The organism is Heyndrickxia sp. NPDC080065 (assembly GCF_050281185.1).
Classification (GTDB): Bacteria; Bacillota; Bacilli; order Bacillales; family Bacillaceae_C; genus Heyndrickxia.
In genome coordinates, this window is record NZ_JBNNWS010000029.1 from 1 (window position 1) to 45,979 (window position 45,979).

Here is a 45,979-nt window from a genome sequence, read left to right on the forward strand (position 1 = left end):
AGCCCCGGTTTCCCGGAGTTATCCCAGTCTTACAGGCAGGTTACCCACGTGTTACTCACCCGTCCGCCGCTAATCTTCAGGGAGCAAGCTCCCATTAGATTCGCTCGACTTGCATGTATTAGGCACGCCGCCAGCGTTCGTCCTGAGCCAGGATCAAACTCTCCAAAAAGATGTTTGACTTGCTCATAAATTGTCTTTTTAAAAAGACTAATAGAATTAACGTTGACGTTTCTGTTTTGTTTAGTTTTCAAAGAACTATCTTAACGACAAGATATATCATAACATGTCATTTTTAATTCGTCAATCATTATTTTAAAATATTTTTTTCATAAGCAACATTCATTCAATCTACCAAACTCATTTAAGTTTTTCAAAATGAAATGTATGTTTTTTATTGACCTCTCATAGAGAGAGTTATTATGTTACTATTTTATTTCATATAAGTCAATAGATATTTTACTAAAACTTTTTATCTGATAGAAACAAAAAAGGAAAGCCATCTGCTCATCCAAAAACAATGACTTTCCTTTTTCTATTTCTTTAGATACACAATTATATAGTTACTGTTTCTTCCTTCATTATATCACGATTACTTTTATGCTTATACACAAAAAACACGGTAGTAAGAATCGCAAATCCAATAATGTAAGCAATTAGAATCCCGATATTATGCCACATGAATGAGAAGTCTCCACTTGATATTACTGCTTTTAGTGCTTGAACAGTGTAAGTCATAGGGAGTGCAGCATTGATCGGTTGTAATGCTTTTGGAATCAATTCAAGCGGGAATGTTCCTGCACTGGTTGTTAGTTGCATAATTAAAATGACTATGGCAATAAAACGACCAGGATCACCTAGTATGGTTACAAAGAATTGAATCAAGGACATAAATGTAAGACTGATTATAATTGATGTTACGATGAACAACGGAACACTTTTCACTTCAATCCCTAATCCACCTATTAGTATAGCATCTGCTAGTAGAGCTTGAATTACACCTACTAAAGCAATTACACCAAATTTACTCATAAACCATGTAAAACCATTTCTTGGTCGAATAGAAGGCTCTTTCAATTGGTATACAATAGAAATTAACAGTGCCCCCACAAATAATCCTAATGATAAAAAGTATGGAGCGAATCCGGTACCATAGTTTGGTACTTTATTGATTTCTTTTTTATCTACTTTCACAGGTTCACCCATCATATCATATGTGTCACTATTAGCATGAACAGAGCTTGCTTGATCCGCTGCTTCTCCAAGCTTATCTTTCAATTCCTTTGTTCCATCTTCAACTTTGACTGTACCATCTGCTAATGATTTTGCACCATCCGCAAGTTGGTGAGTTCCATCACTGATTTTCACCGAACCATCGGATAATTCTTTCATACCGCTATTTAATTGATTTGCACCAGAGACTAATTTATTCGCTCCTGCATTCGCTTCATTTATTTTATTATTAAAGAACGCTAAGCTTTCAACATATTGTGTTTGTCCCTGATTCAACTTAAGAGCTCCTGCATTAAGCTCTTTAGAGCCAGTTGCCAGTTGATGAACTCCACTTTGTAATATAGCTTGATTGTCGTTAATCGTTTGAAGTCCACTAAATAGTTTATTAAAAGTAGGATCTACTGCTGCCTTAATTTGTTTTTCTAATTGGCCGGTTGAACCGGTTAATTGTTCATTTACTGCTGATTTATATTGTGTAAAGCCACTATTAAGGCCGGAACCAATCCCTTGCTGCAATTGTTTTTGCAAATCATCTTTAGTAGGCGAGTTTTCTTTTACTTTTTGTTGAATCGCTTTGATGATTTCTGGATTAACATTGGCATCTTTCATCGCTTCAAAAATTTGCGTCAATTGTGCTGTTTGCTGATTTGTCATTTGGTCAGCCAATCCAGCTGATAATTGGACGCTTAACTGTGATTGCAATTGGTCTAGCCCTGCAGTCATTTGACCTGTACTATTTTGAATCTGACTACCTATAGCTTTAGCCATTTGCGGTGGTAATTCATTTTGAAATTGTTTTATTCCATCTTTCACCTGTTTTGTTCCAGAAACTAGTTCAGGGAGTTTTTTATCCATTTCCTGAAGTCCTTGATTCGCTTGAGAAATTCCATCTGCTAATTGTTGAGATCCCTTTTGTACATCCTTTGATGCATCTAAAAGCTTACCGCTACCATCTGATAATTGATTGACACCATTCGCTAGGTCTCCTGAACCTTTTGCTAAATCACCCATACCTGATTGTGCTTTGTTAACACCTTCATTAAACTCTATTGATTTGGATGCTAATACTTCTAGGTTATCCTTTAGAGTTTTAGAACCATCTTTAAGCTTAATGGCTCCTTCATTTAATTCACCTGCACCGTTACTTGCTTGGCCTAGACCATCTGCCATTTCTTTTACCTTATCAAACATAGTCTCAGCATATGTAGCTGTTACTTCTTTAGAAACTGCACTTTTAATTTCCTTCATTGCTGTTTCCCCTATTTGGGAGGAAAGAAAGTTGTACCCTTCATTTGGAACATATTTCAGTTGAAGCTTTTTAGGTTTGTTATCTAATAATGTTGTTGCATTTTCCGAAAAATTTTCCGGTATTTCAATTAACATATAATATTTTTCGTTTTTTAAATCTTTATATCCATCTTTTTTCGAAACGAAATGAAATTGAAATTCATCATTTTCCTTTAACTTATCAACGAGTTTATTCCCTAAATCTAAATCTTCACCTTCATAATGTGCACCTTGATCTTGATTTACAACTGCTACTGGTAAATCTTTCAAATGATCATATGGATCCCAAAATGCCCATAGAAACATCCCCGCGTATAAAATCGGGACACAAATAACAGCAATGATCGGAATGAGAACTTTCTTATTACTGAAGATCTGTTTCCATTCAGCCAAAAACAGTGAATTCTTCATTTAATCAACCCCCTACAATTTGACCACATTATTCAATCGGTCATTTTAATTCAAAAAAATATATATAACCTTATATTCATTTTGTTAAAAACAATAGCCCGCTATCACTTAGATAATCCTTTTAACAAGTATAACTCAAACATTTGAAAAATTTCATCCTTACCCAAAGGCTTGTGGCTTTGTTCCCAATCAAAAATAAGAGAAACATACAATTTCAGCATAATAAAGGCTGTTATTTCTGGATTACAAGGTTTAATCTCATCTTTATCAATTGCTTTTTGAATAATTCCTTTAATATATGAAATAATTTCAAATTCCAGCCTTTGCATAACTTCTAATACTTCACGTGTTCCTATTTCCCTTTCTTCTTGAAAAAGTTTGATCGTTAATTGATGTTCCTTTCTAAATTCCAATAATTTATAAAGAACATGGTTTGCATTTTCATAAAAAGGTAGATTTTCATCAATAGTCGCTTCTGCAGCATTTTTCATTTCTTTAATAAGGGACATAATGATTTCATCAAATAGTTCTTCTTTATTTTTGAAAAAAGTATAGATTGTTCCTTTTCCCACATTCGCTAACTTAGCAACTTGATCCATAGTTGTTGCTTTGTAACCGAAGAAAGAAAAAGATTTAGTTGCTGCGTGAATTATTAGCTGCTTCCTGTCAATCGCCATTCCATTCACCTCGATCCCGCCTTGGTTGACTGTTTGGTTAATTCGGTCATTTAGTACAATTTGAATATTAACACACTATATTCTTTATTGCAATGGTGGATTGTAAATTTTTTAAAAATATTAACGTAATCATAAAAATCATAAAATAACCTTCCTGCACCACTATTTTTTTGTGTGAGGAAGGTTAAAAATTATTTGCATTAATCTTATTAGTTACTTCACCCTTAACTTAATATTTCCCTCAATCCAAGAAGGATAGTAATTAAGTTCTATTTTTAAAGGATTTGTATAGTTTTTTGAAGGAAGACCCAATCCAAACTTTTTCTTGTTTTCATCTAAATCCTCTATAAATGATCTCTCACTATAAAATTTGTTTCCTTTCGCATCATTGATTAAACCAAAAATGTCATAGTTAAATTTCTTCTTAGTATTTAAAGTGAAAATTAGGTTTGATCCAGATAATTCTAGGATTGAAAGTATATTACCCTTTGGTTGTTTTAAAATTTGCTGTTTCTCTGTATCCACAAGAACATACGATTCATCCTTATCAATAGCTTGAATCTTATTCATTACAAGGTACAATTCTTTTGGTTTACTAAAATAGTTGCTTTGAAGATAAATAATACTCTCTGAATCACTAATATCCCTACCACTCACTCCATTAATTATTTTAGACCATACTTCTCCATTTTGGTCTACAAGTCTTAGATCTTGGAAATCAAGAATTTTCTTTGTATTGTTCGGATTCAATTCTAGATGTACCGCTACACGTAATGGATAGATTGTCACCTTTTTCACCTTAATTTTTTGACCTCCCATCTCGACTGTCTTATTTAATTCATATATTTGGGACGTTTTTTCTTGCCTATTAATTGAAAACTTCATGGAAAAACTCTCTGAACGCTCCGAAGTCTTTACTTTCATATTTAATTTAAAATCTTGTTGTTTTATCGGCTTTTTAAAGAAATATTCAATGGAGTCGGTATAAGACTTTATATCGTTTTCTGCAGGGGATCCGAAAGATGAGTATCCTTCAGGTAATTTTTTGCCATCAATCGTTCGAAGATCAACATTTTCCACCTGTAGTCTCTTTTGTTTTTCCTTCGTATTAATGGTATAAAAAATGACGATTCCTTGTTCATCTGCAATCACAGAATTTATCGTAAGCTTCATTCCATTTTTCTCTTGTGAAACCCCTATTTCTTGAGCGTAGTTATTTTCAACAGCAGCAAGTAAACCCTTATTATCCCGAATAAGTTCCACAATTTTTTCCATTCCAGGAATGGAGGAGATGTAGGTTGCAAATGTTGGTGACACTCGAATACATGTTAAAAGACCAAGAAAAAGAACAGCTACTGCGATACTCGGCCATATCCAAACCTTCCTTTTACGTTTCATGATCCTTCCTGCTGACTTTCCTTCTTCAAATCCAAGATGTATCGCTCGATCAATTTTATCCATAGGTATATCGATATGCTCGTATTTCTCTTGCCAATCTGCTATTTTTTTCTCTTCCTTTTCAAACACTGCGTTTCCCTCCTTTTTCCTCAAGCATGCTGCGTAACAATCGTAAGGCATTACGTAACCGTGTCTTTATCGTACCTTCGGGGCATTTCCACATCACCGCAATGTCTTTAATTTTTAATCCATGAAAATATTTTAAATATAATAGTTCGCATAGATCGTCATCAAGCTTAGACATCGCTTCTTCTAGCTCGATATATGTGTAATCATCACTCTTTCCCTGTCGTAAAAGCAAATCATCATTATAAAGTGTTCTTCTACTTTTCTTTAAATGATTTTGACAATAATTAATCATAATTCGAATGAGCCAGGTCTTTACATAAGCAGGTTTTCTCAATTCATGTATGTTGCGATAGGCACGAAATGTCACTTCTTGAATTGCCTCAATTGCCTCTTCCTCATTTTTCAAATAGGCAAGCGCCGTTTTATATAAAGCTAATTTATGAGTATGAATAACCGATAGAAATGCCTCATCATCTCCATTAATAGCCCTCAATACTTGATTCGTATCCTCCAATGCCAAACCTCCCCTCTTGATGGTTCCTATATTAGACAATGTATAACGGAAAAAGTTTTAAAAAATGTGTTTTAATTAACCCATTATTATCAATTTAAAATTTCAATAATAAAAGCCTGCATTGTTGCAAGCTCTATTTCAACGCTAAATTAGATTAATTTAGTTTGCTTATCCAGTAATTTATTACTTCCTTTGCTCGAGTGAAATAGCCTTGTTTACCATTTGACCTAAAATTTTCACCACAATCGCTATTTGTAATCTGAAAGATACTATACTTCACTTCTTTATCGTTCAATTTCGAAAACAAAAACAAAATCCACTGTGGACTTAGGTATCCACAGTGGATTTTGTTTCTGTAATCTATCTAACATTTTACCTATCATCAATAAGCTTAAGCTACCGATTTACTATTCTTAAGACTAAGCATGACAAGGAAAGATAGACAATATAAGATTGCTAAATAGGTCATTGCCATTGTCATATCATAGTTTTGCAGAATATATCCAACTAAGATTGGTGATAGACCTCCAACCGCTCTACCAAAGTTAAAAATTGTATTGGTTGCGGTACTTCGAATTTGAACCGGATAAAAGCTGCTAATTAAGGCTCCATACCCGGCAAACATCCCATTTGAAAAGAAGCCTACAATCGCTCCCCCTAACAGCACTCCTACACTGCCTTGTGCAAAGGAATATAAAAATACAGCTGATGCAGATGCAAGAAGAAAGATTCCAAAAGAAACTTTTGCACCAAAACGATCCATGAACTGTCCAAAGGTCAGCATTCCAACAATCATTCCGACCGCTGTACTGATTGTCCAAAGTGCTGAGCTTGAAACGGATAAGCCTTGTGATTTTTGCAGCATAGATGGTAGCCAAATCATCAGACCATTATACCCAGCTATTTGTACTGTCGCCATAACAGCTAAAGAAATAGTTGTCATAGCTATTCTAGGAGTTCTAAATAGTTGTAAAAGCTTACCCTTTTCCTTTTTAGCTAAAGCCTTTTTCTCTTTATTCGCAGTAACCCACTCTGGAGATTCATCTAAGTTTTTTCTTACAATATAGGCAAAGATAACTGGAATTACACCGATGAAAAACAAACCTCTCCACCCTAAGGTAGGTAAAATTATGGCACTTAGCAATGCTGCGAGAATCACACCAAATTGAGCACCAATACTTACATAGGAAGAAGCTCTTCCTTGTTTATTCTTTGGCCATGCCTCTGCAACAAGTGCCATACCAATTCCATATTCTCCACCGGCACCAAGCCCTGCTATAAATCTGAACACATAAACTTGCTCAATATTCGTTGCAAATCCTGTTAAAGCTGTACCTATTGCGAACAAAAAGATTGTATAAGTAAAAATCCGTACCCGACCAAATTTATCTGCCAAAATGCCGAAAATGATTCCTCCAACAAGCATCCCGATATTAGTAATTGAAGAAATAAGACCACCAGTTGCTAAGTCAATGTGAAACTCCGAGATGATCATCGACATGGCAAATGAGATAAACATGATATCCATGCCCTCTAACGTTAAACCTGCTACAGATGCTACAACAGTTTTATTACGATAATTCATTTTTCCACCCTCCGTTATTTTCCTTGTAGTAAAAGCTCCTCAAGCTTTGAAGGAATGGATATAAAGCTATTCCATTCTCTTTTCAAGTCTCACAGGACTTTGTTTAAAAGAGTTAATGTCTCTTACAAAAGAAAAGCGCAAGCGCCTTGCTCATCGACGTACGGATTTCGTAGTCTTCGACTGAAATAAAGGAGACACGACGAGGGACGAGTCGATGTTGACTTATCGTAGGGAGAAGACGGAGAAATCCGCTAGCCGATAGGCGCTGGAGCTAGACACAACAGACACTTTTCATGCCTAATATTCTTAGTAAATTTTATACTTTCTTATGTTTTAAAAAAACAAATGCCCTTCTGTCACAGAGGACAGAAGGGCATGAATATACAAAGATAGAAAAATACAAACTACCTAGCCACCCTTTTCGGCCTCTCTGGACCGTATTAAAGGAAATATTATTTTGATATTATATTAGCATGTTAGAAAACCTGTTTCAATCCCTTATTGCTTTTATACAAAAACAATTTCGTGTTCTAACCGCACGAATTTTCGTCGAATCCGCACGAATTATGATCCGAACTGCGTGAATTTCGAACTGAACTGCACGAAAACCCAGTCGAATCGCACGAATAGTTTCTTTCACCATTTAAAAATGCAAGATTTCATTTATAGATAACTGAAATGAGCAACATTTTTTCTAATCTACTTCCCATCTAATATTAAATGACTAGAAAGCAAATCTTTCCTGCGATATACACTCAATATTACACCTATTAAAATCGCATTAAGTAGAATAGGCATCATTCCATAACTAATAAACGGAAGAGGCATAGTAGTTATTGGGAAGAACCCAAGCATCATTCCTATATTGCTGATCAACTGGACTGCATAAAGGGCAAGCGCTCCAATTAGAAGTAATTTACCATATGGATCTTTCACCCTAGAAATGACTACTACAATTCTCGCAATAAATAGGGAAAGTATAATTAAAAGAGCAATGGCAAAAAGCCAACCATAATAATAAGTAAAATTAACCATAACAAAATTAGTATGGGAATCTGGAATCATTTCTTTATTCGAGAAGTTTCCAAACCAACCAGCTTTCGATATTAGCTCTTTAGCGCGTAATACCATGTAACCCGCCGAATTTGCATATTTTTCAGGGTTAAAAAATGCCAACATCCTATCTTTCTGATGAATCTTTAGCACTTGCCAAAACATTAACCCAGAAATAACGCATGTACCCACCGCTAGTGCCGATATTGTAAGAATCCTTTTTCTACTTAATTTGCTCCACCACATCATAACAAATACCATAACAATGTATATGTAGACTGTTGAAATACTAGGTACAGAGAAAAATAAATACGCAGAAGGTAGAAACAACACCGCAATATGCCAAACCTTCAACCTTCTATTATCGAAAAAGGAAGCCCAAGCAAGAAAAAAGAAAGGGATAGCCATTAAGTTTTCGATCGTTATTGGTCCAATCCTTATAAGAGTAGGAATCCCGTTTGAAAAATATCTTATCATTAAGAGAATAAGCGTTCCTATTGTGTAAAACAGCCAGCCTTGCTTTTTCCATTTCCTATAATCCATCATCATTATTCCTAATGCTGCCGCACCACCGAAAAGGACAAAAATGACCTTCATTATTAATAGTCTTTTAACATCCATTTCACTAAGAGAAATTAGTGGTAAAAACCCTAAACATAAAGTTGTTGTTAGCAGGATTACCATCAACCAATCTACCTTTGGACGGTGAAGCTTGTTTAGTTGTTGACCAAGTATGAGTGGATTTCCCATCTGCTCGATCGCCTTTTCTTCGGCCTCATCCTCAGCTAAACCTTTCCCCATCAACGCTTTCTTTACTTCATTTAAATGATAGCTTAGTTCGTCGGTTACATATTTCTTTGCTTCCTTCGAATGAATTTGTTCAGTGACTTCATTTAAAAAGGAGCTTCTTCTGTTCTTCATTTTTACCTCACCCCTCAAACAACTCATTTAATATAAATCGGTTTTTGGTTAATCTTTTTTCTTCCTTTTGCAATATCCTTCTTCCTTTATTATTTAATTGATAATATTTCGCTTCATGTTCGTCCCATCTTGATTGTAAGCAGCCCGTTTGTTCTAAACGGTGTAATACGGTATATACAAAACCTTCGTTGTCTTCGAATGTTTGAATGCCCCTTCCTCTTATAGACTGAACTAATTCATAACCTGTTTTTTCAGAGACGAGAAGCTGTAATACTGCGAAAAAAATATCTTCTTCACTTTCGTATTGTTTGTAAATTTTTTCTCGAACCTTTTTCCGATGCTGCCCCGTAAACTCCAATTGATTAAATACCGTTTTCTCCATCGATTTTCGAAGATTTTTTAATCGATCGTCCATTTTTATTCCTCCAATCTTTCCTTTAAAAGTTTTTTAGCTCTTCTAAGTCTTGTTTTAATCGTGTTTTCCTTTACTCCGATTAATTCAGTAATTTCTTTTATAGACAATTCTTCGAAATAAAAAAGATAGATCACTTCCCGATTTTTTAAAGGCAAGCTCATAACTGCAGAAACCAATCTTTGATCCTCGTCTTTTTGAATGACAGCCTGCTCAACCGTTTCCTTTGGAGTCCAATTTTCAACTGATTTATCCTCTGTAGGGACGACATTTTTGCTATACCAACTTCTTAGATGATCCTTACAATGATTGATAGCAATTCGCCACAACCATGTTCTAAACTTTGATTTTCGATTATATGTATGTAAGTTTTTATAACACTTAACAAATATATCCTGGGTTAAATCCTCGGCTATTGTTTTATTGTTTACATAAGAATAAACAAGCTGTAATATTTCTTTTCCATACCTCTTCATAATTTCGTCGATTATTTCGTCAATATCTTCAAGTTCGAGCATTTCAACCGTCAAATCCTCCACATTGTTCCCCCCTACCTATATCTTAGACGATGCCCCCATAGAAGAAGTTTTTAAATTAACAAAAAATACGTACTTAAATTTATTCAATGTCCAAGGCTCTTTCCTCGCTAAATAATAGAAGCTGCTTTTTTAATGTACAATATAGTAAAATAGGGATTATTCATTGGTGAAGGGGTGCAATTCGATGCAGAAGCTGAAGTTTGAATCGTCATGGGATAAGACGTTGTCTGATAAAGACCGTAAGCGAATAAATCAAGTATTTCTTGGATCAAATTTATCAAAAGAAGATAGTATTCAATTAACACCTCTATGGCAAGCGCGGAATTATAAGGGGGAATTATTGGTGACAGTACTTGTGCATAATTTTGGTACACAAGTCCTTTCATTTCGTGACAAAAACCTATGCTACGTAGAAAATAACGAGGTAGTAGCAAAGCATAAATTTCCACTCTCAAATCTAATCATAGAGCCAAAAACCAGCATGCCATGGACATTTATTTTTCCTGTTGAGAGTTTATGTAACGAACCTGGAGACAAAGGGTCGGTTCTGTTATCCCAGTAACTGGGACAACAGAACCGACCCCGCGTCCCGCTTTCACCTTTTTATTCGGTTTTGATTCGCTTTTGATGTTCTTACCTCTACGGTTAGTGACCCATTATTTGTATATGCTTTTAATAGTAATGGGACACCCGTTGTATTTTGAAATCGAAAATCCACTCCACCATAAGATACGGTTGCATCTCTTCCTTTTGGCACATACCCGACATTCACGGAATGATGATGCTTCTCTACATACGAGACCGCTAGTTTATCTACCGCATTAAATAAAGTAGATGACGTCTGACAAATGCCACCTCCAATTCCCTCAACCAATTTTCCATTTACAGCTTCCATTGCTTTCTGATATCCATGTGCTTCGTCACTCGGTCCAACAGTCGTATTGAAAGAGAATGTGTCATTTACTCCGACGATAACATTATTAATAGCCTGTGCAGAAAGCTCAATATTTTTGTTTCTCCCTGCTACGCCTTTATTAAAATATGTCGTAAACGTAGCGACCACCACTTCCCCTAAGTGAGGAACCTCATCCTCCTTATATCCGCTTTCAGTTACATATAGGGGTAACTCTACAGTCCCCCCATCTTCTAAAGCACTCATCACTTTTTCCAATAACTCTGATTCTTCTAAGATCACTCTAGGTTTTCCTTTTATTATCTGACCATCTTTCCCAATTTTATCTGGAATCATCCTCTGATCGTATCCAGCCTTGTTTTCCGTTCCCCTAGCAAGGCTCTTTACCCAGTTTTCAATTTCTTTATTTAATTTTTCATGATTAGATCCAGATTGCATTTCTTTAGTTGAAAATGTTTTTAACACCTCTTGTGTATTTGGATCAACCACTTTAACTACTTTCGGTTTCTCTTTTTCATTCAGCTTTTTCTCTTCTTTTTTCTTAGACTTTTCAAGTTGCTTCTGTAATTCTCCTATTTTTGTCTCTAACTCTTTTTCCTTTGTTGTTTTTTCTGAACACCCGGCTAAAACCATTAAACTAGCAAGCATGATCAATGTGATTCTCTTTTTAAACTTCCCTTTTTTTCCCCCGTTATTTTTTAACATTCCCTTGACCCCTGCCCTTATATTTTTATTCATACTTTTCATTTTATTTAGGGAGGCATTTCCATATTCCAATAAACGGTGCCCTTTTTAAAATAATTTGGTTAATTACAGAGATCGTAAGTGGGAACAAGCAATTGACTTTATTGTGAGTTAAAAAGTAATAAATGAGGTTTTAACGTACTAAAGAGGTTGTTGTACTGAAGTGTTAATCGCTATACTTAAAAGACCATCCGATACAATCAAAACAATTATCTATACAAAAAAACTCGCCGAGGACTTCTAAAGTCCGTTCAGGCGAGTTTTATTTTATGTTCATTAGTATTAAAAGCTAAATTTGTTTAATTCTCTACCAATTTAGTCTTCATTTTTTCACTTGATGGCTGTGCATCCTTATCTTCCGCTTGTTTTGCACGTTTGATAAAGAAAGCAAGAATCAGTGCTACTGCAGCAATAAAGACCGTCACTAAGAATGCAAAATTAATTCCTTCTAGTGTTGCTTTCATCATAATTTCCTGCTTCATTGCAGCCATTTCAGCTTTTGTAGGCTGCCCTGTTAAATGTTTCATTGCTTCAGCAGCTAATTCTTTTGCATGTGATTCCGAACGATTAGACATGATAGTAACCAACAATGCCGTACCAATCGCGCCAGATACTTGCTGCAATGTACTATTCATGGCAGTTCCATGAGGATAATAACGTGCTGGCAGTTGATTTAAGCCATTTGTCGAAACCGGCATCATTACCATTGACATCCCCAACATCCTCAAGGAGTATAAAATAATTAAATGGGTATAGGTAGTATCAACAGTTAATTTGCTGAAAAAATAAGTCGTTACTATTGTAATCGTTAACCCGATGATCGCTAATATTCTTCCACCAATTTTATCAAATAATTTTCCTGTAATAGGTGACATAATAGCCATCAAAATCGCACCTGGCAGCAACAATAAACCTGCATCCAGTGGAGAAATCCCACGAATGTTTTGAACGTAGATAGGCAGAAGCATCATTGCAGAAAACATAGCCATCGTAACAACGATGGAAATGACAGACGATAATGCATACATTGGATATTTATAGATTTTGAAATTAAGCATTGGTCTTTCTTGGTGTAACTGACGTAAAATAAACCAAGCTAATGAAACGACACCAGCAATTAATGTTACATATACTTGTGGGCTGTCCCATCCTTTACTTCCAGCAGAACTAAATCCGTAAAGTAAACCACCAAAGCCTATACTTGATAATAGAACTGAGAACATATCAATTCGGATATCCACTTTTTCCTTCTTGTCTTTCAACAAGAATAAGCCAAGTAAGAAAACGACAATAGCTATTGGTGTAATAACATGGAATAACATTCTCCAGTCATAAGTTTCAACTAGCCAACCTGATAAAGTCGGACCAATCGCTGGTGCTCCCATCATAATTAATCCGAAAAATCCCATTGCAGCTCCTCTTTTTTCCACTGGGAAGCTCACCAGCATAACATTCATTAACAGAGGCATCATGATTGCTGAACCTGCAGCTTGAATCATCCGTCCAGCTAATAATAAAGGAAATACATGGGCAAAGCCTGCAAGAATAGTCCCAAGCGTAAAGAAAGCCATAGCCGATAAGAATAAACGGCGAACAGAATATTTTTGAATCAAAAATGCAGTAGTTGGAATCAAGATCCCGTTTACTAGCATAAATCCAGTAGATAGCCACTGTACAGTCGATGGTCCCACATCTAAATCTTTCATGATCGACGGCAGTGCGATATTTAGTAAAGTATTATTTAAAAGTGCAATAAACGCCCCAATCATCAGGACAGCAATAATCCCGTATGGTGGACGTTTAGTTGTTTTCATGGAATGGTCCATTATTTTTCCCCCTAAACTTCTGGTCTATTTTTTTGTACTCAAATTTCAGATAAACATTATCATATACCATCAGTTCAATTTTTGCAATCAAAAATTTTTAGGCATTTACTGGGTTTGTATTAAAAATGAAAATGGGATACTATATTTTTATACAAGCGGTATAATCCGAGATAAAGGTGATTGTATGAATGACCGTAAGCAGAATGTCGTTAAGAAGGCACACCAATTATTTATTGATAAAGGTTTTCAGGCCACATCAATTCAGGAAATTATAGATTATAGCGGAATTTCGAAAGGAACGTTTTATAATTATTTTTCATCTAAAAGCGAGTTATTAATAGCTATTTTCAAAACCGTTCATGAGAAGCTGGAAAAGGATCGGAATGACTTGCTGATCGGCCAAGACCCGGCAGATATTGAGATTTTCATTAAACAAATTGAATTGCAAATGAAGACGAATAAGAATAATAAGTTAATAGTTCTTATCGAAGAAGTAATGGTGTTGAATGATGTTGAACTAAAAGAATTCATTAAACAAGCTCAACTGAGATGGGTTCACTGGCTTTACCAACGGTTCCTTGACATTTTTGGCGAAAGTAAGAAGGCTTATTTGTTAGATTGTGCAGTTATGTTTATGGGAATTCTACAACATAACCTTAAATATAATGAGATCGCACATAAATCAAATTGCAGTATCCATCGAGTGATCCGTTATAGCGTGGATCGCTTGGTGAAAATCGTTGAAGAGGTTTCAGAAGCAGGTGACCAATTAATTGAACCTAAAGCTTTAGAAAGAAGGTTACCGAATTGCCAAAAAACCGCCCAAGTTTTTCAGCAAAAACTTAACCAAATTGTATCAGAAATGAAAAAGGGTCTGGACCATGACCAATCAAAATATATTGAGTTGCTCGATTTCATACAAGAAGAATTGTTAGACTCAAAGAATCCACGCAAATTTCTTATTGAAAGCGCCCTTTTTTCCTTAAAATCAGACCAAGCATTAATAGAAAAAAAACACCTCCAAAAACTAGATCAACTGATCACAGAATATTTGAACACGGAAACTTAACGTTGGGACAATGGACCTGACACCGTGTCCCAAGAAAAAAGGAAGCCATGTGATTTATCACAGCTTCCTTTTTAAGTAATGACATAACCTATAAAATTCACTTCTTTTAGATTAATAAAAGTTTATGGCAGTTAGTACATATTTTCCGTTCGATTGAATAAAAGAAAATGAAACTTTAGCAGATATAAAGAAGCCTTTTGGTTTATATTCATAAGAAAAATGTGCGGCATAATCTTTACTATAGTTCTGTTCCATTACTAATTTGGAACTTGTTACTTTTTTTAATGCTGTTGAATAATCAACTATTTTTTTCTTCGAGTTGTATTTCTTATCGTTTTTTATGCTAATTTTATACGAATTTTTTGCGTTTTTCCGACTTCCTACAAATATTGTCGATTTACCGTCCATAATATGTTTATCTACATAAGTATCAAATGTTTTCGTTTTCCCTGTTTTAAGAGTGTCTGCATACATTTTAATAAGTTTAACCGCTTCTGGTTTCAACTCATTAATAACATTTTTCTTATTAAATTTTTTCGGAAAAGACATTATGCCTTTTTTCGATACAGTTGCAGCTGCTTTTTTTACGCTGACAGATTTAGATGCTTGCTGCATGTTATTTGTTGCGGCTGAAGCTTCTACTCCGACTCCTATTGAACCAAATACAAGGCCACATGCTATGATTCCAGAAATTAACGTCCCTTTTTTGAGTTTCTTTCTTCGTTGCATCATAATAATGACTTCACTCCTATTTTTTCTAATCTAACATATTCCGATTAATAATGAGCAATATTGGACTTTAAGACTTTCAAAAAAATGTAATCCTGCACAATTTTTCAACCTACTATCAATCCAGTTTCTTAATAAATAAAATACAAATCCTCTAACACATATTTGCCATTTTTTAATTGGTCAAATTTAAATTGAACTGTGACTGTACCAAAGGCATCAAAGTTATCTGGTCGAAATTGGTACGTAAATGTAGCAAATCCTGTCCCTTTATATGTATTGTCAACTTTTATCTTGGAAGTTTTCGCTTTTTTAAGTTCCTTAGAATAAGCGGAAAGAGTCTTTTTCGAATTGACTTTTCGCATGCCCTTTACTTTTTTACTGTAATTGTCCCTTACATATTTGCGGCCCAGTAAATAGTTAGTATTTGTATGCTCCGCTACATGTTTGTTAACATACGAATTAAAAGATTTAGTTGCTCCTGTATTAAGGGAGTCACCATAGATTTTTACAAGTTTAGCTGCTTCTGGTTTTAATTCATTTGTCACTTTTTTCATACTAAATTTCTTAGGAAAGGTTAGTACTCCTTTTTTCGAAACTGTAGCAGATGCTTGTGTAGCTTTGACAGATTTAGATGTTTGCAGCGTTTTATTTGTTGCAGCTTTAGCATCTACTCCGATTCCCATTGAACCAAATACAAGTCCACATGCTATAACCGATGACATGATTATACCTTTTTGTAGTTTCTTTCTTTGCTGTTTCATCAAAATTCCCCCATTTATATCTTCTTTGTAAAATAAATATTGTTTTTCAATATATATCCACATTTACTAATTTTATCATGACAACCTGGTATCCTGTTCAATTATTTGAAAAATAGGAAAAATTTCCTAATAAATCCGAATAGTTAAAATGGGCTAGTTCGCTTTCATTTAAAAAGGGATTGAAGGCAGAAGAGAAGAATTTATAAGTACTCTTCATTATCCAAAGTGCGTAAGAAACTGTTAAAGCAGCTAAGCTTTTTAAGCCAAAAAAATAAAGCCAGCTAAAACTGACTTTTAATAGATGAAAGTGATTTCGAATTTTGCCTATAAACTTCATATAGTTCTTGTACGGTTCACCTTAGTTTTTTAAGATGCAAAAACAGAAATTGGGAGCTTTCACTAATGCTTTTTTCAAAATCCCATTCTTTTTTTATTATTTAGTAAAATATGAATTACTATAGCAATTCTTTCAAAGTGAACACATTTTTTCACAAAATCATTAATTATTTCTGGGACCAGTCTCCCTGTCCAAGCTTCTCACTAATTCATTGATCATTTCTTTTTTATTCTTTAGTTCCTTCTCTTTTTCATTGATGAGATGAATCTCTTTATCTAGTCTTTGTAAAACACTGTCTATTAGTTTTTCAGAGCCGCATCCGTTATTATATTTTATTTCAAACAATGCCTGAATTTCTTTCAAAGACAATCCTATGGATTTCATTTCCCTAATGGCGTAGAAATCATTCAAATCCTTTGAAGAATAATGCCTTTTTCCATTTATCCAAACTGGTTTAAGTAGATTAAGCTCCTCATAATGACGAATCGTATCCTTCGTTGTCTCCACTTTTTTTATAAATTCCCCTATTCTCACCTTTTAACAGCTCCCTGAAAATAAATAATATAACCTCTTGACGTGGGGTTAACCCCACAATCTAATCTAGCCATATAACATAAAAATAAAAGGATGTGTTTAAAATGATTAGCAGTACCCTTATTATTTTATTTTCTTTTGTCAGTCTTGCCGGAGTTGTCGCTTTAATAATTGGGAATTCAAAACCATCAAAAACTCCTCTTGATAAAGTACCTATGAATCGATTTAGCAAAGTATCATTATCTTTTTTCACATTAAGTTACATTTTATTCTTAACATTGGGCATTACGAAATTTTTTCTCGACATTTCTGTAATTTGGTTATCCATCGTAAGCTTGCTAATTATTGCTTCAAGAATAATGAATGGCCTTGCTCTATACGGTAAGAACAATTGGCCTCATTATATAGTTACATGCACTATTTTGTTGTCTATTATAGTATTACATTTTTGGAAATTATAAATGTGGGACGCGGGGTCTGGTCCACTGTCCCGTAGCCTTCCTCACCAAAAAAAGCTACTCTAAAATGAGTAGCTTCAATATAATGGATGGACAAGAGAGCCGTCACCTATTTACGTTTATTCTTTTTAGACATTCTACCTAATAAAAATGCTCCTGCTGCCACACCGATCATTGTGTTTGTTTTTTTGTTAAATACTTGTTTAACAACTAGATTTAAGTTTTGTGGTCTTTCTGCAAGACGTCTCATAAAGTAACCATACCAATCTTTTCCGAAAGGTACGTACGTACAGAAGTTGTAGCCTTCGCTTGCTAATTTAAGCTGAAGGTCTTTTCTGAAACCGTAAAGCATTTGGAACTCGAATTTATCATTCGGAATGTTGTTTGCTTTAACAAATTTTTTCACATGGTCGATGATATTATGATCATGTGTTGCGATTGATGTGAATTTTCCGTTTAATAAATGCCATTCTATAAGCTTAATAAAGTTTTCATCGATATCTTTCTTATCTTGGTATGCATATTCCTCAGGCTCTTTATATGCACCCTTTACGATACGAAGGCGATAATTTTTATATTTTTGAATGTCTTCTTCTGCTCGATAGAAATATGCCTGAATAACAGTTCCAACATTATCGTAATTTCTTGATAAATCATCTAGAATATCAAAAGAAGGTTGTAGATGGCTGTTATCTTCCATATCAATATTAACAAAAATATCATATTGACTCGCTCTATCTACAATTTCTTCTAAGTTATCTAAACAAAAATCATAATCAATATCCAGCCCCAATTGTGTTGGCTTTAAAGAAATATGAGCATCTACTTTATTTTCATGAATCGCTTCAATTACTTCAATAATTTTTTCTTTTGCTTCCGTCGCCTCTTCTTTTTCATAGACGAACTCTCCTAAATTATCAACAGTACAAGATATTCCGTGGGAGTTAAGCTCTTTAATGCTCCTGATTGTTTCTTCTATATTGGTTCCCGCTACGACATTTTGCGCCCCCAATTTTAAACCGTACTTTTTTGCTGCACTATTAAGAAATTGGTTTTGGGATAGGCCCATAAAAAGATCTTTCAACATAGCGATTACTCCTTACTGTTATGAATTTTAAGGCTCTGTTTTCATCATTATTACTGTAAACATAGCCTCCGGAATATGCGGATGGCAATTTTATACAAATGTAAAAACCTACTGAAAACGTACCACGTAGGCTTTTATCACATCAATTAAACATAGCCTTTTTTTATCATTATATCACACCTTTTTGAATACGCTATCATTCTTAAAAAATTGCTAGAATTTGTCGAAAAAATATAGATGACTAGGATACTTGAAACCGCGGTTTATCAACATTTTCTCTTAATATAGCATTTTTAAAAAAATAAGGACCGTCCTCTTTACAGAAACGATCCCAAACATCTTAATTTATATGTTTTTTCCAGTCTAGACAAATTCATAGGGACAATGGACCTGTCCCCCTGTCCCATCCCTCAAGAAGTTGCTTCTGCCTCTCCCTTAACAGAATTACTTTCCCCAAGCTGTGGATGTGCTTTGCGAATAATCGATGGTCTTGCAAGAATAAGGACAATGCCAATAAGTAATGAACCTGAAAAGAGCAGGATCCATTGAGCAGAAAAAACATCATATAGAAAGCCGTATATGACCATTCCTAGTGGCATAAGGGCTGTCGCCATGGTTTCGAGGATAGAAAAAACACGGCCTTTGTAATCATCATCAACTTGCTTTTGCATCATTACCTGAATAGGTGTATTAACAATAATAACCATGGCTCCAAAACCGAGCATAATGAGTACATAATAAACAAAAACTAAGTAATAGGGCATAGTAATTATCAACGGTAATCCAATCGCCGCAATAAATGTTCCCATCGCAAGAATACCTCGTTTTGATACAAGAAGTGGATACTTCACTTCTTTTCGAACACTAAAATAAATGGACAATAAAAGCATTCCAATTGCAAATGCCCCTTGTGTAAAACCGAAATGCTGCGATGGCATTTTCATCTTTTCGATTAGAATGTATGAATAGCCAACCTCGTACGCTCCAAATAAGAAATTGATCAATAATGCAATCCAAATAATAATCATAACTACTTGTTGCTTCTTTAAATAACCGATTCCAGCTTTCATACTTTGCCACATAGGTTCTTTCTGTTCCCCTTCGTTCTTCTCTTTTCTATTAGCAAAAAGCTTAAAATCCATTGTTGACTCAAGAAAAACTGCAAAGATCGAAGCAATCATATATATAATTAGAAAAACCGGCATGGAAACGGCACCATATAAAAGTCCCCCTACCGCCGGACTGCCAATAGCAGCAAATGAAATCGACATCTGATTTAATGACATCGCCTTTTGAATCCTTGCTTTATCAATAAGTCCGGTTATAGAGGAGGTGAAAGTTACTCCAGAAAATGTGGACATAAGTGACAAAACACATGTCGTGGTATAAATTGCTATAAGGGACAAACCTGAAGTTAAACTTATTGTAAGTAACCCACCAATCGCTATAGTTGCACCAATTTGTGAAGTAATCGCAATCATCTTTCTCGAATAGTTATCTGCTAAATATCCTACAAAAGGTGCAGCAAGTGTACGTGGTAAAATATTGCAAATTAGGTTTGTAGCAAAGCTTGTCGCAGATCCTGTTAATTGTAAAATATAAAAGCTAATAGCAAATGAATATACTTGTGCGCCAAATGTGGCAATCAGTTTACTAACGGTGAATGTCCACAGATGATAAGTTGCCTTTTTAAGCTTTAATCCTTCTTCCATATAAATCTCCCACCCCAAATGTTTAATTTAATTAAACAAATCATATCACGTTCCCTCTTCCAAAACAAGAAAAAGTTTAATATAATTAAACTACCCATCATTCAAGGAGTGTGCCTAAAAAAAATGCTAGGTGAACGTATACGCAACATTAGAAAACAGAAAAAAATGACACTTGAAGCTTTAGCAGGGGATGAACTGACAAAAGGAATGCTCAGCCTAATTGAAAATAATAAGGCGAATCCTTCCATGGAAAGCTTAACGTATATAGCTAGACAGCTTGAAGTCGAGGTTACCGATTTACTGGAAGAAATCAGTTCACAGGAACTAAGAAAAATTCTAGACAAAGCTGAGAAGCTATTCAATATGGATCTTGAAAAAGTAAATGATAAATATCAACAACTCATCCAGCTAATTGAACCATATACTCCAAAACTGTCACATGGATATGAGTCTGCCCGCTTATTAGATATATACAGTCGGAGCCTTTTTCGTGAAAATAAAAAAGGGTGGCAAGAAATATCCGACCGTGCAGCACAAATGTACGAGCAGATGAATCTTACATCGAATCGGGCAAGCATTGGAATATTCAGGGCAACCGTGAAGTTTGCAAAGCATGACTATATACAAAGCTTAGAGATTTTTTTGAAAGAACGTACTGAACTCGAAACAAGGCATGCCTATATTGACCCAATGACACGTGTGGATCTTGATTATAATGAAGCGATTTTACAATTTGCTGTTGGAAATGTAGAGGATGCACATCGTGTAATGGAAAGTGCGATGAATTATTCAAAAGAGCATCGAATCTTTTATCGAATTGATGATTTATATAGACTGGCTGCTGCACATGCGTTTATGTCACATGATATTGAAAAGAAAAATTATTATACGAAGAAATTGAAGCAATATGGTGAATTCGCTGAAGATAAATATTCTATTCTATTTCATGATCTTTTCCATGTGATGTCTCTTATTTCTGAAGAGAAGGCATACAACGAAGCTCTAGAACTCATCGACCAACAGCTCTTAAATTTAGAAATGACGGAAAGCTACAAATCCTATTTCTTTCTCGAAAAAGGGAAAGCACTTTATGGGCTTGGCTGCTTTAAAGATGCACTTATTTGGTTGGAAAAGATCAAAATCCCAACATATCTTCATCATCCATTTGATTTGTCATCATTTTACCTCGTAGAGTCGTATGAAGCACTTTGCTATCTCGAGCTTGGTAATCGAACGAAGGCAATTCAAGCTGCAGAAGTTGCGATGCAAAATATTGATCCATTACCTGTATCACCATACAAAGAGTTTATTATTGAAACATACAATACAATTAAAGAAAAACCTGCTGAAGACTTGTAAAGTTAATTCAGCAGGTTTTTTTACCTATGTATATTAAAATCCTGACTGCCAAGCGATAATAATGAATGTAGTCCAGAATATAGTGGCAAAAATAAAAAGTACACTTATGAATAATAATAAAACGCTAATAAAATTAGGTGTTTCTTTTATATTAAAAAACAAAATAAATGTTATAGATATGAGTGAAAAAAGATATGATAAAACAGCTCCAACCCAATACCATAGCATCGTTTCATTGCCCCAATAGGCCATCGATTGGAATAACATACTGAAGGTAAATCCAATGATTGCACATAGCAAAGAATAGATGGAATATCCGGAAATATTTATCTGTTTCCAACCAACTTTATTTTTTAGCTTATTTGCTGCTATTACTGTAATAAACTGAGGAATTAAGTTTAATATACTAACCAGTATGAGTAACTGTGAAGGTGTTAGTGGTTTAAAATATCCTCCCCAATGTTCATTATCTCCCATCTTGCCAATGAAATAATACGAAACTATTAAAGAGCCTATATTCCCAATAATAAGAGCAAATGTATTATTGGATGCTTTTGCGTAAAAAGCGATTACTGATATTCCTATTATCATCAATAGATAACCGAGCATTGAACCATTTTTATAATCTAGGTACATAGAGAAAAATACAAAGGGGAAACAGTTGAAACAGATTAATAGAATATTAAATCCGATTTTTTTCATTTATTCCACTCCCTAGATAGCTCCTTTAATCGTATAACTGCTTCTTCCTTTTCAAACGTACTATACCACCGGTAATGCTGCTCATCTAGAATCCGATAATGTTGACTAATGATATTTTGTTGAAGGCGGAAGCTTCCCTTTTGATCAATTTCCTTCCACCAAACTCTCCCTCCCATTGACCTCGACCTTGGACAATCAATCCCATTGTGAGCAATTAATTCAATGACCTCTATAGGCTCATCGCCTAACAATGATTGCAATATTTCAGAGTCTCTAAATAGCGCACAAAGGGTTACTACATTGGACCAACCCGCTAATGTTCTCCCTTTCTCAAATTGAACGAGCGTTTTTTTAGAAATCCCCATAATTTCAGCCATTTTATCTTGAGAATAGCCTCTTTCTAATCGAATTAATCTCATTTTATTAGAAATTAATTCAATCACTTCTTCTTTATCCATTGGATACACCCGCCCTAAAGTTTACATTACGCTGTATTTAGTGTAATTTTACACTAAATAATTTGCCATAACAAGGATTTTTTTCCTCATTACAGAAAATGATAAAAAATTATATCAACAAAAAAAGGATGAATTAGATTCATCCCCTTGTACCACTAACTATATAAAACTTCTTCTGTATCCATATCTATCATCTCATCAATAACATCAAATATCGGCAGAATAATTGAAAAAGAGGTCCCTTTCCCAATCTCACTTTTGACAGTTAATTGACCATTATGAAAAGCAATGATTTCTTTACAAATTGAAAGTCCTAAACCATTTCCCTTCTTCTTATTACCACCACCTGGTTTTGTATAATATCGATTAAAAATATATGGAAGATCTTCTTCTTGAATACCAGAACCACTATCTTGAATGGTGATTGTTGTATAATTTCGCTCACTGTCTATCGTTAAGTAAAGTTTGATACTTCCCGCCTTGGTGTGCTTAATTGCATTCAAGATAATATTAGAGACAGCTTGTTCTATTCGTCCTATATCGACTTTAACTAAAGGAGACTCAGCGTAATCATTATTAGAAAAAATCAATTCAAACACCAAGCCAGCATTTTTTACTTCAAGTTCATTTTGTTTATACAAATGTTGTACAAGTCCATGGATCGGAATATAATCAAATTCAAATGAACTCTGCCTTGCTTCTAATTGGGAAAGATCGAATAAATCATTGATTAGTCGGTTTAAAGCGATTGTTTTCTCCCGTGTTCTTTGTAAATATTCTTTCGTCTCTTCTGGTGTTTCTGCTATACCATCTAGAATTGCTTCGATATATCCGCGAATCGACGTAATTGGAGTACGCAGATCATGAGAAATATTGGATAAAAGACTACGACGCATTTGTTCTGAAAGTGTAATGTCTTGATATGCTTTCCCTAATTCTTGATTAGCAGTCTCCAGTTCAATCGTTCTTTCCACTACCTTATTTTCAAGATTGGCATATAAATAGGCATTTTCAATAGAAATAGCCGCTTGAGAAGAAAGTAAAGTAAGAACTTCAATTCTTTCTTTTGTAAATGCATGTGTGTTCTCATTATTTTCTAAATACAGTACACCATTTAACCTTCCTTGATGGACTATTGGAAGGCATAAAATAGATTTCGGACGTTTTTTTACGATATAAGGGTCTTTCGTAAACATACCTCCGTTTGCCGCATCATCTTCGACAACTGGCTCATGACTATTTACTACATAATTCACAATCATCTCTGAAAACGAAGATATTTGTTCACTTAGTTTAGAAGATAATACTTCAATTACCTCCTGTGCATTTTGAAAGCTTCCTTTTCCAACAACGGAAAGATCTCCTTCCTTCTGCAACAAAAGAAGTCCCCTTCCAGCCCCTGCATTTTTTAAGACAATGGACATTATTTTTTCAAGTAATTGTGAAAGGATAATTTCTCTAGATAGCGTTTGAGAAGCTTGAGTAATTGATTTTATGTCTAAATATTCAAGTTTTTCAGCTTGTAAACTCTCATTCGATTCCTTCATTAACTTTGGATTTTGTTGGAGCAATTGATTTACTTTTGTCTTTGCCCCCCATTTTACATAGCTTTGAATAGCCTTAGTCATATAATATTCAGCTAATTTCACCGCTCCTTTTGAACGATAATAGCTTGAGGCACATTCATTAGCAATTGCCAGGTCCTGTAGATAGCCCTTCTCTTCAGCAAGTTCTATGGCCTGATCATATAAATAAGCAATATCAACTTTTTTATTCTCTATTCTGGCTGTTTCCGCCTGAACTAATAGATATTTGTGTTTGTAGTTATCTGGTGAATGGCCTGCCAACTTTTTTAGCTTCTTCAAATTCACATGAAGTTTTTTTCTAAAATTTCGCTGCTCCAGTCTGCTCGTTTCCGGATAAAATTTCACTAACCATAAAGATTGGTACATATAATATTCAGGCCCAATAACAAGAACCGTCGAACGATTAAACTGTTCCTCTAAAATGGTTAATAATTCTTGTGCGATTTTGGGCTTATTCAATAAATAGGCCATTTGCAAACGAATAATCGAATGAATAATTAATGCTGCAAGATCATCAGTAATTTTCGGTAAATCCCAGTTTGACTTAAGACTAGGATCCATTAAAATACGAATCCATTGTTTCACTTCATTCAAAAAATAATTAGACAATGTATACCGAATCTGTTTTACAAATTCGAGCTGTTTATTAATACCTTCCTTCACTTCTTGTAAAGGATTCCCAACCATAAACATGATCATTCCAATAAAGGAACTGTTCGCTCCGGCTAAATGAAGATTGCCAGATTCAATACAATAGCTTTGCGATTTTCTTAAATAATCAAGATTTAGTGAAAGATGATCCTTCCAATGTTTGATGAAGCTTCCAAATAAAAAATAAACCCTTCCATATATGCTTCGATTACCGACCGACTGTGCATGTTGTATAGCGAGGTCGGCAAATTGATAACCACCTTCAAAATCTAAAAAGCCTGAGCATAAGATTAAGGAATAATTGTTATAAGTCAGTGCAGAAATCTCTGTACTTCCATATTTTATCGTTAACCGGAGTGCGCGGAGGATCAGCCATGTTGCAAGATATTGATCCACATGAAAGGCTGAGCCATTCATATTCGTGAGCGTCCTCATTAACCTTTGTTTCTCTTCATCTTCCATTGGAGGTAGCTCCAATAAATCTTTCGTATTGACTTTTTTTAGTGCTAATTTTGTTAAAAGTATTTCCTTCATTACAGTTACTTTCCCAGGTTTACGTGGAACCTTCCAACCAAACAATTGCAGCCCTTTGATTCCAGCATCAACAGCTTCTTCCACACGATGAACATGTGTATACAGTGTCATTTTTACCTCATAAACAGCTAATTGATCATTTTTTGACTGTGCATTTGCTAGCGCGGTATCAAAGCTTTCTTCCGCATCTTCAAATTGACTATTTAAATATTCACATTCTCCAAGTCCGATGTTTAATTTAAATGTCATATCATATTGAGTTAACCAGCTGTCATTAGGGAGTAATTCTAATCCAACTTTATAAAATTTAAGGGCTGCTTCAAAGGCTGCAGCTTGTTTTGCTCTTTCACCAGCTGATAAATTTAATTTTGCAAGCTTCTCCTTTTCCTCTCCCTCAATTAGATGTTTTCTACTGATATTTAAGTGATTAACAATTTCAAATAGTTGATCTAAATGGCTTGTTTCTTCAAGATGTTTTAATAAAAGCCGTCCAATTTTTAAATGGGTTTTCTCTTGAGCTTCTTTTGACATTGTCACATAGACGGCTTGCTGTACCCTGTCATGTGAAAAGCGGTACGCAGGTGGTTCCGTTTCTGCCATTTCATCTGAATACACCCATTTGTAACCAGGATCAAGCGGTAAAACAAGACCTTCTTCAAGTGCTTCCCATAAATCTTCGGAAGTCTTTGTAAAACTTGATTCACAAATGGTTGATAATGTTTCAAGCTCGAACTGATTACCAATACAAGATGCAAATTTTAACACACGTTTTGTTCTTTCTGGGAGCTTTTCTACTCGCTTGATCATGTATTCAACAATATTTCCTGTCAAAGGTAGTTGATTGAGTAGCTTTATGTTTGTCGACCATATCGATAAGCGATAATCATAGGTAACAATGTTTTCTTCATAAAGAGCCTGAACAAGCTGCCGTACATAAAAAGGATTCCCCTGTGAAATTCGTTGGATAACAGTAGTAATCATATCTAATTCGGTTACTTGGTTGTGAAATGTCTCCGAAATGAACTGCTTAATATGATGATATTCAAGTGGTTTTAACGGGATTTCACATATTTTTACGTTCGTTGACTGAACACCTTCCAATAATATTGAAAAAGGATGCCCTACTTTTATTTCATCATCTCGGTAAGCACCAATGACAAGTAAATATTGTGAGACTGGCTCCGAAAGCAAATACTGAACAAGATCAAGTGAAGCCCTGTCTGCCCATTGCAAATCATCAAGAAATAGAACAAGTGGATGCTCTTTTTTTGCAAACACATGAACAAATTTCTGAAAAACCATCAGAAATCTACTTTGAGTCTCAAGAACAGACAAACTTTGAGGTTTAGAATGTTTCCCAATCAACCACTCAAGCTCAGGGAGAACCTCTGTTATGATTCCAGCATGGGTAGATAGATCGTTAAATAATGATTGCCTCCATTTTTCAATTCTCTCAGGATCCTCTGTTAAAAGCTGCCTAAGTAGTTCTTTAAAAGCTTGAATAATTGGGGCGTAAGGCTTCTGCCTTTGCAATTGATCAAATTTTCCTGAAATAAAATAACCTTTTTCTTGAATAAGTGGTTTTTGTACTTCCTTTACAAGTGCTGTTTTTCCAATTCCTGAAGGGCCAGGTATTAGCGCAAACGTCGCAATACCCGCACATGTTTTTTTAAATGCCATATGCAATAATTCGGTTGCCTTTTTCCGAGCATATAGTCTTGGCGGCAGCTCAAAATGATCTATTTTTTCCTTTTCATCTAACGGAAAAGGGAGAATAGAATGGTTTTGAGTAACCGCTTGTAAACACTTTTCTAAATCTCTCCTTAACCCATATGCACTTTGGTAGCGGGATTCAGGCATCTTAGCAATTAGTTTCATAATGATCATTGAGATGGTTTCGGGAATATCTATGTTAACTTGATGTGGGGCAAAGGGTGTTAAAACAAGATGGGCATGAACAAGTTCGGCAAGGTCAGTGGTTGTAAACGGAAGTCTGCCGGTTATCATCTCATAAATGGTTACTCCTAAGGAATAAAGGTCTGTTCGGTAATCAATTACACGATTCATTCGTCCCGTTTGTTCTGGTGACATATATGATAGATGATGATTTATTTCGTAAGGGCTCGATACCGAACGTATATTTTCCTTCGTTAATTTTGTTGCATGACCAAAACCTGATAGGATCGTTTTCCCTTCATGGACATCAATGAGGATGTTTTCAGGTCGAATCGATTTATGAATCAAATGATATTTGTGAAGTTCACCAATAATATCTGCTAGTTGAATGGCTATCTTTAAAAATTGAGTTAAGCTGAATTTCCCTTTTTCTAGAATTGTTTTCAATGTTTGACCAGAAAAGTTCTCCATAACGAGGAAAGGTTGAGTTTTACTCCTTTCTAAAGAAAAGGAGAAGAGAATATTTTTCGTCGGTAAATCCTGAGTTATATAGTATTCATGTACAATGGAGGATATTTCATAAGAAGTTGGGAGGTCACTTTTTAAAAATTTTACAAGTACTATTCTGTTCATTAATTGAGAGTATGCACGTTGAAGTATCCATGAGTCATTTTCTTCTATTTTTTCAAGTAGTTGATAGTTTGCTAATTTATACACAGGTTTTCACCACTTTTTCAAATTTTCAAAAACTTTAACAAAATTTTAACTACTTTTGAAATCAACTTATACTTCGTTTAGTATGATAATTTTTAGGTAAATCTTGATTGTTGGAGGAGGCATTCAATGTATAAGTTGTCTGTTGATAAACAAGTGGAACTTACTTCACTTGATGCTGAATGGATCGAGCTCTTAAAAAAAGCGAAGGAGTGCGGTTTAACAATTGATGAGGTCCGTAATTTTTTAGAAAACCCAAACTCATTCAATAGAATTAAGAATGCGTAGATTTCAATCATTCTTCATAGGAAGTTACTCAAACAGGTTTCTTTAAAGGTTTATAAATTTATAACCCAATCCTCTAACAGTTACTATATATTTTGGTTCGATCGGATTCTGTTCAATTTTTTTTCGTAGATTGCTAATGTGTACCATAACGGTTCGATTATCACCTAGTGCTTCTTCACCCCAAATTGCTTCAAATAATTGTTCAACACTAAACACATGATTTGGGCGCATGGCTAAAAAACATAGTAACTGGTATTCTTTTGTAGATAATGATATTTGGGAGTTCTCTACTTTAACGACACAGCTGTCCATATCTATTGAAAGCCCTGTAAATTTGAGAAATTTCTGACTTTTCCCTTCCGCTAAATCATTCTTTTTCTCTTGTAGAATCCGGTTTCGACGTAAGTGTGCTTTTACTTTGGCAACGAGAACAACAGGGCTGAATGGTTTTGTCATATAATCGTCCCCGCCAATTCCCAGTCCTAATATTTTATCCATATCATCTTCTTTCGCACTTAAAAAAAGAATCGGAACGTCTGACTTTTTTCGGATCATCTGACATGCTTCAAAACCGTCAAGCTCAGGCAGCATAACATCAAGAATAATCATATCAGGATTACACTCATCTACTAAACGAATGGCAGATAAACCGTCCCCTGCTGTAATCACTGAATATCCGTTATTTTTCAAGTACAATTGAATCACTTCGCGAATATCTGAATCATCATCAACAACCAAAACCCTCTTTCCTGACATCTCCATGACCCCTTACCCCTTTGTAATAGATCTTTGATACTATATTACCATATATTTCTTAATATAGTTAGCTATGCATCTATTTATGATGTAACGCTTAAAATTTATACAACTCTTCATATACATTTTGTATGATATGATAATACTCAAAATATAGATTAATAGATATGAGGTAAAAAATGAAAAAGATATTTAGTAGTATTATTGTCATTCTGTTATTGATCTTTGGGTATTTCTATAAAGATGAATTGGGCACAGATCAAAAAACTGGAACAATAGATAGGGACGATGTTGTTGTCATCTATTTTCCTTCTGACAAGTATCCAGAAACAGCAAGGCACATTAAAAATGCAATAAAGGCTGGAGAGAGTAAATATTGCACCATTGATCGCAAACATGCTGATGAGAATAGAGAAAAATCACTTAAAAACGTCCCTACTAAAAAGGGGTATGATCGTGATGAATATCCAATGGCAATGTGCGAAGAGGGTGGTTCCGGTGCAGATATTGAATACATATCCCCTTCAGATAATCGTGGGGCAGGTTCGTGGGTAAGTCATCAATTAAGTAATTATCCGGATGGAACGGTTGTTTTGTTTGAGGTTAATTAAGTTTATGTAAAAAGGAAATAGTATTTTATGCTATTTCCTTTTTTACATAGGAAAGCATAAATCATAGTTGAATTCGTACCATCCCAACCTACTAATCACTTATTTTTCCCATACAAAAAACCACAGTTCAAAACTGTGGTATGAATATCAATCATCACCAATCCCAACAGCCTCAGCCAAATATTCAATAAGATGGACTGCTCTTACGGCTGAGGATAAATTTTCCCGTTCAATTCCCAGTTTCATTTGTATTAAACAACCGGGATTCGTTGTAATGATGACTGTCGCTTTTGTTGCTTTCATATGTTTCATTTTTTCATCTAATATTTTCATAGACTCATCATAATTTACGATATTATAGATCCCCGCAGATCCGCAGCACATATTGGCGTCAGCCATTTCTACAAGCTCGATACCAGGAATGCTAGTTATAAGCTGAAGGGGCTCTTTTGTTACTTTTTGAACATTTGTCATATGGCATGATCGTTGATAAGTCACTCTTTCGTTTTCTCTTGGCTTTAAATTGCTAAAACCGCCACAAGCGACAAGAATTTGGCTAATATCTTTTGATTTTGCGGAAAAGCCAGCTGCTCTCTCTGCCCACTCTAGATCATCCTTTAAAAGATGCCCATATTCATTTAGCATCGCACCACAGCCACCTGCATTATTGACAACAAAATCCGCTTCAATTTCTTCAAAAGCAGCAATATTCCTTTTGGCAAGGTTTTTGGAATCATCCATTTCACCGGCATGAGCATGAAGGGCACCGCAGCAGGTTTGTTTTTTCACGACATAAACATCACAGCCGGCTTCAGCTAATAGCTGAACTGATAGATCATTAATTTTTCGAAACATAGCGTCCATAATACATCCAGTGAAAAAGGCAATTGTATATTTTCGTTCTCCTTTGGCTTTTACATATGTATCGAATTGGGAACGCTTTTTCGGTGAAACCCCTGTCGACATCGTTGCTTCGAATTCCCCTAAATGAAACGGTAATTTCTTCATAACACCTGTCTTTCTCATCACCTTTTGTAGACCCGTTTTTTCATAAAGCCAGTAAGAATTCCCAGTAAAATTCATCATCCCTCGACTTGAAAACACTTTTTTTAACATCGTATTTCGGACCAATCGAACAGGAAGTGAGAATTTTTTTCGTTTAACAAGAGCTGCTCTTGCAGATTCAAGAATCGTACCGTACTCTACTCCTGTTGGACATGCCGTTTCACATGCCCGGCAGCCTAAACAAAGATCCATTGGCTCCTCTAATACAGATAAATCGGTAATTTTTCCTTCACCAACCATTTTCACAAGATTAATTCTGCCTCGGGGAGAGTGGGTTTCTTTTCCCATACTTAAATATGTTGGACATACTGGAAGACAATAGCCACATTGAACACATTGTTTTGTCTTATCATACTGAAATTCTTGCCGTAATTGCTGGATGGTTTCGCTCATCCTATTTCAACTCCAATTTCTGTCCAGGCTCAGGGAAAATCTTACCTGGATTCATGATATGATTCGGATCCCAAGCCTCTTTAATTCGTTTCATCATGTCCAACCCTGCTTTACCAAGCTCCATTTCCATAAATGGTGCCTTCATCGTCCCGATTCCATGTTCCCCAGATAATGTCCCGCCAAGCTCAATCGCTGCAGTAAAAATTTCAGCAACCGCCTTTTCCACTCTAGACATCTCATCTTCATCATTTTTATCACAAATAATATTCGGGTGAAGATTCCCATCTCCAGCATGACCAAACACAACTAAATGAATTTGATACTTTTCTTTAATTTGTTGAAGCCTTTCACACATGTCAGGAATTCGACTTCTTGGAACAGTTGCATCCTCTGAGATTTTCGTCGGTTTAATTCTAACAATGGCTGGTGAAACGAGCTTTCTTGCCTTCCATATTTCGTCTTTTTCATGATTATTTTTCGGTATTTTTACCTTATTAGCTCCGACAGACATGCATAATTGTTCCGCTTTCACAACTTCGTCTTTTAAAGCTAATGGGTGACCATCTAATTCGAGTAAAAGAATCGCCTCAGCATCTATTGGAAGCCCCATCGGCTGGTAGTTTTCAACAGCAACAATTGAAGCACGATCCATTAATTCCATCTTGGAAGGTAAAATCCCGGAAGAAAGAATTTTTGAAATGGCCCGACCTGCATCAACAAGATTTAAAAACTCAGCCATTAAAGATGCGGTTGCAGGTGGTTTCGGAATGAGACGAAGAATCGCTTTCGTAATAATACCTAGCGTTCCTTCTGATCCTACTATCAGCTTTGTTAAATCATAACCGGTTACATTTTTCACCGTTTTTCCGCCCGTTTGAATGATTTCTCCTTCAGGTGTAATGACTTCAAGTCCAATAACATAATCCTTTGTTACCCCATATTTTAATCCTCTAGGACCGCCCGAATTCTCTGCCAAGTTTCCTCCAATTGTTGAAACATGAGAACTGCTTGGATCAGGAGGATACATCAAGCCTTTCTCCTCTGCAGCTTTATGAATCGATGCCGTCAATACACCCGGAGAAACTATAGCAACGAGATCCTCCTCATCGATTTTCAGCACATCATTCATGACAGATAAGTCAAACACCATTCCTCCATGAACGGGAAGCGGACCGCCACTTAATGAGGTTGCCTGCCCCCGTGGATAGACCGGAATTCCTTCACGATTGGCAAGCTTAACGAGCTCTGCAAGCTCTTGAATACTTTTCGTTTGTATGACAACATCCGGAAGAAAAGTACCAAAGGACCCATCAAAAGAATAGCTGTAGCGATCACTTTCATCGGTTAAAACTCTCCCTGTTTGGACAATTTTTTTAATTTCGTTCAGGTGATTGTCTTTTATGACTTTCATTGTTTCCCTCCTAATTCCATTCAGGCTTCATAACCTTTTATTAAAAGACTAAGTTTTTTCTCTGCATTTCTTAAATGCCGTAAACATTGGACCCTTGCAAGCTCAGGCTCTTCCAGTTCAATCGCCTCAACGATGCTTTCATGTTCCTTAAATACACTCCGTCTTTTATGTGCGAGCTCCGTATTTGGCTGAAGTGTGATTTTTAGCGCCTTTTCGTAAGAAGTAGTTAGATTTTCAAGCACTTGAATCATGATCGGATTATTCGTTGCATGAACAATTGATCGGTGAAAATTAATATCGGCAAACACCCCGCTTTTTCCTTCTTCAACCGATTCCTTTTCAAGCTGTTGTAAAATTTGCTTCATATTCTCTAATTGCTCAGGCGATCTTCTTGTGGCAGCTAAAAATGCTGCTTCCGGTTCTAAAGCCTTCCGCATTTCAAATAGATTTTTTATATTTTCAATATCATCGCTCTCAATTTTGATCCCTTGAAGCAAAGCTACACTCGTTGCATCCTCAACATAGCTTCCTCCACCTTGCTTAGAAGTAATGACTCCCATTGCACGTAATACACTTAGAGATTCTCTAATTGGTACTCGGCTTACACCAAATTGAGCAGCTAATTCCATTTCCGTCGGCAGCTTTGTACCTGGTGGATATGTTCCGTCTTCTATTTTCTTTAATAATTCACGTGAAATAAGCTGTGAAATTTTCTCCTTTTTCGCCATCCTTTTCGCCCTTCCCGTCACTCATTTAACTTCAATTATATAAATTTGTAATACAAATTTCTAGAGTTTTTTAAAAAATTCTAATTTACAATAACTATTTTTACTTTTATAATGATAAAATAAATAGGAATTCATAATTTGTTCACAAATTTGTATTACAAATTTTATGTGATAGGAAGATTAATGTTATGTAAGCGCGCACAAAACATTTTATCCTTTCTTACATATTGGCTTTGTTAATGGTTATTGTTGATAAGTTCATCTACAGATTTTATTTGAAATAACCATTTTGTTTAACAAGCCTTCGTATTAGCATTTTTATTGTATGAAAGCCCTTTATTTTTAAAAATAACAACTATGACTGAATTCGAATAGGAGGAAAACAATGACTAACACTTCTTTAGAGAAACGCACTGTAAAAAAAGTTACTCGACGAATCGTTCCATTCATCTTTTTGCTTTATATCGTTTCTTATTTAGATCGAGCAAACATCGGTTTTGCTGCACTAGATATGAATAAGGCACTCGGTATATCAAGTGAAGTATTTGGATTTATATCAGGGATCTTCTTTATCGGTTACTTCATTTTTGAAGTTCCGAGCAATATACTATTACAGAAATTTGGTGCTAGAAAATGGATTGCCCGAATTTTAATTAGCTGGGGAATCGTATCTGTTGCAACTGCCTTTGCTCAAGGTGCATCCCATCTTTATATTATTCGCTTCTTACTAGGTGTAGCTGAAGCTGGATTTTTCCCAGGCATTATTCTCTATTTAAATTCATGGTTTAGAAAAAAAGAACTGGCAAGAACGATTGCGTTGTTTATGACAGCGATTCCAGCCTCATATATCATCGGTGGACCATTATCAACATGGATCATGGATAACATTAATTGGTTTGGCATCGACGGATGGCGCTGGATGTTTATTCTTGAAGGATTCCCAGCTGTTATTCTCGGAATTGTCACCATCTTCTATTTAACCGAAAAGCCTGAAGATGCAAAGTGGCTTTCTAAAGAAGAGAAGACATGGCTTACGAATGAAATTCGTTATGAAAAAGAATTAGCTGCTGGAAATCAAGTCGAACAGCATTCTCATTTTAAAGCTCTTACAGATAAAAAAGTTTGGCATCTATCATTTATTTACTTCGTTTATATTTCAGGAAGCTTAGGCGTAGGATATTGGATGCCACAAATTATTAAAGAATTTTCTAGCTTCTTGAATAATACACAAGTCGGATTTATATCAACAATACCTTATATCGTTGCTACTATAGCAATGAACTATTGGGCTTTTCGTTCCGATCGCACCGGCGAGCGTAAAATGCACACGGCCCTTCCACTAATAATCGGTGCAATAACGCTGATTGGTGCTGGATTAACACATAATCCATTATTTTCTATGGTATGTATAACACTTTCTCTCGCTGGAATGTATTGTTTCAAAGGTCCTTTCTTTGCCCTAACATCTACAGAATTAACACCTGCAATATCAGTAGTGGGAATTGCACTTATTAATTCAATTGGGAATTTAGGAGGATTCCTTGGACCTTATGCAGTTGGATACCTTAAAGATTCAACAGGTTCAACAGGGGCAGGGCTTGTTTTTCTGAGTGTCATGCAGCTTATAGGATTTGTATTGGTTCTTTTTCTTAGAGGGAAAAAGACTGATAGGATGGAAATAAGGAATAGTAAGGCTAGTTGATTATTTCTATTTTAAAGACAAGCATTCATTATGAATCAGTGATACTTATAAATATTAATTTTGTAGAGTACTTGGAATCAATGGAACAAAAAACTAATAGACTCAATCCATTAGATTGAGTCTATTAGCCAACTACTCTATTATTAAGAGAATCTTTATTTTCATATTCTTTTTTATGTAACAGTATCGGCCCCACCTACGCCAAATACCATGATAGCCACTCATGCCATCCACTCTAGTAATTATCTTATACGAGATATATTAAGAAATTTTGTCTTACCTGTTATAAATAGATTAAAGATACATTAAGAAACTTTAAAATTCGTATTCCTTAAAACGAAATAATTATTCTGATATAAAAAATCACAATCTTAATAAAATAATAGTTTTACATCAAGTGGATGTTTTTTATCCATAGCAATCCGACTCTATTCCAAGTGCTCCTTTTTTACTTCCTAATTATATCTTTTGTGTTAACGTCCGCTTCAAAAACTCTCTTGTTCGTTCTTGCTTAGGATGATTAAAGATTTGCTCAGGGCTGCCCTCTTCAGCAATCACTCCTTTGTCCATAAATACGACTCGGTCCGATACCTCTTTTGCAAACTCCATTTCATGAGTAACGATTAGCATCGTAAGACCACTGCTGGCGAGTTCCTTCATTACTTTAAGTACCTCTCCGACCAATTCAGGGTCAAGTGCTGAAGTCGGCTCATCAAATAACAACACATCTGGTTCCATAGAAAGGGCTCTCGCTATGGCTACCCGCTGTTTTTGTCCGCCTGATAATTGCTTCGGTTTTGCCTGAATATAGTGATCCATTCCGACCACTTTTAAATATTTCAATGCTACCTTTTCCGCCTCATCACGGGTCCGTTTTAACACCTTCATTTGACCGACCACACAGTTGTTTAGCACATTATGGTTATTGAATAAATTAAATTGCTGAAATACCATCCCCAATTTTGTGCGGTAGGCAGGGACATCCCGAATATGGTCCAAAATGTTATCGCCTTTATAAATAATCTGACCGCCACTCGGTTTTTCTAAAAGATTCGTACAGCGAAGAAGGGTGGATTTCCCCGATCCAGATGAGCCAATAATACAGACTACTTCCCCTTTGTTCACTGAAAAATTAATATCCTTTAACACTTCATTGCTACCAAAGGTTTTACTTAAATTCCGAATCTCGATAACCTTTTCCATAGCATCCCCTCCCTTCGTTTACCCATTGATATTTTTCCCGCCTAGTATATCTTCAGGTTTCTCTACCTTGATTTGATGATAATTTTCTGGACCTTCCAATTTCTTTTCGAAATAGAGGAGGATTCTTGATACAGTGATGGTCATAATTAGATAAAGCACACAGGCGACAAAGAATGATTCAAAATATCTGAAGTTATTTCCTGCAATCGATTTTGTTTGGAAATATAATTCCGATACTGAAATAACATTAAGGACAGAAGTATCCTTAATATTAATCACATATTGGTTGCCTACGGATGGCAAAATATTACGGATAGCTTGCGGTAAAACAATACTAGTCATGATTTGGAAATGGTTCATTCCTATTGCTTGTGCTGCTTCATACTGTCCTTTATCAATCGAAATAATTCCACCGCGAACGATTTCTGCCATATATGCCCCAGTATTAATTGATACGATGAGAAATGCTGCATATAAACGGTTCATGTCAAAACCAAACATTAAAAGTGATCCATAAAAAATAACCATCGCTTGTACAATCATCGGTGTTCCGCGGAATATTTCGATATAAATAGTAAGAATTGCGTTAATCACTTTTAGAAAAAATCTTTTTGCTCCTCGCTCTGGAAGCGGAATTGTACGTATTCCACCTAAGAAGAGACCAATGATAAAGCCCAAAATTGTACCAACAGTAGAAATTAACAGTGTATATCCTGCACCACGGATGAACATTGGCCAATTTTCTGAAACGATTTTTATTAACCAATCAAAAGTCATATTTGCCCTCCTTATTAGATAAGAAAAGCGCAAGCGCCGCAGGTCTAGCGTACGGATTTCGTAGTCTTCGACTGAGATAAAGGAGACACGGCGAGGGACGAGCCGATGCCCGCTTATCGTAGGTAGAAGACGGAGAAGTCCGCTAGCCGATAGGCGCTGGAGCTAGACACAGCAGACACTTTTCATGCCTAATATCCTTAGTAAATTTTATGCTTTCTTACCTTTCAATAAGACCGGGTCCATAATCATGTACCCGGCTTCACAAATCATCATTATTCAGCTGCTGGTTGATTTTTAATTGCAGCATTCATAATGCTTTCACGTTCATCCTCTGAAATGCCTGATAAAATTTTATTAATTTGATCTGTTAGTGTGCTGCCTTTTTTTACACCGACAGCGATCGCCGTATCTTCATCTGATGTTTGAAACCCATCGTTAAATTCAACCATTTTATAGTGGTCATTAGCTGATTCAGCACTGACCCCTTCTGGACGTTCGGATACATAACCATCAATAGCTCCTGATTCAAGCGCAACCCTCATCGCCGGAAAATTATCCATTGCAGGCTGCTTTTTTACCCCTTTAATTTGATCAATAACTGTATAATGGAAGGTATTCAATTGCGCAGTGATTTTAGCCCCTGAAAAATCCTGAATAGATGTTGCTCCATCATATTTTCCGCCCTTTTTGACAACCATTACTAAATTTGATTTATAGTAAATATCTGAGAAATCAATGGTTTTTTTGCGGTCTTTTGTTGGTGACATCCCCGCGATAATAGCATCAATTTTTCCAGAAGTTAAGGCAGGTACAAGACCGTCCCATTCGGTTTTAACAATCACTAATTTTTTCCCTAAGCCTTCAGCAATTTTCTTGGCAATTTCTACATCATATCCTCCTGCATATTCTGCTTCCCCATCAATTTTTACTCCGCCATTGGAATCATCTTTTTGCGTCCAGTTAAATGGCGGGTATCCAGCTTCCATACCTACCTTATACGTCTCTAGTTCTTCTTTCCCTGATCCGTCTTTTCCCCCAGAGCTGCCGTTTGTGCTTGTACCGCACCCTGCTAATAGCAAAATCATTGTTAATGAAAATGCTGCTAAAAAAGATAATTTTTTTCTCATGAATCAATTTCTCCCCCCTAATTCGCACCGTAATATTTTTCAAGTAAGAATTTATATCTGCTGATTTCATATTATCGGAATTTTTTATTTTATTCAACCAATTCTAAAAATAAAAATAGGACCTAAGCCTGATTCGGGTCTTGCTCCATTTTCATTCGAATAGTTCCCATACTCCTTATATTGAAGAAAACCTGCTATCGTAAGTTCTTTCCAACTAATTTACTATTCAACATTTAATTACTTGACGGAATTAAGTGAATAAATTATACTGACTTACATAAAGTAATCAAAGGAAAAGAATATGATTGCTTTTTATGTGCATTGGCGCCAGAAACAATAGGTGGTGTAAGAAATGAGTTTTTTTAATAAATTATTTGGCAGACAAAATAAGGAGGAAGAAATCATGACTGAAAAGTTAAACATCGGTATTATCTTAGGAAGCACTCGTCAAGGTCGATTAAGTCCACAAGTTGGAGAATGGGTAAAAGGTATTGCTGACAAACGCGGCGATGCAAATTATGAAATCGTTGATATTGCTGACTTCAAATTACCATTTTTAGGTGAAGCAGATGCACCTGGAATTGCAGCTTGGAATGAAAAACTTGCAAGCTTAGATGGTTTCATATTCATCGTTCAAGAATACAACCACAGTATTACAGGAGCATTAAAAAATGCACTTGATTTAGCTCGAGAAGCATGGAATAACAAAGCAGCTGGTATCGTAAGTTATGGTTCAACAGGTGGGGCTCGTGCAGCTGAACATTTACGAGGAATCATGGGTGAATTAATGATTGCTGACGTTCGAACTCATCCAACATTGTCATTATTTACAGATTTTGAAAACTTCGCCGAGTTTAAACCACAAGATATGCATCTTGATAATGTTAATTTAATGCTAGACCAAGTCAACGCTTGGAGTGGAGCATTAAAAACAATCCGATAAAAATCTAAATAAGGTCATCCAAAATCCAGTCTAGTAAATAATAAAAAACTGGATAGTAAAGGAAGGTTTTTCTAATGAAAAGATGAACCTTCCTTTTTTTATTGAACGAAGCTCTTTCAATGTATAAAAAATGAGTAAAAAAATAAAAGCGCTTATCAAGTAACTCAATACTCAATAAACGCTTCTCTCTTCATTAATATTTACAAATTAATTTTTCTTAAAAACTTACACTAATACAACTTGATTCGCTAGCTTATTAGCAGCTTCAGTCACTCTACTTAGGCCTTCTTGGATAATTTCCTCTCTTTTCTCAGGCATTGCATTATGTCCTTCGATAATCACTTCATCGATGATTTCCATGCCAAATATGCCTCCAAATACGTTACGCATATAATTAACGGACATTTCCATCGGTGATGCTTCAGGTGTCGAATAAATACCTCCACGTGCATTTAAGAAGATTGCTTTTTTATCCGTCATTAATTGCATCATATTACCTTCTGCATCAAATTTAAATGCAAAGCCAGCAGCATAGACATAATCAATAAATGTTTGTAATTTTGCTGGGATGGATAAATTCCATAATGGGAATGCAAATACAACTACGTCTGCAGCAGTTAAAGCGTCCATTGCTTTTTGTTTGGCATTTAAAAGACGCTGTTCCACATCAGTTAATTCTCCACCATTTTGCACTTTACCAAATGCATTGAATATATCTTGACCAAAATAAGGCATATCTTCCGCAAATACATCATATGTAGTCACGTTCAAATTATCTGCACCTTGAATTGCCTCCATAAATGTTTCATACATTTTACTTGATACGCCTTCTGAAGCTGGGCGGTTGTTTGCTTTTACGACTAAAACGTTCATGTTGAAAATCCTCCCAATTTACTAACTCTAATTAAGAAATAATCTCAAGTACATATTATAGCATGATAACTTGGATTTGTTTGAGTAGAATGCTTCATCAAAAGACCTATTGATTAGCTACAAGTTAAGTAATGCCCTAGGAATATACAGGGAAAATAACATGCCATTCTTTTCATAAAAGATACAGCAAATAGTTTTACTGTTTGAATCCTTCCTAGTATCCTTAATTTATGAAAGACATTTACAACGAAAGAGTACGAAGAGTCGTTTGCAAGAAATAAGAGATATATAGCTACTTGAACTACCCCCACTTATCGACCTTTCAGTCTGATTTAAGTGGGAGATTCCTAAGAACACCCGTGTATCCACAAGTTATTGATTAGGCTATCTCCGTAGTCCCTACGGTTAGAAGTCTTATGGCTTCATTTTTAAGATTTTGTCCTGCGTTAATATCTCTTTGGTGATGAGTTCCACAAGAAGGGCATTCCCATTTACGTAATCCGAGATTTTTAACGTCTTTGTTTTGGTAGCCACAACAAGAGCATAGTTGACTGGAAGGAAAGTTCTTCGCAACAGTAACTATTTTTTTGCCATACCAGTTGGCTTTGTATTCAATCATTGTTTTGAATTGTGACCAAGACACTTCACTGATGGCTTTTGCAAGGTTGTGGTTTTTTAACATGTTACAGACAAATCCTCCATTCCGATCATGTCGTGGTTTTTGACAATTTCAGTGGAAATTTTGTCTAAGTAATCTTTTCTTGCATTTGCAATCTTTTCGTGAATACGAGCGACTTTCATTTTGGCTTTGTACCAATTCGAACCACCTATAGTACGTCTGCTCATACTACGTTGTGCTTTGGCTAATTTTTCTTCTAAGCTACGGAAAAACTTTGGGTTGGAGTAGACTGTACCATCCGAGAGAATAGCAAAATCTTTGAGACCTACATCAATTCCGATAGCTGAATGGGTCTTGGGTAGTTCTGATACTTCTGTTTCGGTTGCTAAAGAAACAAAATATTTACCAGAAGGATTACGTCTAATGGTTGCACTAATAATGCGTCCTTGCACTTCCCGACTTTTAGCAAAGCGAACCAGACCTAACTTTGGCAATTTAATATGATTGTCTATCACGGTGATATTTCCATTTGTATATTTCGTAGTGTAAGACTGAACAGGGTTCTTTTTCGATTTAAAGCGTGGTTGTTTGTTTTGTTTTTTGTAGTATCTACTATAGGAGTCAGCTAGGTTTTCAACAGATTTCTGCAAGGCAATACTATCTACTTCTTTTAGAAAAGAATAATACTTTTTTAGATGAGGAAGGGCTTTGACTGTTTCGTATTTGTTTAGACACTCACCTTTCCACTCGTTAGTTGGAAGCTGACCATTTTGTTTCATTTCTTCGCAAGTATACCAATAAGCATCTTTCACTTTCTGCTTACCAAGAAAGAAATTGAATACAAATCTTGAACAGCCAATGGTTTTGTTAATCAATTCAATTTGTTTTTTGTTGGGGTAAATACGAAACCTATAGGCTTTATTGACTACCATGTATTCCACCTCACTAATTAGGAACATTTGTTCTTATTGTACCATAATAAGAAACGTTTTGGCTATTGCCAACCGGCATCCATCTCCCACTTACTCATTGGGCTACGCCCTTCACATTCCTTGAAGTGGGAGTCTTCTGTCGGGAAATGATAAATTACATGGAATGGAGTGAAAAAACATGAAAAAATACTTAATGTACTGCAATGGGGAATGGATTGGAAACGATTTGCCGGTACTAGAAGTTACAAATCCAGCAACAGGCGAAGCGATTGCAACAGTTCCTTTTGGAGGAAACAAAGAAGCACAGCTTGCCATCGATGCTGCGAGCGATGCTTTTCCAAAATGGGCTGCTCTTTCGGCATATGAACGCAGCGAGTATATTCGCGCTTGGTATGAGCTTGTGAAGGAAAATGAAATGGATCTTGCGAAAACGATGACTGCTGAACAAGGAAAGCCATTGAGGGAAGCACTTGGTGAAGTGCAATATGCAAATGGCTTCCTTTCCTGGTATGCGGAAGAAGGAAAACGAATATATGGCGAAACGATACCAGCAACACAGCGCAACAAACGACTTTGGGTTCAAAAGCAACCAGTAGGTGTAGTCGCTGCCATTACACCATGGAATTTTCCCGCCGCAATGATTACTCGTAAAGTGGGGCCGGCATTGGCTGCAGGCTGTACAGTTGTCGTAAAACCAGCTGAGCAGACTCCTCTTACAGCTTTAAAACTTGCTGAGTTGGCTGAAAAAGCTGGCATTCCAAAAGGTGTTATTAACGTAATCACGGGTGATCCTAAGGAAATTGGCGAGGTTTGGCTCCAAGATCCAAAAGTAAGAAAACTTACTTTTACCGGATCAACTGAAGTTGGAAAACTATTAATGCGCGGCTCTGCAGAAACGGTCAAAAAGGTTTCACTTGAACTTGGGGGTCATGCTCCTGTCATCATTACCCAAAATGCAGATATCGATAAAGCGGTGGCTGGAGTAATCGCTGCAAAATTCCGTAATGCAGGGCAAACCTGTGTCTGCTCCAATCGGATTTATGTCCATGAAGATGTTTGCGAGGAATTTACAACAAAATTCACAGCTAAAGTTAAAGAACTACGAATAGGAAATGGCCTTGATGAAGGTACTGAAATTGGGCCGCTCATTGATGAAGCAGCCATTGCAAAGGTACAAAAACATGTCAACGACGCCATCCAAAAAGGAGCAATGGTTGAAACAGGCGGAAATGCATCAAACGGACTTTTCTTCGAACCAACCGTCCTATCTAATGTGAATGATGAGATGCTTTGTATGACAGAGGAAACATTTGGACCACTTGCCCCTATCACTTCTTATACAAATGAAGAAGAAGTGATTCAAAGAGCTAATGATTCTATTTTCGGTCTTGCAGCTTATGTTTTCACAGAAAATATATCCGAGGGTATACGAATTGTTGAAAGCTTAGAATATGGGATCATCGGTTTAAATGATGGACTTCCATCCACACCACAAGCCCCGTTTGGCGGTTTCAAGCAAAGTGGACTCGGCCGTGAAGGTGGTCATCATGGAATTGAAGAGTATTTAGAGGTTAAATATATTTCTTTAGGCTTATAATACTTTAAATATGGAGGAGGCAATTATTGCCCCTCCATATTTTTTATAAAAATTTTTGTGATCAAGTTTCTTAAATAAGACTGGTTCGTACTTAGATCTTTCCTAATGAAATCGAAACTCTGAGCAGCAAATTATTCAAATACAACCATTTCTCCTACCTCAGTAAACCCAGCCCTCTTATAAATATTGATTCCATCTTGGGATGCTTGTAAAACACAAGGCTTCCCTTTCTGCTCACCCTTGATTTGATGAAGAAGAAACTGAAACATCATGCTTCCAAAACCTCTCCCTCTAAACTCTTGTTTTGTCATTACATCATAAATACCGTAGCTGCCATCCGACTCAATGATACATCCGGTAGACACTGCCTGTTCTTCATAAAAACCGATAAACCAGTTATATACCTTTTGATGAGGTACGAAGTTAGCCGCTAAGTTTTCAAAAAAAAGTGCAAGCGCCTCGTATTCTGAAGACCCTTTAAATAAAGATTGAAAAACTTCAGCATATATACGAATATCCTCTACGTCAGTTACTTGTCTAATATCTAACAAATTTGAAGATAATGGAGAAATGGATTGTATGGATTTATCATCTAATTTCATCGTTACATTTCTCTCAGCTTCATTTAGTCCTAAGTTGTATAACCATACCACTGTTTCATCTGTTAAAAAACGTTCATCAATCCAAACACTTAATGGAAAGCCTTTATTAATAAATGAAGAAACTGCTTGTTTAAATTTATCCTCACTAGTAGATGGTAATGTCCGTAAAGGAACGAGTACATTAAAAGTATCTGAAGGAAAGCCTGAATCAATTGTTATAAAATGTTGATTTTCCTGAACTTTAACACCTTTAGTACATAATGATAGAGATGTAGTTTTAGAAATAAAATTATCCAGTACTAACTCTTGATATGAAACCATCGATATCACCTTTTTTTAATAAATTTAAGAGCGCTCTTGGGAAAGTATTATACATACTATAAAAACAATTTTATATAATTTTCACAAATTTTATATCCTCCCATAATATTCTGATAATTAACCGCGAATTGAATTCAAAAAAGAAGCACCAATCACGGTGCTTCTCTCCTTATAATATACTTTTTACCAAGTACCCACAGCAATACACTTATGACTAGGAAATATAACGGCATCGTCATCAACGATCCATTATGAAGAAGGCTTATCACTGTAGTTGCTAAACTAACTAACAGATAATATCCTAAACTGAAAATAGCTCCAGCCGTTCCAATGACATCATGAAAATCAACGAGAGCAAGACTTAGGCAGTTTGGTAAAGCAATGCCTGCTCCCATTAGCATGATAAAAATAGTTATTAACATACATATCATTAACATGATTTTTGGTAGCGCTGTAATAATGCTTACTAGTGTTAATAATAAAGAGCCCATCGTCATAACGAAGCAGCCGAGATGAATAATGCTTTCTGGTTGAAGTCTCGTCAAAAGCCTTTTTGAAATCATTGCTCCAATAATTGACGCCAATGCCACAATAATCCCCAGAAATCCATAAAAGCCTGGAGTCATGTGAAAGTACTCCATAAAAATAAAAGGTGCTTCAGAGTAATAACTGAATAAAATCCCGTTGATTCCACCAATTAGTAATCCAAAGATAAGGACTCTTGGTGATGAAACGATTCGTTTCGCAACTGGAAAAATAGCTACTCTTGTTCTAGTAGAAGCATCCATTGTTTCTGATAACCTAAAGAAAGTATAAATAAAAAGCAACACACTCATGATTACTAGCACAAGAAATACTGCCCTAAATCCGAGTACTTGGTCAACCCAACCACCAATGAGCGGTCCAACTGCAGGTGTAAAGGCAATAACAGCCGAAATTTGCGCAAACATTGTATGCCTTTTACTTCCTGACACACTCTCACGTAGAATTGTCTGAGTAATAACCGAACCAGTCGCTGCCCCAAATGCTTGGATACACCGACTAGCTAGAAGTAGGTAAATAGATTCAGAGTAAAAGCACATCAAGCTTCCAATACCATATACGAACAAACCACCCAACATCGCAGGTCTTCGTCCAATATAATCAGAAATCCATCCCCAGCAAAAAACACCTAAAGCAAATCCAATAAAATAAATACTTAAGGTTAGCTGGACAGAACTGTTTGAAACACCAAGTTCAACAGAAATATCTGGTAGTGATGGTGTATAGATTGTTTCACTAATTTGTGGGAATGCCACGAGAACAATCATTAAAAGTAAAGACAGTGCTGCATATTTTTTCAATTTTTTTGCCCTCCTACAAGCATGGTCTATTTTTGTGTGAAAAATAGACTAGCTAGGGAAACGGGGGGACCATTATAAGAATTCGATTATAAGCTGTCATCATTCAATCACCTAATTATGCTTTAGTAGGAGAGCATATATAAATTTTTTAGATAATCTAAGAATAATAACAAATCTTAACAAAATCAACTATTGAGACTCCCACGGCTAAAGCCGCAAGCCCTGCACCTTACGGTGTAACGGGTGGGATTCTTGAGTGACTGAGCGTTCGCAGTCCATTTCTGTTTTAAACAGCCCTCAAGATCGGGGTGTCTCATCACCCCTCATAGGGCAGAACATATAATTCCCTATGCTGATTGACTGTTACCATCAATCACAGGTGCGTATCTGATATTCATAGCACCGACTAAATCACGATGTTTTTCAAATCCGCATTTACACTTGTATTGTCTATCTTGT

At 35.7% G+C, this 45,979-nt stretch carries 38 protein-coding genes, 1 rRNA gene and 1 pseudogene; 9 read left to right on the top strand and 31 right to left on the bottom strand.

Features of this window, described 5'->3' with window-relative positions; translation table 11 throughout:
* The 9 genes from ACQKP0_RS23710 to ACQKP0_RS23750 all read right to left on the bottom strand — a co-directional run.
* Positions 1 to 169, bottom strand: a 16S ribosomal RNA gene (locus tag ACQKP0_RS23710); the annotation flags it as partial.
* Between the two features lie 383 nt (positions 170 to 552).
* The gene (locus tag ACQKP0_RS23715; RefSeq protein ID WP_427408278.1) at positions 553 to 2,928 is read right to left on the bottom strand and encodes a YhgE/Pip family protein; all 2,376 of its coding nucleotides are present in this window, start codon (positions 2,926 to 2,928) and stop codon (positions 553 to 555) included.
* Between the two features lie 104 nt (positions 2,929 to 3,032).
* Positions 3,033 to 3,605 carry a TetR/AcrR family transcriptional regulator gene (locus ACQKP0_RS23720; RefSeq protein ID WP_427408279.1) on the bottom strand — a complete coding sequence of 191 codons (573 nt, stop codon included), beginning with the start codon at positions 3,603 to 3,605 and terminating at the stop codon, positions 3,033 to 3,035.
* Between the two features lie 213 nt (positions 3,606 to 3,818).
* Positions 3,819 to 5,132: a DUF4179 domain-containing protein gene (locus tag ACQKP0_RS23725; protein WP_427408280.1), complete on the bottom strand. Its 1,314-nt coding sequence runs from the start codon at positions 5,130 to 5,132 to the stop codon at positions 3,819 to 3,821.
* The gene (locus ACQKP0_RS23730) at positions 5,125 to 5,646 is read right to left on the bottom strand and encodes a sigma-70 family RNA polymerase sigma factor (protein ID WP_427408281.1); all 522 of its coding nucleotides are present in this window, start codon (positions 5,644 to 5,646) and stop codon (positions 5,125 to 5,127) included. The genes ACQKP0_RS23725 and ACQKP0_RS23730 overlap by 8 nt, the downstream gene beginning before the upstream one ends.
* Positions 5,647 to 6,037: 391 nt before the next feature.
* The gene (locus tag ACQKP0_RS23735) at positions 6,038 to 7,231 is read right to left on the bottom strand and encodes an MFS transporter (protein ID WP_427408282.1); all 1,194 of its coding nucleotides are present in this window, start codon (positions 7,229 to 7,231) and stop codon (positions 6,038 to 6,040) included.
* A 699-nt stretch (positions 7,232 to 7,930) separates the two neighbouring features.
* Positions 7,931 to 9,205: an FtsW/RodA/SpoVE family cell cycle protein gene (locus tag ACQKP0_RS23740; protein ID WP_427408283.1), complete on the bottom strand. Its 1,275-nt coding sequence runs from the start codon at positions 9,203 to 9,205 to the stop codon at positions 7,931 to 7,933.
* Between the two features lie 7 nt (positions 9,206 to 9,212).
* The gene (locus ACQKP0_RS23745; protein ID WP_427408284.1) at positions 9,213 to 9,620 is read right to left on the bottom strand and encodes a PadR family transcriptional regulator; all 408 of its coding nucleotides are present in this window, start codon (positions 9,618 to 9,620) and stop codon (positions 9,213 to 9,215) included.
* A 2-nt stretch (positions 9,621 to 9,622) separates the two neighbouring features.
* Entirely contained in the window at positions 9,623 to 10,156 is a 534-nt protein-coding gene (locus ACQKP0_RS23750) for a sigma-70 family RNA polymerase sigma factor (protein WP_427408285.1), read from the bottom strand.
* A gap of 184 nt (positions 10,157 to 10,340) precedes the next feature.
* Between ACQKP0_RS23750 and ACQKP0_RS23755 the strand changes: the two genes are divergently transcribed.
* Entirely contained in the window at positions 10,341 to 10,718 is a 378-nt protein-coding gene (locus tag ACQKP0_RS23755) for an SLAP domain-containing protein (protein WP_427408286.1), read from the top strand.
* Positions 10,719 to 10,751: 33 nt separating this feature from the next.
* Here ACQKP0_RS23755 and ACQKP0_RS23760 read toward each other — a convergent pair whose 3' ends face one another.
* Both ACQKP0_RS23760 and ACQKP0_RS23765 read right to left on the bottom strand, forming a co-directional pair.
* Positions 10,752 to 11,774 carry a VanW family protein gene (locus tag ACQKP0_RS23760; protein ID WP_427408287.1) on the bottom strand — a complete coding sequence of 341 codons (1,023 nt, stop codon included), beginning with the start codon at positions 11,772 to 11,774 and terminating at the stop codon, positions 10,752 to 10,754.
* 338 nt (positions 11,775 to 12,112) lie between these two features.
* Positions 12,113 to 13,639, bottom strand: coding sequence for a DHA2 family efflux MFS transporter permease subunit (locus ACQKP0_RS23765; protein ID WP_427408288.1), 1,527 nt, complete (start codon positions 13,637 to 13,639; stop codon positions 12,113 to 12,115).
* A 184-nt stretch (positions 13,640 to 13,823) separates the two neighbouring features.
* On the opposite strand from ACQKP0_RS23765, the gene ACQKP0_RS23770 reads away from it, so the two are divergent.
* Positions 13,824 to 14,708 carry a TetR/AcrR family transcriptional regulator gene (locus tag ACQKP0_RS23770; RefSeq protein WP_427408289.1) on the top strand — a complete coding sequence of 295 codons (885 nt, stop codon included), beginning with the start codon at positions 13,824 to 13,826 and terminating at the stop codon, positions 14,706 to 14,708.
* Between the two features lie 111 nt (positions 14,709 to 14,819).
* Here ACQKP0_RS23770 and ACQKP0_RS23775 read toward each other — a convergent pair whose 3' ends face one another.
* The 3 genes from ACQKP0_RS23775 to ACQKP0_RS23785 all read right to left on the bottom strand — a co-directional run bounded on the left by ACQKP0_RS23775 (position 14,820) and on the right by ACQKP0_RS23785 (position 17,072).
* A complete protein-coding gene (locus ACQKP0_RS23775; protein WP_427408290.1) occupies positions 14,820 to 15,440 on the bottom strand; it encodes a hypothetical protein in 621 nt (206 codons plus the stop codon).
* A 128-nt stretch (positions 15,441 to 15,568) separates the two neighbouring features.
* On the bottom strand, positions 15,569 to 16,201 hold the full coding sequence (locus ACQKP0_RS23780) for a hypothetical protein (protein ID WP_427408291.1): 633 nt from the start codon (positions 16,199 to 16,201) through the stop codon (positions 15,569 to 15,571).
* Positions 16,202 to 16,700: 499 nt separating this feature from the next.
* Complete coding sequence (locus ACQKP0_RS23785) at positions 16,701 to 17,072, bottom strand: MerR family transcriptional regulator (RefSeq protein ID WP_427408292.1); 372 nt, start codon at positions 17,070 to 17,072, stop codon at positions 16,701 to 16,703.
* Positions 17,073 to 17,176: 104 nt separating this feature from the next.
* On the opposite strand from ACQKP0_RS23785, the gene ACQKP0_RS23790 reads away from it, so the two are divergent.
* Positions 17,177 to 17,533: a hypothetical protein gene (locus ACQKP0_RS23790; RefSeq protein ID WP_427408293.1), complete on the top strand. Its 357-nt coding sequence runs from the start codon at positions 17,177 to 17,179 to the stop codon at positions 17,531 to 17,533.
* Positions 17,534 to 17,639: 106 nt separating this feature from the next.
* Here ACQKP0_RS23790 and ACQKP0_RS23795 read toward each other — a convergent pair whose 3' ends face one another.
* Positions 17,640 to 18,617, bottom strand: coding sequence for a proline dehydrogenase family protein (locus tag ACQKP0_RS23795; RefSeq protein ID WP_427408294.1), 978 nt, complete (start codon positions 18,615 to 18,617; stop codon positions 17,640 to 17,642).
* Positions 18,618 to 19,027: 410 nt separating this feature from the next.
* Positions 19,028 to 20,329 (bottom strand): MFS transporter, encoded by a 1,302-nt coding sequence (locus ACQKP0_RS23800; protein WP_427408295.1) that lies wholly within the window; start codon positions 20,327 to 20,329, stop codon positions 19,028 to 19,030.
* A 123-nt stretch (positions 20,330 to 20,452) separates the two neighbouring features.
* Here ACQKP0_RS23800 and ACQKP0_RS23805 point away from each other — a divergent pair, with 123 nt between their 5' ends.
* A complete protein-coding gene (locus tag ACQKP0_RS23805; RefSeq protein WP_427408296.1) occupies positions 20,453 to 21,688 on the top strand; it encodes a helix-turn-helix domain-containing protein in 1,236 nt (411 codons plus the stop codon).
* Between the two features lie 33 nt (positions 21,689 to 21,721).
* Here ACQKP0_RS23805 and ACQKP0_RS23810 read toward each other — a convergent pair whose 3' ends face one another.
* From ACQKP0_RS23810 to ACQKP0_RS23820, 3 genes are all read right to left on the bottom strand, one after another.
* Positions 21,722 to 22,390, bottom strand: a complete 669-nt coding sequence (locus ACQKP0_RS23810) for a hypothetical protein (RefSeq protein WP_427408297.1) — start codon at positions 22,388 to 22,390, stop codon at positions 21,722 to 21,724.
* Positions 22,387 to 22,848, bottom strand: coding sequence for a helix-turn-helix transcriptional regulator (locus tag ACQKP0_RS23815; protein WP_427408298.1), 462 nt, complete (start codon positions 22,846 to 22,848; stop codon positions 22,387 to 22,389). Before ACQKP0_RS23815 ends, ACQKP0_RS23810 begins: the two co-directional genes overlap by 4 nt.
* Before the next feature lie 155 nt (positions 22,849 to 23,003).
* Positions 23,004 to 28,232: an AAA family ATPase gene (locus ACQKP0_RS23820; protein WP_427408299.1), complete on the bottom strand. Its 5,229-nt coding sequence runs from the start codon at positions 28,230 to 28,232 to the stop codon at positions 23,004 to 23,006.
* 126 nt (positions 28,233 to 28,358) lie between these two features.
* Between ACQKP0_RS23820 and ACQKP0_RS23825 the strand changes: the two genes are divergently transcribed.
* Positions 28,359 to 28,517 carry an anti-repressor SinI family protein gene (locus ACQKP0_RS23825; protein ID WP_427408300.1) on the top strand — a complete coding sequence of 53 codons (159 nt, stop codon included), beginning with the start codon at positions 28,359 to 28,361 and terminating at the stop codon, positions 28,515 to 28,517.
* A gap of 42 nt (positions 28,518 to 28,559) precedes the next feature.
* Here the strand turns inward: ACQKP0_RS23825 and ACQKP0_RS23830 are convergent, their stop codons facing one another.
* Positions 28,560 to 29,273 (bottom strand): response regulator transcription factor, encoded by a 714-nt coding sequence (locus tag ACQKP0_RS23830; protein WP_427408301.1) that lies wholly within the window; start codon positions 29,271 to 29,273, stop codon positions 28,560 to 28,562.
* 179 nt (positions 29,274 to 29,452) lie between these two features.
* Between ACQKP0_RS23830 and ACQKP0_RS23835 the strand changes: the two genes are divergently transcribed.
* A complete protein-coding gene (locus ACQKP0_RS23835; protein WP_427408302.1) occupies positions 29,453 to 29,884 on the top strand; it encodes a NucA/NucB deoxyribonuclease domain-containing protein in 432 nt (143 codons plus the stop codon).
* Between the two features lie 147 nt (positions 29,885 to 30,031).
* Here ACQKP0_RS23835 and ACQKP0_RS23840 read toward each other — a convergent pair whose 3' ends face one another.
* The 3 genes from ACQKP0_RS23840 to ACQKP0_RS23850 are packed head-to-tail and all read right to left on the bottom strand — an operon-like array spanning position 30,032 to position 33,481.
* On the bottom strand, positions 30,032 to 31,342 hold the full coding sequence (locus ACQKP0_RS23840) for a (Fe-S)-binding protein (protein ID WP_427408303.1): 1,311 nt from the start codon (positions 31,340 to 31,342) through the stop codon (positions 30,032 to 30,034).
* 1 nt (position 31,343) lies between these two features.
* On the bottom strand, positions 31,344 to 32,753 hold the full coding sequence (locus tag ACQKP0_RS23845) for an FAD-binding oxidoreductase (RefSeq protein ID WP_427408304.1): 1,410 nt from the start codon (positions 32,751 to 32,753) through the stop codon (positions 31,344 to 31,346).
* Positions 32,754 to 32,773: 20 nt separating this feature from the next.
* Positions 32,774 to 33,481, bottom strand: coding sequence for a FadR/GntR family transcriptional regulator (locus tag ACQKP0_RS23850; protein WP_427408305.1), 708 nt, complete (start codon positions 33,479 to 33,481; stop codon positions 32,774 to 32,776).
* Between the two features lie 385 nt (positions 33,482 to 33,866).
* On the opposite strand from ACQKP0_RS23850, the gene ACQKP0_RS23855 reads away from it, so the two are divergent.
* The gene (locus tag ACQKP0_RS23855) at positions 33,867 to 35,183 is read left to right on the top strand and encodes an MFS transporter (protein ID WP_427408306.1); all 1,317 of its coding nucleotides are present in this window, start codon (positions 33,867 to 33,869) and stop codon (positions 35,181 to 35,183) included.
* Positions 35,184 to 35,642: 459 nt separating this feature from the next.
* Here ACQKP0_RS23855 and ACQKP0_RS23860 read toward each other — a convergent pair whose 3' ends face one another.
* The 3 genes from ACQKP0_RS23860 to ACQKP0_RS23870 all read right to left on the bottom strand — a co-directional run bounded on the left by ACQKP0_RS23860 (position 35,643) and on the right by ACQKP0_RS23870 (position 38,290).
* Entirely contained in the window at positions 35,643 to 36,386 is a 744-nt protein-coding gene (locus ACQKP0_RS23860) for an amino acid ABC transporter ATP-binding protein (RefSeq protein ID WP_427408307.1), read from the bottom strand.
* Positions 36,387 to 36,404: 18 nt separating this feature from the next.
* On the bottom strand, positions 36,405 to 37,163 hold the full coding sequence (locus ACQKP0_RS23865) for an amino acid ABC transporter permease (RefSeq protein WP_427408308.1): 759 nt from the start codon (positions 37,161 to 37,163) through the stop codon (positions 36,405 to 36,407).
* 272 nt (positions 37,164 to 37,435) lie between these two features.
* On the bottom strand, positions 37,436 to 38,290 hold the full coding sequence (locus ACQKP0_RS23870) for a transporter substrate-binding domain-containing protein (RefSeq protein WP_427408309.1): 855 nt from the start codon (positions 38,288 to 38,290) through the stop codon (positions 37,436 to 37,438).
* Positions 38,291 to 38,642: 352 nt separating this feature from the next.
* Here ACQKP0_RS23870 and ACQKP0_RS23875 point away from each other — a divergent pair, with 352 nt between their 5' ends.
* A complete protein-coding gene (locus ACQKP0_RS23875) occupies positions 38,643 to 39,233 on the top strand; it encodes an NADPH-dependent FMN reductase (protein WP_427408310.1) in 591 nt (196 codons plus the stop codon).
* A gap of 225 nt (positions 39,234 to 39,458) precedes the next feature.
* Here the strand turns inward: ACQKP0_RS23875 and ACQKP0_RS23880 are convergent, their stop codons facing one another.
* Both ACQKP0_RS23880 and tnpB read right to left on the bottom strand, forming a co-directional pair.
* Positions 39,459 to 40,106, bottom strand: coding sequence for an FMN-dependent NADH-azoreductase (locus tag ACQKP0_RS23880; RefSeq protein ID WP_427408311.1), 648 nt, complete (start codon positions 40,104 to 40,106; stop codon positions 39,459 to 39,461).
* Between the two features lie 379 nt (positions 40,107 to 40,485).
* Positions 40,486 to 41,657 (bottom strand): annotated as a pseudogene (gene tnpB / locus ACQKP0_RS23885) (IS200/IS605 family element RNA-guided endonuclease TnpB).
* A gap of 178 nt (positions 41,658 to 41,835) precedes the next feature.
* Between tnpB and ACQKP0_RS23890 the strand changes: the two are divergent.
* Positions 41,836 to 43,254, top strand: a complete 1,419-nt coding sequence (locus tag ACQKP0_RS23890; protein WP_427408312.1) for an NAD-dependent succinate-semialdehyde dehydrogenase — start codon at positions 41,836 to 41,838, stop codon at positions 43,252 to 43,254.
* A gap of 131 nt (positions 43,255 to 43,385) precedes the next feature.
* Here the strand turns inward: ACQKP0_RS23890 and ACQKP0_RS23895 are convergent, their stop codons facing one another.
* The 3 genes from ACQKP0_RS23895 to ACQKP0_RS23905 all read right to left on the bottom strand — a co-directional run.
* Entirely contained in the window at positions 43,386 to 44,177 is a 792-nt protein-coding gene (locus ACQKP0_RS23895) for a GNAT family N-acetyltransferase (RefSeq protein ID WP_427408313.1), read from the bottom strand.
* Positions 44,178 to 44,329: 152 nt separating this feature from the next.
* Positions 44,330 to 45,520 (bottom strand): multidrug effflux MFS transporter, encoded by a 1,191-nt coding sequence (locus ACQKP0_RS23900; RefSeq protein WP_427408314.1) that lies wholly within the window; start codon positions 45,518 to 45,520, stop codon positions 44,330 to 44,332.
* Between the two features lie 347 nt (positions 45,521 to 45,867).
* The coding region (locus tag ACQKP0_RS23905; protein WP_427408315.1) for a zinc ribbon domain-containing protein at positions 45,868 to 45,979 on the bottom strand (112 nt) is incomplete at its 5' end.

Bases quoted from the DNA above. Each gene is read 5' to 3' on its own strand.
- ACQKP0_RS23715 (WP_427408278.1), bottom strand. From the start codon at position 2,928: ATGAAGAATTCACTGTTTTTGGCTGAATGGAAACAGATCTTCAGTAAT.
- ACQKP0_RS23720 (WP_427408279.1), bottom strand. From the start codon at position 3,605: ATGGCGATTGACAGGAAGCAGCTAATAATTCACGCAGCAACTAAATCT.
- ACQKP0_RS23735 (WP_427408282.1), bottom strand. From the start codon at position 7,231: ATGAATTATCGTAATAAAACTGTTGTAGCATCTGTAGCAGGTTTAACG.
- ACQKP0_RS23740 (WP_427408283.1), bottom strand. From the start codon at position 9,205: ATGAAGAACAGAAGAAGCTCCTTTTTAAATGAAGTCACTGAACAAATT.
- ACQKP0_RS23745 (WP_427408284.1), bottom strand. From the start codon at position 9,620: ATGGACGATCGATTAAAAAATCTTCGAAAATCGATGGAGAAAACGGTA.
- ACQKP0_RS23755 (WP_427408286.1), top strand. From the start codon at position 10,341: ATGCAGAAGCTGAAGTTTGAATCGTCATGGGATAAGACGTTGTCTGAT.
- ACQKP0_RS23760 (WP_427408287.1), bottom strand. From the start codon at position 11,774: ATGTTAAAAAATAACGGGGGAAAAAAAGGGAAGTTTAAAAAGAGAATC.
- ACQKP0_RS23765 (WP_427408288.1), bottom strand. From the start codon at position 13,639: ATGGACCATTCCATGAAAACAACTAAACGTCCACCATACGGGATTATT.
- ACQKP0_RS23770 (WP_427408289.1), top strand. From the start codon at position 13,824: ATGAATGACCGTAAGCAGAATGTCGTTAAGAAGGCACACCAATTATTT.
- ACQKP0_RS23775 (WP_427408290.1), bottom strand. From the start codon at position 15,440: ATGATGCAACGAAGAAAGAAACTCAAAAAAGGGACGTTAATTTCTGGA.
- ACQKP0_RS23780 (WP_427408291.1), bottom strand. From the start codon at position 16,201: ATGAAACAGCAAAGAAAGAAACTACAAAAAGGTATAATCATGTCATCG.
- ACQKP0_RS23790 (WP_427408293.1), top strand. From the start codon at position 17,177: ATGATTAGCAGTACCCTTATTATTTTATTTTCTTTTGTCAGTCTTGCC.
- ACQKP0_RS23795 (WP_427408294.1), bottom strand. From the start codon at position 18,617: ATGTTGAAAGATCTTTTTATGGGCCTATCCCAAAACCAATTTCTTAAT.
- ACQKP0_RS23800 (WP_427408295.1), bottom strand. From the start codon at position 20,329: ATGGAAGAAGGATTAAAGCTTAAAAAGGCAACTTATCATCTGTGGACA.
- ACQKP0_RS23805 (WP_427408296.1), top strand. From the start codon at position 20,453: ATGCTAGGTGAACGTATACGCAACATTAGAAAACAGAAAAAAATGACA.
- ACQKP0_RS23810 (WP_427408297.1), bottom strand. From the start codon at position 22,390: ATGAAAAAAATCGGATTTAATATTCTATTAATCTGTTTCAACTGTTTC.
- ACQKP0_RS23815 (WP_427408298.1), bottom strand. From the start codon at position 22,848: ATGGATAAAGAAGAAGTGATTGAATTAATTTCTAATAAAATGAGATTA.
- ACQKP0_RS23825 (WP_427408300.1), top strand. From the start codon at position 28,359: ATGTATAAGTTGTCTGTTGATAAACAAGTGGAACTTACTTCACTTGAT.
- ACQKP0_RS23830 (WP_427408301.1), bottom strand. From the start codon at position 29,273: ATGTCAGGAAAGAGGGTTTTGGTTGTTGATGATGATTCAGATATTCGC.
- ACQKP0_RS23835 (WP_427408302.1), top strand. From the start codon at position 29,453: ATGAAAAAGATATTTAGTAGTATTATTGTCATTCTGTTATTGATCTTT.
- ACQKP0_RS23840 (WP_427408303.1), bottom strand. From the start codon at position 31,342: ATGAGCGAAACCATCCAGCAATTACGGCAAGAATTTCAGTATGATAAG.
- ACQKP0_RS23845 (WP_427408304.1), bottom strand. From the start codon at position 32,753: ATGAAAGTCATAAAAGACAATCACCTGAACGAAATTAAAAAAATTGTC.
- ACQKP0_RS23850 (WP_427408305.1), bottom strand. From the start codon at position 33,481: ATGGCGAAAAAGGAGAAAATTTCACAGCTTATTTCACGTGAATTATTA.
- ACQKP0_RS23855 (WP_427408306.1), top strand. From the start codon at position 33,867: ATGACTAACACTTCTTTAGAGAAACGCACTGTAAAAAAAGTTACTCGA.
- ACQKP0_RS23860 (WP_427408307.1), bottom strand. From the start codon at position 36,386: ATGGAAAAGGTTATCGAGATTCGGAATTTAAGTAAAACCTTTGGTAGC.
- ACQKP0_RS23865 (WP_427408308.1), bottom strand. From the start codon at position 37,163: ATGACTTTTGATTGGTTAATAAAAATCGTTTCAGAAAATTGGCCAATG.
- ACQKP0_RS23870 (WP_427408309.1), bottom strand. From the start codon at position 38,290: ATGAGAAAAAAATTATCTTTTTTAGCAGCATTTTCATTAACAATGATT.
- ACQKP0_RS23875 (WP_427408310.1), top strand. From the start codon at position 38,643: ATGAGTTTTTTTAATAAATTATTTGGCAGACAAAATAAGGAGGAAGAA.
- ACQKP0_RS23880 (WP_427408311.1), bottom strand. From the start codon at position 40,106: ATGAACGTTTTAGTCGTAAAAGCAAACAACCGCCCAGCTTCAGAAGGC.
- ACQKP0_RS23890 (WP_427408312.1), top strand. From the start codon at position 41,836: ATGAAAAAATACTTAATGTACTGCAATGGGGAATGGATTGGAAACGAT.
- ACQKP0_RS23895 (WP_427408313.1), bottom strand. From the start codon at position 44,177: ATGGTTTCATATCAAGAGTTAGTACTGGATAATTTTATTTCTAAAACT.